This is a genomic window from Protofrankia sp. CiP1_Cm_nod4 (assembly GCF_982290645.1).
The window spans coordinates 10,876-60,344 of record NZ_CEVIVC010000002.1 but is presented as its reverse complement, the minus strand read 5'-3'; the positions used below and the strand labels follow the sequence as shown (position 1 = coordinate 60,344).

At 70.3% G+C, this 49,469-nt stretch carries 35 protein-coding genes, 4 tRNA genes and 1 pseudogene; 8 read left to right on the top strand and 32 right to left on the bottom strand.

Going from position 1 to position 49,469, the window contains the following annotated elements; translation table 11 throughout:
* Nucleotides 1-626: 626 nt before the first annotated feature.
* A complete protein-coding gene (locus tag AC5LSR_RS01145) occupies nucleotides 627-1,577 on the bottom strand; it encodes an RsmB/NOP family class I SAM-dependent RNA methyltransferase (protein WP_250282082.1) in 951 nt (316 codons plus the stop codon).
* Nucleotides 1,578-2,611: 1,034 nt separating this feature from the next.
* Here AC5LSR_RS01145 and AC5LSR_RS01140 point away from each other — a divergent pair.
* Nucleotides 2,612-4,621: an ABC transporter ATP-binding protein gene (locus tag AC5LSR_RS01140; protein ID WP_250282081.1), complete on the top strand. Its 2,010-nt coding sequence runs from the start codon at nucleotides 2,612-2,614 to the stop codon at nucleotides 4,619-4,621.
* A 28-nt stretch (nucleotides 4,622-4,649) separates the two neighbouring features.
* Here AC5LSR_RS01140 and AC5LSR_RS01135 read toward each other — a convergent pair whose 3' ends face one another.
* The 10 genes from AC5LSR_RS01135 to AC5LSR_RS01090 form a co-directional block, all read right to left on the bottom strand.
* A complete protein-coding gene (locus AC5LSR_RS01135; RefSeq protein WP_250282080.1) occupies nucleotides 4,650-5,279 on the bottom strand; it encodes a Uma2 family endonuclease in 630 nt (209 codons plus the stop codon).
* A gap of 260 nt (nucleotides 5,280-5,539) precedes the next feature.
* Complete coding sequence (locus AC5LSR_RS01130; RefSeq protein ID WP_250282077.1) at nucleotides 5,540-9,433, bottom strand: DNA-directed RNA polymerase subunit beta'; 3,894 nt, start codon at nucleotides 9,431-9,433, stop codon at nucleotides 5,540-5,542.
* A gap of 291 nt (nucleotides 9,434-9,724) precedes the next feature.
* A complete protein-coding gene (gene rpoB, locus AC5LSR_RS01125; protein WP_250282074.1) occupies nucleotides 9,725-13,147 on the bottom strand; it encodes a DNA-directed RNA polymerase subunit beta in 3,423 nt (1,140 codons plus the stop codon).
* Between the two features lie 1,115 nt (nucleotides 13,148-14,262).
* Entirely contained in the window at nucleotides 14,263-14,652 is a 390-nt protein-coding gene (rplL, locus tag AC5LSR_RS01120) for a 50S ribosomal protein L7/L12 (RefSeq protein WP_250282072.1), read from the bottom strand.
* 267 nt (nucleotides 14,653-14,919) lie between these two features.
* Nucleotides 14,920-15,492: a 50S ribosomal protein L10 gene (gene rplJ / locus AC5LSR_RS01115; protein WP_250282070.1), complete on the bottom strand. Its 573-nt coding sequence runs from the start codon at nucleotides 15,490-15,492 to the stop codon at nucleotides 14,920-14,922.
* Between the two features lie 389 nt (nucleotides 15,493-15,881).
* On the bottom strand, nucleotides 15,882-16,598 hold the full coding sequence (rplA, locus tag AC5LSR_RS01110; protein ID WP_250282068.1) for a 50S ribosomal protein L1: 717 nt from the start codon (nucleotides 16,596-16,598) through the stop codon (nucleotides 15,882-15,884).
* A 321-nt stretch (nucleotides 16,599-16,919) separates the two neighbouring features.
* Complete coding sequence (gene rplK, locus AC5LSR_RS01105) at nucleotides 16,920-17,354, bottom strand: 50S ribosomal protein L11 (RefSeq protein ID WP_250282066.1); 435 nt, start codon at nucleotides 17,352-17,354, stop codon at nucleotides 16,920-16,922.
* Nucleotides 17,355-17,396: 42 nt separating this feature from the next.
* Entirely contained in the window at nucleotides 17,397-18,209 is an 813-nt protein-coding gene (nusG, locus tag AC5LSR_RS01100; protein WP_250282063.1) for a transcription termination/antitermination protein NusG, read from the bottom strand.
* Nucleotides 18,210-18,292: 83 nt separating this feature from the next.
* Nucleotides 18,293-18,541 carry a preprotein translocase subunit SecE gene (gene secE, locus AC5LSR_RS01095; RefSeq protein WP_250282061.1) on the bottom strand — a complete coding sequence of 83 codons (249 nt, stop codon included), beginning with the start codon at nucleotides 18,539-18,541 and terminating at the stop codon, nucleotides 18,293-18,295.
* Between the two features lie 30 nt (nucleotides 18,542-18,571).
* Nucleotides 18,572-18,644 (bottom strand) — tRNA-Trp (locus AC5LSR_RS01090).
* Between the two features lie 468 nt (nucleotides 18,645-19,112).
* On the opposite strand from AC5LSR_RS01090, the gene AC5LSR_RS01085 reads away from it, so the two are divergent.
* Nucleotides 19,113-20,321 (top strand): pyridoxal phosphate-dependent aminotransferase, encoded by a 1,209-nt coding sequence (locus AC5LSR_RS01085; protein WP_250282059.1) that lies wholly within the window; start codon nucleotides 19,113-19,115, stop codon nucleotides 20,319-20,321.
* Nucleotides 20,322-20,490: 169 nt separating this feature from the next.
* Here AC5LSR_RS01085 and AC5LSR_RS01080 read toward each other — a convergent pair whose 3' ends face one another.
* The 5 genes from AC5LSR_RS01080 to AC5LSR_RS01060 all read right to left on the bottom strand — a co-directional run bounded on the left by AC5LSR_RS01080 (nucleotide 20,491) and on the right by AC5LSR_RS01060 (nucleotide 22,233).
* Nucleotides 20,491-20,919 (bottom strand): MaoC family dehydratase, encoded by a 429-nt coding sequence (locus AC5LSR_RS01080; protein ID WP_250282057.1) that lies wholly within the window; start codon nucleotides 20,917-20,919, stop codon nucleotides 20,491-20,493.
* Between the two features lie 68 nt (nucleotides 20,920-20,987).
* Entirely contained in the window at nucleotides 20,988-21,437 is a 450-nt protein-coding gene (locus tag AC5LSR_RS01075; RefSeq protein WP_250282055.1) for an FAS1-like dehydratase domain-containing protein, read from the bottom strand.
* A gap of 300 nt (nucleotides 21,438-21,737) precedes the next feature.
* A complete protein-coding gene (gene rpmG, locus AC5LSR_RS01070) occupies nucleotides 21,738-21,902 on the bottom strand; it encodes a 50S ribosomal protein L33 (protein ID WP_250282052.1) in 165 nt (54 codons plus the stop codon).
* A gap of 99 nt (nucleotides 21,903-22,001) precedes the next feature.
* Nucleotides 22,002-22,075: transfer RNA gene (locus tag AC5LSR_RS01065), tRNA-Met, on the bottom strand.
* An 85-nt stretch (nucleotides 22,076-22,160) separates the two neighbouring features.
* Nucleotides 22,161-22,233 (bottom strand) — tRNA-Thr (locus tag AC5LSR_RS01060).
* Nucleotides 22,234-22,873: 640 nt separating this feature from the next.
* On the opposite strand from AC5LSR_RS01060, the gene AC5LSR_RS01055 reads away from it, so the two are divergent.
* Nucleotides 22,874-23,824 carry a glycoside hydrolase family 25 protein gene (locus tag AC5LSR_RS01055; protein WP_250282051.1) on the top strand — a complete coding sequence of 317 codons (951 nt, stop codon included), beginning with the start codon at nucleotides 22,874-22,876 and terminating at the stop codon, nucleotides 23,822-23,824.
* 293 nt (nucleotides 23,825-24,117) lie between these two features.
* The gene (locus tag AC5LSR_RS01050) at nucleotides 24,118-24,663 is read left to right on the top strand and encodes a DUF7144 family membrane protein (protein WP_250282050.1); all 546 of its coding nucleotides are present in this window, start codon (nucleotides 24,118-24,120) and stop codon (nucleotides 24,661-24,663) included.
* A gap of 239 nt (nucleotides 24,664-24,902) precedes the next feature.
* On the opposite strand, the gene AC5LSR_RS01045 is transcribed toward AC5LSR_RS01050, so the two are convergent.
* From AC5LSR_RS01045 to AC5LSR_RS01030, 4 genes are all read right to left on the bottom strand, one after another.
* Complete coding sequence (locus AC5LSR_RS01045) at nucleotides 24,903-25,310, bottom strand: gamma-glutamylcyclotransferase (RefSeq protein WP_493464361.1); 408 nt, start codon at nucleotides 25,308-25,310, stop codon at nucleotides 24,903-24,905.
* Between the two features lie 8 nt (nucleotides 25,311-25,318).
* Complete coding sequence (gene pyrE, locus AC5LSR_RS01040; protein ID WP_250287235.1) at nucleotides 25,319-25,846, bottom strand: orotate phosphoribosyltransferase; 528 nt, start codon at nucleotides 25,844-25,846, stop codon at nucleotides 25,319-25,321.
* Between the two features lie 165 nt (nucleotides 25,847-26,011).
* Nucleotides 26,012-26,329 carry a VOC family protein gene (locus tag AC5LSR_RS01035; protein WP_250287236.1) on the bottom strand — a complete coding sequence of 106 codons (318 nt, stop codon included), beginning with the start codon at nucleotides 26,327-26,329 and terminating at the stop codon, nucleotides 26,012-26,014.
* Nucleotides 26,330-26,560: 231 nt separating this feature from the next.
* Nucleotides 26,561-26,645: transfer RNA gene (locus AC5LSR_RS01030), tRNA-Tyr, on the bottom strand.
* Between the two features lie 475 nt (nucleotides 26,646-27,120).
* On the opposite strand from AC5LSR_RS01030, the gene AC5LSR_RS01025 reads away from it, so the two are divergent.
* Complete coding sequence (locus tag AC5LSR_RS01025) at nucleotides 27,121-27,609, top strand: YajQ family cyclic di-GMP-binding protein (protein ID WP_250287237.1); 489 nt, start codon at nucleotides 27,121-27,123, stop codon at nucleotides 27,607-27,609.
* A gap of 241 nt (nucleotides 27,610-27,850) precedes the next feature.
* Here AC5LSR_RS01025 and htpX read toward each other — a convergent pair whose 3' ends face one another.
* Nucleotides 27,851-28,729: a zinc metalloprotease HtpX gene (gene htpX, locus AC5LSR_RS01020; RefSeq protein ID WP_250287238.1), complete on the bottom strand. Its 879-nt coding sequence runs from the start codon at nucleotides 28,727-28,729 to the stop codon at nucleotides 27,851-27,853.
* Nucleotides 28,730-29,080: 351 nt separating this feature from the next.
* The gene (locus AC5LSR_RS01015; protein ID WP_493464360.1) at nucleotides 29,081-30,238 is read right to left on the bottom strand and encodes a Rossmann-like and DUF2520 domain-containing protein; all 1,158 of its coding nucleotides are present in this window, start codon (nucleotides 30,236-30,238) and stop codon (nucleotides 29,081-29,083) included.
* Between the two features lie 693 nt (nucleotides 30,239-30,931).
* Here AC5LSR_RS01015 and AC5LSR_RS01010 point away from each other — a divergent pair.
* From AC5LSR_RS01010 to AC5LSR_RS01000, 3 genes are all read left to right on the top strand, one after another.
* Nucleotides 30,932-32,818 (top strand): 2-oxoacid:acceptor oxidoreductase subunit alpha, encoded by a 1,887-nt coding sequence (locus tag AC5LSR_RS01010; protein ID WP_250285600.1) that lies wholly within the window; start codon nucleotides 30,932-30,934, stop codon nucleotides 32,816-32,818.
* Nucleotides 32,815-33,876, top strand: a complete 1,062-nt coding sequence (locus tag AC5LSR_RS01005; RefSeq protein ID WP_250285601.1) for a 2-oxoacid:ferredoxin oxidoreductase subunit beta — start codon at nucleotides 32,815-32,817, stop codon at nucleotides 33,874-33,876. The genes AC5LSR_RS01010 and AC5LSR_RS01005 overlap by 4 nt, the downstream gene beginning before the upstream one ends.
* 657 nt (nucleotides 33,877-34,533) lie before the next feature.
* The gene (locus AC5LSR_RS01000) at nucleotides 34,534-35,820 is read left to right on the top strand and encodes a hypothetical protein (RefSeq protein WP_250285602.1); all 1,287 of its coding nucleotides are present in this window, start codon (nucleotides 34,534-34,536) and stop codon (nucleotides 35,818-35,820) included.
* A gap of 220 nt (nucleotides 35,821-36,040) precedes the next feature.
* Here the strand turns inward: AC5LSR_RS01000 and AC5LSR_RS00995 are convergent, their stop codons facing one another.
* From AC5LSR_RS00995 to nuoF, 10 genes and pseudogenes are all read right to left on the bottom strand, one after another.
* Nucleotides 36,041-37,042, bottom strand: a complete 1,002-nt coding sequence (locus AC5LSR_RS00995) for a polyprenyl synthetase family protein (protein WP_250285603.1) — start codon at nucleotides 37,040-37,042, stop codon at nucleotides 36,041-36,043.
* A 16-nt stretch (nucleotides 37,043-37,058) separates the two neighbouring features.
* The gene (nuoN, locus tag AC5LSR_RS00990) at nucleotides 37,059-38,633 is read right to left on the bottom strand and encodes an NADH-quinone oxidoreductase subunit NuoN (RefSeq protein ID WP_250285607.1); all 1,575 of its coding nucleotides are present in this window, start codon (nucleotides 38,631-38,633) and stop codon (nucleotides 37,059-37,061) included.
* A gap of 17 nt (nucleotides 38,634-38,650) precedes the next feature.
* The gene (locus AC5LSR_RS00985; protein WP_250285604.1) at nucleotides 38,651-40,237 is read right to left on the bottom strand and encodes an NADH-quinone oxidoreductase subunit M; all 1,587 of its coding nucleotides are present in this window, start codon (nucleotides 40,235-40,237) and stop codon (nucleotides 38,651-38,653) included.
* A gap of 1 nt (nucleotide 40,238) precedes the next feature.
* Nucleotides 40,239-42,200 carry an NADH-quinone oxidoreductase subunit L gene (gene nuoL, locus AC5LSR_RS00980; protein WP_250285605.1) on the bottom strand — a complete coding sequence of 654 codons (1,962 nt, stop codon included), beginning with the start codon at nucleotides 42,198-42,200 and terminating at the stop codon, nucleotides 40,239-40,241.
* A gap of 278 nt (nucleotides 42,201-42,478) precedes the next feature.
* Complete coding sequence (nuoK, locus tag AC5LSR_RS00975; protein WP_250285606.1) at nucleotides 42,479-42,778, bottom strand: NADH-quinone oxidoreductase subunit NuoK; 300 nt, start codon at nucleotides 42,776-42,778, stop codon at nucleotides 42,479-42,481.
* Complete coding sequence (locus AC5LSR_RS00970) at nucleotides 42,775-43,602, bottom strand: NADH-quinone oxidoreductase subunit J (RefSeq protein ID WP_493468063.1); 828 nt, start codon at nucleotides 43,600-43,602, stop codon at nucleotides 42,775-42,777. Before AC5LSR_RS00970 ends, nuoK begins: the two co-directional genes overlap by 4 nt.
* Nucleotides 43,599-44,183: an NADH-quinone oxidoreductase subunit NuoI gene (gene nuoI, locus AC5LSR_RS00965; protein WP_250287404.1), complete on the bottom strand. Its 585-nt coding sequence runs from the start codon at nucleotides 44,181-44,183 to the stop codon at nucleotides 43,599-43,601. The genes AC5LSR_RS00970 and nuoI overlap by 4 nt, the downstream gene beginning before the upstream one ends.
* Nucleotides 44,184-44,341: 158 nt before the next feature.
* Nucleotides 44,342-45,550 (bottom strand): annotated as a pseudogene (gene nuoH, locus AC5LSR_RS00960) (NADH-quinone oxidoreductase subunit NuoH); the annotation flags it as partial.
* On the bottom strand, nucleotides 45,547-48,069 hold the full coding sequence (locus tag AC5LSR_RS00955) for an NADH-quinone oxidoreductase subunit G (RefSeq protein WP_493464358.1): 2,523 nt from the start codon (nucleotides 48,067-48,069) through the stop codon (nucleotides 45,547-45,549). The pseudogene nuoH and the gene AC5LSR_RS00955, both read right to left, overlap by 4 nt.
* A gap of 5 nt (nucleotides 48,070-48,074) precedes the next feature.
* Nucleotides 48,075-49,361: an NADH-quinone oxidoreductase subunit NuoF gene (gene nuoF / locus AC5LSR_RS00950; RefSeq protein ID WP_250287492.1), complete on the bottom strand. Its 1,287-nt coding sequence runs from the start codon at nucleotides 49,359-49,361 to the stop codon at nucleotides 48,075-48,077.
* Nucleotides 49,362-49,469 lie beyond the last annotated feature (108 nt).

The window sequence follows — 49,469 nt, the reverse complement described above, 5'->3', positions numbered from 1 at the left end:
CGGCGCTGCGGGCTCCCCTTGAGCGCCGGGGTCTTGGTCTTCTCGACCTTGTCCTGCCGGCCCTTGCGGACCAGCTGCTGGATCGTCGGCAACGCCGCTCCCGTTCCTCTTCCGTTCCTGCCGGTACCTGCCGTCATCTCATCTGTGTCCGACCCACGCTGTCCGACCCACGCGGTCGGGCGTGTCGCGACCCCCGGGAACAGCCCGACAACTGGGACGGTCTGCCATGGGAGTACGCCCGCCCGCCTTGGTGAAGGCCGGGCCACCCTCGGCACCACGGGCCCGGCAGGACGGGCCACGGTGCCACGGGACGGCCATGGGATGGCGCAGGACACAGGTCAACCTTGCAACGCACAGCGCCGCAGAAAGCGAGACTACAGACCCGTCGACGGCTGTGTCGAATCGGGGTACCCCACGTGCCACTGGTAGCCGGATCCCCCGCGCTGCCGGAACCGCCGGAACCGCCGGCAGCAGCGGGATCTTCGGCGCGCATCCCCTGGTCGACGATGCCGCACAGGCCGTTTGTTGTGATGGCGGCGTCCATCTGATGTGACAGCGTTGCTGGATGGTGCGCGGGCCGCTGCCCCCGGCAGCTTGGCCGGCCCGGCGGTTCCAGCCCGGCGGCGTCAGTCCGGCAGCTTCCGCAGCTTGCAGACGAAGAAGCCCTCGAACGCCGGGCCTGGCAGGATGCGCCGGGCGTCGGCGAGCGCCGGATGGAAGGTCTCGGTCCGCCAGTGGCGCAGGCCTGGCCGCCACGCGTCCGGCGCGGAGCCGTCGATGTCGACCTCGATCGGGCACACCTCGACGGGATGGTGGCGCAGCAGGTAGCTCAGCGGCGCCTCGTTCTCCTCCGGGCCGAACGTGCAGGTGGAGTACACCAGGATGCCGCCGGGACGCAGCAGCCGGCAGGCCGCCACCAGCATCTTGCGCTGCAGCCAGCCGTAGTCGGTCACCCGCTGCTCGGTCCAGTACCGCAGCGCCGAGGACGACCGCAGGTCGACCAGGCCCTCGCCGCTGCACTGGGCGTCCAGCAGCACCCGGTCGAAACGCTCCGTTATGAACTTGTCGGCGTACTGCGCCGGGTGACAGCTCGTCTCGGCCAGGCGGACGTGGAACTGCCGGGTGACCGCGCGCAGCTTCTCCAGCCGGGGCGCGATGCCGTCGTTGGCCCACAGCCGCGCGTCGTTACCGACCAGTGCCGCGATGTGCGCCGTCTTGCCGCCCGGCGCCGCGCACAGATCGATGATCGATTCGGCGGGCGCGGGCGCGAGGGCCAGCGCCGGCACCAGGCTGGAGATGTTCTGGATGTAGGCGTGACCGCCGCCGAACACCTCCGAGCCCGACAGCACCCGCTTGTCGCCGCGCAGGAGGTAGCCGTCGGGGCACCAGTCGAGCGGGTCGAGGACGAGCCCGAGATCCCCGATGGCGCGGTGGACCGCCGCCGCACCCAGCGGTGAGAGCCGGTTGACCCGGACGCCGGGACGGCGGTCCAGGCAGAGCCGCTCGACCACCTCGGGCTCGGCGAGCTGGAGGATCTCGGACAGCCGCCGTACGAACAGCGCCCGCTTCCGGCTCACCCAGCCCCCCGCCACGTCCTGCCCGCGCGCCACCACGGGTACGCCAGCCCGGCGACACCGCCGCCGCCGCCAAAATACCCACCGCGCACCCACAGCGCGGCCGGGCCCCACCCAGCCACGGCATACCTGGTTGACACCTGGTGATACCTGGCTGTAACTGGCCGGTGACCAACCGGCACCTGGCCGCGGCGGCCGGGCCCCGTCCAGCCCCGGCGCCGGTGGCGGCCCTGAGATATCCGCCACATCGGGTGCACGGGGCGTCACATACGAAGCGTCGCGGGCTCGACCGGACGAGACGCGGCCGGGACCACCGGCCTCACGCCAGGCATACCGCCGCCGGCGGGATGGCCGCAAACGCCCGGCCGGCGGCCACACCCCCCGGGCCGTCCGATTACCGACCACGGCGGTGTACAGCAGCCGACGAACCGCTTTTCCCGGGCCGCCACCGGCCAGCCCGGCCGCCCCTGCCGGCGCCCCCGCCACCTGCGAAAACACCGCGGACCGGCCGGCCGGCAAAAAATCCGCCGGCACGTCACAACCTTTGTCGCAGCGCACATGTCGTGCTCGAGACCGAATACCCGAGTACCGCGAAATCTGTGAGCCGATTCATGATGTTGAATCCTTGCCCGGTAATCGGCGCCCCGATAACTTCGGCTTTGCCACCGCCACGTCCAGCCGATCCCGATGGAGGACAAATGTCTAGTTCCTTCCCCTTTCCCAGCCATACGGAAATTAGCTCGTCAAGCGCTTTCGGGCTGGTCATAGAAATATCCGACGCCGTCGAGATATCCGTCTTCCGCGGCACCGAGGAAATCCCCGGGAAAACCCCTCCGGTATGGCCGGACACCCGTGCCGGGCGGTGGGAAGAAGACCACGGCGACCAGCCCGTGAGCACCCGCCCCGGCCCGGGCGACGCCGTCAGGGCGGATTCCGGCACCGCTGTCGACACGGCCCCCGACAGCGCTGCGGACGCAACCAGAACCACGCACCGCGACGACTGACCCCCACAACCGGCACCAGGCAGGCGGCTCACAATGACGACATCTCGCCGGTCGTCCACCGGGACCAACAGGTGGACCGGGCAGCCGGCCCACCAGCAGACCTCGGCGGAGACGGCATTCCCGAAGACCACCGCCGGTGTGTCCTGGCTGTACGGGCGCCTCTTCGCCTGGCTCACCGGAAATCCCGCGGCCGCCCGCGTCGAATATTTCATCCGGGACCAGAACAGGGCGGCCGCCACACACGCCGCTCTTTCCCTGCTGGGCTCGTCGGCCCTGGTGGCCGCTCCGTTCGCGATCCGGGACCTGATCGACAGCTGGCTGCTGCTGCTGCGGACGGACGGCATACTCCTCCCGGTCATCCTCATCCTCGGCGCCTTTGTGCTCAGCGCCGTGGTGTCGGCCCTGCGATACATACTGGTCAGTTATTTCAGCGAGAAACTCGCCCTGCGAATCCGGCGCGACCTGTACCAGCACGCGATCGCGCTGCCGTTCCCCCACGTCGCCCGGGCCCGGCACGGGGACGTCGTCGCCCTGTTCACCATCGACACCGCCAGGGTGCGCGCGGCCGCCGCCGTCTGCCTGCCGGCCATCGCGACCATGGCGGTCGAACTCGTCGTAGCCGGGGTGGTCGCCTGCCTGCTCCAGTGGCGTCTCGCGTTCGCCGTGGCCGTGATCGGCGTGGTCCCGCTCGTCCTGCTGCGCCTGGTGCGTGAGCGCGTCCGGGCCATCTCCCGGGTGGAAGGCGAACGGCTCAGCCGGCTGGTCGATCATCTCATCGAGCTGACCGGGCCAGCGGGAGCGCTGCACCTGCGCGCCTTCCGCGCGCAGCACACCGGCCAGGAGGAGTTCGACCGGCTGGGCGCGGCCATTGCGACGGCCGCTCGCACCCGCGTGCAGGTCTTCGCCCGCCTGCAGCTCATCGCCGCGGCCAGCTCGGTGCTGGCGACCATGACCGTGATCGGGCTCGGGGTGTGGCTCACCCTGAACCAGACGATGACGGTCGGCACCTTCGTGGCCTTTCTCAGCGTGCTCCTGCTGGCGTTCCGTTCCATCGCCGGCTTCGCCGACCTGCGTACCCAGCTCTTCGACGGCGAGGCCTCCCTCGTCCGCATCCTGGATTTCCTCGACATCCCGCTGGGGACGGCGCCGGCCGGCGGCCGCAGCAACGTCAGGCCGCTGACCACGGCCGACCGGCCGCATCCACCCAGGGACAGCACGCCACCGGCGGGCCCGGCGGCCACCGGCTCCGAGGACGCCGGACGGCCACCGGTCCACGGCGATCTCGTCCTGGAGAACGTCTCCTACTCCTACGCGCCCGGCGTGCCCGCCCCCAGGTGGGCGCTGCGCGGCGTCGACGTCGTCGTGGGCCGCGGCGAGATGGTGGCCGTCGTCGGGTTCAGCGGCGCCGGGAAGACCACGCTGTGCCATCTCGCCAGCGGCCTGCTCACCCCCACCAGCGGGCGTGTCCTGCTCGGCGGCTGCGACGCCGGCGGGCTGTCCCCCGCCGCGGCCCGGGCCGCGGTCGGCCTGGTGTCGCAGGAGCCGTTCGTCCAGCGTCGCAGCGTCGCCGAGAACCTCCGCTTCGGCAGCCCGGCCGCGGCGACCGACGAGCTGTGGGCCGCGCTGGAGGCGACCGGGCTGGTCACGCTCGTGCGTTCGCTGCCGGAGGGGATTCACACCCCGCTGGGGCACAACGGCCACCAGATCTCCGGCGGGGAGCGGCAACGGCTGTCCATCGCCCGCGTACTGGTCCAGAACCCGCGGACCGTCATCCTCGACGAGGCGACGTCGAACCTCGACGCGCTGACCGAGGACCTGCTGCGCGCCTCCCTGGAACGTCTGCTCGCCGAGCGAAGCTGCCTCGTCGTGGCCCACCGGGCGACGATGACCGTTGCCGCCGACCGCATCTACGTGCTGGAGAACGGCACGGTGATGGAGGCCGGGCCACACGACCGGCTCGTCCGCAGCGGCGGTGTCTACGCCCGGCTGGCCCGCGGCCCGGCCGAGCACGCCCTGCGGAAGAGCAGGAACGGCGTCCGGTAGAGGGGCCAGCGGAGGAAAGCGCCGGTGGTCAGAAGAGCAGGTCGTCCCAGTCGACGGTGACCGGGATCGGGTTGGTGACCTCAGGCGCTCCGCCGGCCTCGTCCTTCATGAACGTGCCCAGGTGCTTGTAGAGCAGGGTCGCCCGGTCGAGCGCGTAGCGTTCGATGCTCGTGACGCCGTCGTTGTCGAGCCGGGTGATCCAGTAGTGCGCGATGCCGGCCCTGGCGTATTCACCGAGCTTGTCGGTGGTGTCCTGGGTCTCCGAACCCGGCAACACGATCTCGATGACGAGCAGGGCGTGCTCCGCGCGGAGACGTTCGCCGGCCGCGCGGTCGAGACAGCGGTAGAGGATCACATCCGGGCGGCGGTTGAGCAGCGGGATGTCACGCAGCCGGAGATCGACGTCATTGTTGACGGCCAGGCATCCGTGGCCGCGGGCCATCGCGCGCCGTGCGTGCCGTTCCAGCAGGTTGGCGAGGCGACGGCCGGCGGTCTGATGATCCGGAGTCGGCGCCTCACAGAAGACGACGTAGCCGTCGACGATCTCGATCGCCCTGGCGATCTCCTCGGGCAGCGCCTCGTACTCCGCGGCGGTCACCCGCGCGGGCTGCGGCTGTATACGGAGCAGCCAGCTGTCCTCCGGCAGTGCCGTCGTCATCGCCGTCTCCTCCTCGGCATCGTGCCGATGCGGTGCTCCCCTCGGCATCGTGCCGATGCGGTGCTTCCCTGGTGCAGGCCGGCAGATCTACCCGGCGCTGTCCAGCGTAGTGCCGTACCAGGCAACGTCTGCCCTGTTGACCGATGGCCAGGCGCGAGGCCGGATCCACACAGCAACGCGGCCCGGGTGAACGTCCGGCAGGGACGCCCACCCGGGCCGCCTGGAGCACTTGCGTGGCAGGAACTACCGGGTAGCGAGAACTACCGGTAGTCGCCGCCGGTGCTGCGGTAGTCGAAGTCGTCCAACGGGACGGCCTGGCCGCTGCCGGTGCCGAACGCGCCGTACTCCACGGTCGCGCCCTCCTCGTAGCCGCTGACCGAGTACACCGACGCCCGTGCCTCCTCGGTCGGCTCGACCCGGATGTTGCGGTACCGCGAGATGCCGGTACCCGCCGGGATGAGCTTGCCGATGATGACGTTCTCCTTCAGGCCGACCAGCGAGTCCGACCGGGCGTTGATCGCGGCGTCGGTGAGCACCCGGGTCGTCTCCTGGAAGGATGCGGCCGACAGCCACGACTCGGTCGCCAGGGACGCCTTGGTGATCCCCATCAGGACCGGACGGGCCGAAGCCGGCTGGCCGCCGGTCTCGACCACCCGACGGTTCTCCTCCTCGAACCGGGCCCGCTCGACCAGCTCGCCCGGCAGGAGCGTGGTCTCCCCCGACTCCAGCACGTTCACCCGCTTGAGCATCTGCCGGATGATGATCTCGATGTGCTTGTCGTGGATCGACACACCCTGCGAGCGGTACACCTCCTGCACCTGGTCGACCAGGTGGAGCTGCACCTGACGCGGGCCGAGGATGCGCAGCACCTCGTGCGGGTCGACCGCGCCGTCGACGATCTTCTGACCGACGGCGATGCGCTGGCCCTCCTCGACCTTCAGCCGCGACCGGCGGGAGACCGGGTAGGCGATCTCCTCGCTGCCGTCGTCGGGGATGACCACGACCTTGACGGTCTTCTCGGTCTCCTCGATGCGCACCCGCCCGGAGACCTCGCTGATCGGGGCCTTGCCCTTGGGGGAACGGGCCTCGAACAGCTCCACGACACGGGGCAGCCCCTGGGTGATGTCGTCGCCGGCGACGCCACCGCTGTGGAAGGTACGCATCGTCAGCTGGGTGCCGGGCTCACCGATGGACTGGGCGGCGACGATACCGACGGCCTCGCCGACGTCGACGAGCTTGCCCGTGGCCAGCGACCGGCCGTAGCACTGCGCGCAGACACCCATCCGGGCCGCGCAGGTGAGGGCGGAACGCACCTTCACCGACTCGATCCCGGCATCGATGATCTTGCTGATGACCACGTCGCCGAGGTCGGTGCCGGCCGGTACCACCACGTCACCGGCGGCGTTCGCCGCGTCCGAGGCGAGCGTGCGCGCGTAGGCCGCGGTCTCGGCGTAACGGTCGCGGACGAGCACGCCGTCCGCTCCCTTGCGCGCGATGCGGGTGGCGATGCCGCGCTCGGTGGCGCAGTCGTCCTCACGGACGATGACGTCCTGGCTGACGTCGACCAGACGCCGGGTGAGGTACCCGGAGTCCGCGGTCCGCAGCGCCGTGTCGGCCAGGCCCTTGCGGGCGCCGTGCGTGGAGATGAAGTACTCCACCACGCTCAGCCCCTCGCGGAAGTTCGCCTTGATCGGACGCGGGATGATCTCGCCCTTGGGGTTGGCGACCAGTCCGCGCATCCCGGCGAGCTGCCGGATCTGCATCATGTTCCCGGCGGCCCCGGAGTTGACCAGCACGGCGACCGGATTGGTCTCCGGGAAGTTGGCCTCCATGGCCTCGGCGACCTTGTTCGTCGCCTCGTTCCAGATCTGGACCAGTTCGGCGCGGCGCTCGTCGTCGGAGAGGAAGCCTCGGTCGAACTGCTTCTGCACTCGTTCGGCCCGCTGCTCGTACTCGTCGAGGATCTGCGCCTTGTTCGGCGGCGCGACAACGTCCTCGATCGCGACGGTCACCCCCGAGCGGGTGGCCCAGTAGAAGCCGGCGCTCTTCAGCGCGTCCAGCGTCGCGGCCACCTGGATCTTCGGGTAGCGCTCCGCCAGGTCGTTGACGATCGCGGCCTGGGCCTTCTTGTTCATCAGGTAGTTCAGGAACGGGTAGCCCTCGGGGAGCGCCTGGTTGAGCAGGCAGCGGCCGAAGGTGGTCTCCAGGGTGAACGGGTCGCCGGCTGCCCAGCCGGGCGGCGGGGCCCAGTCCAGCGGCGGCGTGGTGTCGCGTAGCCGGACCTTGATCTTCGCCTGTAGCTCGATCTCCCGCGCGTCGAAGGCCATCTGCGCCTCGGCCACGCTGGAGAACGCCCGCCCCTCGCCGCGGGCGCCCACGGCCAGCCGGCTGAGGTGGAACACCCCGGTCACCATGTCCAGGCTCGGCATGGCCAGCGGACGCCCGGACGCCGGCGAGAGGATGTTGTTGCTCGACAGCATCAGGATGCGCGCCTCGGCCTGCGCCTCCGCGGACAGCGGCAGGTGCACGGCCATCTGGTCCCCGTCGAAGTCCGCGTTGAACGCGGTGCAGACCAGCGGGTGGATCTGGATGGCCTTGCCCTCGACGAGCTGCGGCTCGAACGCCTGGATGCCCAGCCGGTGCAGGGTCGGCGCGCGGTTGAGCAGCACGGGGTGCTCGGTGATGACCTCTTCGAGCACGTCCCAGACGACCGGGCGGGCCCGCTCCACCATGCGCTTGGCCGACTTGATGTTCTGCGCGTGGTTGAGGTCGACCAGCCGCTTCATCACGAACGGCTTGAACAGCTCCAGGGCCATCTGCTTGGGCAGGCCGCACTGGTGCAGCTTGAGCTGCGGGCCGACGACGATGACCGAACGGCCGGAGTAGTCGACGCGCTTGCCCAGCAGGTTCTGCCGGAACCGGCCCTGCTTGCCCTTGAGCATGTCCGACAGCGACTTCAGCGGACGGTTGCCCGGCCCGGTCACCGGCCGGCCGCGGCGGCCGTTGTCGAACAGCGCGTCGACGGCCTCCTGCAGCATCCGCTTCTCGTTGTTGACGATGATCTCGGGCGCGCCGAGGTCGAGCAGCCGCTTGAGCCGGTTGTTCCGGTTGATCACCCGGCGGTAGAGGTCGTTGAGGTCGGACGTGGCGAACCGGCCACCGTCGAGCTGCACCATCGGGCGCAGGTCCGGCGGGATCACCGGGACGCAGTCGAGCACCATCCCGTTCGGGGAGTTGCGGGTGTTGAGGAAGGCCGAGACGACCTTGAGACGCTTCAGCGCCCGGGCCTTCTTCTGCCCCTTGCCGCTGCGGATGGTCTCCCGCAGCGACTCGGCCTCCGCCGCCAGGTCGAAGTCGACGAGCCGGCGCTGCAGGGCCTCCGCCCCCATGCCGCCCTCGAAGTACTGGCCGAAACGGTCCCGCAGCTCGCGGTAGAGCAGCTCGTCCGGCTCGAGGTCCTGGACCTTCAGGCCCTTGAAACGGTCGAACACCCGGCCCAGATCGTCGATCTTCCGCTGGGCGCGGTCGCGGATCTGGCGCATCTCGCGCTCGGCCGCCTCCCGCACCTTGCGCCGGACGTCGCCCTTGGCGCCCTCGGCCTCCAGCTGGGCGAGGTCGGCCTCCAGCTTCTTCTGCCGGGTCTCGACGTCGGCGTTCTTCTTGTCCTCGAGATGCTGCTTCTCGACGGAGATCCGGGCTTCGAGGGTGGGCAGGTCGCGGTGACGCGCGTCCGCGTCCACGCTTGTGATCATGTAGGCGGCGAAGTAGATGACCTTCTCAAGGTCCTTCGGCGCCAGGTCGAGCAGGTAGCCGAGCCGGCTCGGGACACCCTTGAAGTACCAGATGTGGGTGACCGGCGCGGCCAGCTCGATGTGGCCCATCCGTTCCCGACGCACCTTGGCGCGGGTGACCTCGACACCGCAGCGCTCGCAGATGATGCCCTTGAAACGAACGCGCTTGTACTTACCGCAGTAGCACTCCCAGTCCCGGGTCGGGCCGAAGATCTTCTCGCAGAAGAGCCCGTCCTTCTCCGGCTTGAGGGTACGGTAGTTGATCGTCTCCGGCTTCTTGACCTCGCCGTGTGACCACTGGCGGATGTCGTCCGCGGTGGCGAGGCCGATGCGCAGCTCGTCGAAGAAGTTGACGTCGAGCACGTGTCTTCTCTCTCTGCCGTCTGGCTGCCCGCTGTCGCCGGCAGGTGTTCGTGCGGATGGCGGCGGCGGGGGGCGTGGGCCGTCAGTTTGTCCAAGGTCGGCGGGGGTGCCGCGACACGGCCGGGGCCCGGAGGCTACCGGCTGCCGTGTCCCGGCCGTGTGGTCCGCGACCGCGGCGGCGCGGGGGCGGCGGCTCCAGGAGGATCATCCTGTGGTCCCCATGGTCCCCATGGCCCCCTGGTCGCGCCGCCTCCGGCCGCTGGCGGTCACCCGGCCGCAGACCACTACTCGTCAGACCTCCTCAACGCTGCTCGGCTCCCGCCGGGACAGGTCGATACCGAGTTCCTCCGCGGCGCGGAAGACGTCCTCGTCGGTGTCACGCATTTCGATGGAAACGCCGTCGCTGGAGAGGACCTCGACGTTCAGGCACAGTGACTGCATTTCCTTGATGAGCACCTTGAAGGACTCCGGGATACCGGGTTCGGGAATGTTCTCGCCCTTGACGATGGCCTCGTAGACCTTGACGCGGCCGAGAACGTCGTCCGACTTGATGGTGAGCAGTTCCTGCAGGGCGTAGGCGGCACCGTAGGCCTCCAGCGCCCACACCTCCATCTCGCCGAAACGCTGCCCACCGAACTGCGCCTTACCGCCCAGCGGCTGCTGGGTGATCATCGAGTAGGGGCCGGTCGAACGGGCGTGGATCTTGTCGTCGACCAGGTGCAGCAACTTGAGGATGTAGATGTAGCCGACCGCCACCGGATACGGGTAGGGCTCGCCGGTCCGGCCGTCGAAGAGCTCGGCCTTGCCGCTGGACCCGATGAGCTGGACGCCGTCCCGGTTGGGCAGCGTCGAGGAGAGCAGACCGGTGATCTCCTCCTCGCGGGCGCCGTCGAAGACCGGAGTGGCCACGTTGGTGTTCGGCGGCGCCTGGTCCGCCCGGATGCCGCGCAGCCGTTCCTTCCACTCCTCGGTGCCCGTGTCGACCTGCCAGCCGGTCTTGGCCACCCAGCCGAGGTGGGTCTCCAGGATCTGGCCGATGTTCATCCGGCGGGGCACACCGTGCGGGTTGAGCACGACGTCCACCGGGGTGCCGTCGGAGAGGAACGGCATGTCCTCGGCCGGCAGGATCTTCGCGATGACGCCCTTGTTCCCGTGCCGCCCGGCGAGCTTGTCACCATCGGTGATCTTGCGCTTCTGGGCGACGTACACCCGGACCAGCTCGTTCACGCCGGGCGGCAGCTCGTCGCCGTCCTCCCGGGAGAACACCCGGACCCCGATGACCTTGCCGGACTCCCCGTGCGGCACCTTCAGCGAGGTGTCGCGGACCTCCCGGGCCTTCTCACCGAAGATCGCGCGCAGCAGCCGCTCCTCCGGGGTCAGCTCGGTCTCGCCCTTGGGCGTGACCTTCCCGACCAGCACGTCACCGGGCGAGACCTCGGCGCCGATACGGATGATGCCGCGCTCGTCGAGGTCGGCGAGGACCTCCTCGGCGACGTTGGGGATGTCCCGGGTGATCTCCTCCGGCCCGAGCTTGGTGTCCCGGGCGTCGACCTCGTGCTCCTCGATGTGGATCGAGGACAGGACGTCGTCCTGGACCAGCCGCTGGGAGAGGATGATCGCGTCCTCGTAGTTGTGGCCCTCCCACGGCATGAAGGCGACCAGCAGGTTCTTGCCCAGCGCCATCTCGCCGTTGTCCGTGCAGGGGCCGTCCGCGATGACCTGGCCCGCCTCGACCCGGTCCCCCTCGTCCACGATGGGCTTCTGGTTGATGCAGGTGCCCTGGTTGGACCGGCGGAACTTCGCCATCCGGTAGGTGCGCCGGGTGCCGTCGTCGTGCATGACGGTGATGTAGTCGGCGGAGAGGTCCTCGACCACGCCGGCCTGCGCGCAGACGACGACGTCACCGGCGTCCTTGGCCGCGCGGGCCTCCATGCCGGTGCCGACCAGCGGCGCCTCGCTGCGCAGCAGCGGGACGGACTGGCGCTGCATGTTCGAGCCCATCAGGGCGCGGTTGGCGTCGTCGTGCTCGAGGAAGGGGATCATCGCGGTGGCGACCGACACCATCTGCCGCGGCGAGACGTCCATGTAGTCGACCTCGTCGGGCGGGATGAACTCGACCTCGCCGCCCTTGCGGCGGACCAGGACCCGGTGCTCGGCGAACGACCCGTCGGAGCTCAGCGGCGCGTTCGCCTGCGCGATGACGTGCCTGTCCTCCTCGTCCGCGGTGAGGTAGTCGATCTTGTCGGTGACCCGCCCGGCCACGACCTTGCGGTAGGGCGTCTCGACGAAGCCGAACGGGTTGACCCGCGCGAACGTCGACAGCGAACCGATCAGACCGATGTTCGGCCCCTCCGGCGTCTCGATCGGGCACATCCGGCCGTAGTGGCTGGGGTGTACGTCGCGGACCTCGAAGCCGGCCCGCTCCCGGGAGAGACCACCCGGGCCGAGCGCGGACAGGCGCCGCTTGTGGGTGAGGCCGGCCAGCGGGTTGGTCTGGTCCATGAACTGGGAGAGCTGGCTGGTGCCGAAGAACTCCTTGATGGAGGCGACCACCGGCCGGATGTTGATCAGTGTCTGCGGCGTGATCGCCTCGACGTCCTGGGTGGTCATCCGCTCCCGGACGACCCGCTCCATCCGGGCCAGGCCCAGCCGCACCTGGTTCTGGATCAGCTCACCGACCGTGCGCAGCCGCCGGTTGCCGAAGTGGTCGATGTCGTCCACGTCGTAGGACTGGTCCCTGCCGGCGTGCAGCTGGACGACGTACTCGATCGTGCGGACGATGTCGTCCTCGGTGAGCACGCCGACGTCGTGCGGAACGTCCACCTCGAGCTTCTTGTTCACTTTGTAACGACCGACCTTGGCCAGGTCGTAGCGCTTCGGGTTGAAGAAGAGGTTCTCCAGCAGTGTCTGCGCGGACTCACGGGTCGGCGGCTCACCCGGGCGCAGCTTGCGGTAGATGTCGAGCAGCGCGTCGTCCTGGCTGGAGGTGTGGTCCTTCTCCAGGGTCACCCGCATCGACGGGAAGTCGCCGAACCGCTCCAGAATGCGCGCCTCGTCCCAGCCGAGCGCCTTGAGCAGCACGGTCACGGACTGGCGGCGCTTGCGGTCGATACGGACACCGACGGTGTCCCGCTTGTCGACCTCGAATTCCAGCCAGGCACCCCGGGACGGAATGACCTTGCAGGAGAACAGGTCCTTGTCGGAGACCTTGTCGATGGTCTTCTCGAAATACACCCCAGGGGAACGCACGAGCTGGCTGACGACGACCCGCTCGGTCCCGTTGATGACGAACGTGCCCTTCGGGGTCATGAGCGGGAAGTCGCCCATGAAAACCGTCTGGCTCTTGATCTCACCGGTGGTGTTGTTGGTGAACTCGGCCGTCACGAACATCGGGGCCGAGTAGGTCATATCCTTGTCCTTGCACTCCTCGACGGAGTACTTCGGCGGTTCGAAACGGTGGTCCCGGAACGACAGTGACATCGAACCGGAGAAGTCCTCGATCGGGGATATCTCCTCGAAGACCTCTTCGAGACCCGACGTGACGGGTACGTCGTCACGTCCGGCGTCGATGGCTTCCTGGACCCGTTCCGCCCACGCATCACTGCCGATCAGCCAGTCGAAGGACTGGGTCTGCAGGGCGAGAAGATCGGGGACCTCGAGAGGCTCAATGATCTTTGCGAACGAGATGCGGGAGGAGGTAGGCGAGGCGGCCAAGGTGGTCCTTCCGGTGGCCTGATCGTCGGGCTGGTGGCGCTGTGGCTTCCTTGATACGGCTTCCGGCAGCACGGGAGAATTCATGATCGCGTCGCCTTCGGCCTGCTGGAGAACAATCCGACGTAGGGGTGGTCGGGTGATCAGTGTCTCGCTACGGTTGTGGTGACTGTCGGCGGGGGTAGTCCAACAGGGTGCACGGGTGGCTCACGAACGCAGGCAGACGCGACACGGGCGTCAGCGAGTAGTCCGTCACGACAGCTTTCGGACGGGGACCTCCGCGTGGGATGGTCGTCCTGTACCGGTGACGTGGCGGCGCTTCGGTGGCGGATTGCGATCAACGGTCTCGCTCGGGTTACCTCGGTCGTGACGTCTGTCTGGACGGTCGCGCCCGGTGGGCGCGGCTGCACAGGGACTGAAGCCGTACGCGGGCTGGCACCGTCGCATACCTCAAGGAGCAGTGAGCGCACGACGAAAGGACAGCCCAAACGAGCAGTGTAGCCGATGGCTGCACTGCTGACAAGGCTGACCGCAGGGCCAGCTCCGGAAAGGGCTAGTCCTGAAGGCTGAACTCCTGAAGGCTGAGCTCGAGGCCGGCCAACGGAGACCGCCCGGCGGAAGCCGGTCAGCCGATGCTGGCTGACGGAGGCCGCCCGACGGGTGTGGGTCACCGCTTCGGAGATGATGGAACTCCGTCCCGGGTAAGGTCGTCAACCGGTTGCGAGGTAATGAGCGCGAGGAAGTCCGTGGCGCGCCCCGGCCGGGCCCGGTACGTGGCCCGCGCGCCCGGGCGGGACGTCCGGCCGCACGAGGCGTGGCGGGGCTCCCCACCCGGCCCGTCTGCGCGCGGCCGGGCCGACGGCCGCGACAACCGGCCCGGGCGCGACCGGCCCGGGCAGACGCTCGGCAGCCCGTCCGACGGGCCCCGGCGGCCTCGGCTCCGCTGCCGGAGCGGCCCGAAGCGACAGGGCACCCGAAACGGCAGGGCACCCCGAAGCAGCGGAGCGGCCCGCGCCGACGGGGCGGTCCGAAGCGTCAGGACAATCCGAGCCAACCACGCGGGCCGTTGCCCTCTCGTCTCCGGGGAGGGAGAGGGCAACGGCCCGCGGGCGTCATGGCTACTTGACGGTGACCGTGGCGCCGGCGCCCTCCAGGGCTGCCTTGGCCTTCTCCGCGGCTTCCTTGGTCGCCTTCTCCAGCACCGGCTTGGGCGCCCCGTCGACGAGGTCCTTGGCCTCCTTCAGCCCGAGGCTGGTCAGCGCGCGGACCTCCTTGATGACCTGGATCTTCTTGTCGCCGACGGACTCGAGGATGACGTCGAACTCGTCCTGCTCCTCGGCGGCCGGTGCCTCGGCGGCCGGCCCCGCGGCGCTCGGCGCGGTGACCGCGACCGGCGCGGCCGCGGTCACCCCGAAGGTGTCCTCGAACTGCTTCACGAACTCCGACAGCTCCAGCAGCGTCATCTCCTTGAACACGTCCAGCAGCTCGTCGGTCGACAGCTTCGCCATGATGGCGGTCCTTTCATCGTGGTGGATCAGGAAGTCCGGCCGGGCGTACCGCGTCAGCGGGCCGAAAACGGCGCGGCCGCCGCCCGTCGGGTCACTTGTGGCTATGTGTCATTACTGGGGATTACCGGGGATCACCGGGGACCGCTTGGCTCGCGGCTCCCGGGGACGGGCCGGCCGGCGCTCGTCGGCGTCGGCCCCACCAGCCAGGCTGGCCGGGTAGCGGGACGCGCCGGGCTGTACGTGGCTGGCGCTCTACTCGCTCGCCTTTTACTCGCTCGCCTCGGCCGGGGACGCATCGGCCGCCGGCTCCTCGGCCACGGGCGCCTCCGCCTCCCGCTTGGCCCGCAGTGCCTCGGCCAGGCGGGCCGTCTGGGACAGCGGCGCCGCGAACAGGCCGACCGCCTTGGCCAGCGAGCCGTTGAGCGCACCGGCGAGCTTGGCGAGCAGCACCTCGCGCGACTCGAGGTCGGCCAGCCTGCGGATGTCCTCCGCCGACACCGGCCTGCCCTCGACGACCCCGCCCTTGACCACCAGGGCCGGGTTGGCCCGGGCGAAGTCACGCAGGCCCCTGGCCGCCTCGACCGGGTCGCCGGTGACGAACGCGACCGCGGTGGGGCCGACCAGCAGCTCGTCCAGGCCGTTGATACCGGCCTGCCCGGCGGCAATCTTGGTGAGGGTGTTCTTGACCACCGCGTACTGCGTGCCCTCGCCGAGCGAACGGCGCAGTTCGGTGAGCTGGCTCACCGTCAGCCCGCGGTACTCGGTCAGCACCGCCGCGGACGCGCCCCGGAACGAGTCTACGATCTCCGTTACCGCGGCGACCTTTTCCGGCTTCGCCATCGGGCTCCTTCATGGGGTCTGGCCGGTCGTCCGAAAGGTGCCGCAGACGACGAACGCCCCGGCGCAGGCGCGCGGGGCGTACCGACCGGGGCGAAACAACGCCGTCCCCGGGCAATGCTCCCTCACCTGCGCGGGCCGTCCGGTGGCTCCGGAACCTTCGGCCGCCCCACGAGGGGACGACGACCAGCGGTCTTCGGTTTGGTTCTCAGTGACCAGTTGGTTCTCAGTAAGCAGGATACTCGAGCCTGCGGCGATACGAAAAATATGATCGTTCCGCTTTCGGCCTCCGTGTCGAAACGGTACACGGCCTTGAAAGCCGCGGCCGGCCGGGGGGCCGCATGCGCGCCCCCGGCCGGCCGCGGCCCACCGCGAGGCCGGTGCCGCCCGGCTCAGGCGGCGGCGTCCTCGAGAAGGTTGCGGGTACGGCCCGGGTCGACCAGAATCCCGGGGCCCATCGTGGTCGTGAAAGTGATTTTCTTCAGGTAACGGCCCTTGGCCGCGGCCGGCTTGACCCGGACGATCTCGTCCAGCGCGACGCTGTAGTTCTCGATCAGCTGCTCGTCGGTGAAGGCCGTCTTCCCGATGACGATGTGCAGGTTGCCCTGCTTGTCGACCCGGAAATTGATCTTTCCGCCCTTGATGTCGCGGACGGCCTTGGCGATGTCGAGGGTGACCGTGCCGGTCTTGGGGTTGGGCATGAGCCCGCGCGGCCCCAGGATACGGGCGATGCGGCCGACCTTGGCCATCTGGTCGGGGGTCGCGACGGTCGCGTCGAAGTCGAGGAAGCCCTCCTGGATCCGCTGCACGAGATCGTCGCTGCCGACGACGTCGGCACCGGCGGCGGTGGCCTCGGCCGCCTTCTCGCCGACGGCGAAGACCGCCACCCGCGGGGACTTCCCGGTGCCGTGCGGCAGGTTCACGGTGCCCCGGACCATCTGGTCAGCCTTGCGCGGGTCCACACCGAGGCGCAGCGCGACCTCGACGGTGGCGGCGTACTTGGTCGTGGACGTCTCGCGGGCCAGCTGGACGGCTTCCAGCGGGGTGTACAGCCGGTCCGCCTCGATCTTCTCGATCGCGGCCCGGTATGCCTTGCTGCGCTTGGTCATGCGTGTCTCCTCGTGGTGATGGCGGGCCGGAGCCGCTGCACCACCCGTCTCGTCCCGGTCGGCGGCCACAAGGCCCGGGGTGGGACGACAGGGAAACATGATCCCGCCATCGTCGGCCCCTGGTGGCCCGACAGGCCAGTGCGCTGGCGCCTCCGGCGCCCTTCGCGGCGGCGGAGCCCCTCGCGCCGAAGCCTCCGGCGCCTTCGGCCCTGGCCGCCTTCGGCGTCCTACGGGCCAGGCACTTCCCAGGACGGGTCGGGCGTGATCGGGCGCCCTCCCACAGCTGCGGTCACGGCCGCGACCGCGCGGCCGGACTGGTCGTCACCCGCTGATGGTGATACCCATCGACCGGGCGGTCCCAGCGATGATCTTCTCAGCGGCTTCCAGGGTGGTGGCGTTGAGGTCCGGCAGCTTGGTCTGGGCGATCTGACGGATCTGCTCGGCGGTCAGGTTGGCCACCTTCGTCCGGTGCGGCACGCCACTGCCCTTCTCCACCCCGGCGGCCTTGAGAATCAGCCGCGCCGCCGGCGGCGTCTTGGTGACGAAGGTGAACGAGCGGTCGTCGTACACGGTGATCTCGACCGGCACCACATTCCCGCGCTGGGACTCGGTGGCGGCGTTGTACTGCTTGCAGAACTCCATGATGTTCACGCCGTGCTGGCCGAGGGCCGGCCCCACCGGAGGCGCCGGCGTCGCCACACCGGCCTTGATCTGGAGCTTGATGATGGCGGCGATCTTCTTCTTCTTGGGAGGCATGGTGTCGTTTCTCTCCGAGTTGCTGCTGGCGGTGGGGCGGGCTCAGATCTTCGCGACCTGGTTGAACTGAAGTTCGACCGGCGTCTCGCGGCCGAAGATGGACACCAGCACCTTGAGCCGCTGTGCGTCGAGGTTGATCTCGCTGATGGTGGCCGGCAGGGTCGCGAACGGGCCGTCCATGACGGTCACCGACTCCCCGACCTCGAACTCCTGTACCCGGACCGTCTCGACCTTCTTCTCGCGCGGCGCAGGCGGCGCGAGGATCGAGAGGACCTCCTCCGTGCGCAACGGCGACGGCTTGTTGGTCAGCCCCACAAAGCCGGTCACGCCCGGGGTGTTGCGGACCGCCGACCACGACTGGTCGGTGAGGTCCATCCGCACATAGATGTAACCGGGGTACTTCTTCTGCTGCACCAGTTGCCGCTTGCCGTTCTTGATGACCGGGACCTCCTCGGTCGGCACCTCGATCTGGAAGATGTACTCCTCCATGTTGAGGCTGGAGATCCGGGTCTCAAGGTTCGTCTTGACCTTGTTCTCGTATCCGGCATACGAATGTATGACGTACCACTGTCCCGGAGCGTCCTCCAGGGCCCGCCGGATGTCCTCGGAGTCGTCCTCGGCCTCGGCGGCGGCGGGCTGGCCCGCGTCCGCCGGACCGGTCACGTCCGCCCGGTCCGTCGTGAGGTAGCCGGGGGATGTGTCGACACCCGTGGCGCCGTCACCGCTCTCGCCGGCCTGCGGCAGTGCGCCGGCCTCCGTGCTCGCCACCTCGTCGCGCGCCAGTGCCGCCAGCGGATCGAGACCGTCGAGGGCCTCCCCCTGTTCGGAGGAGACGTGCTCGGGAAACTGGGACACGCGGACGTTCCTTCTCTCTTGTGGCCGTGCTCTGTGAGCCGTGCGGGCCTCGGGGCGGCATGAATCCGTAGAATCCGGCCACATCAACCGAAAACGGCCAACACCGCCTTGGTGAGACCGAAGTCCAGCGAGGCGACGAAGGCCACCGTGATCGAGCAGAACACGAGCACGACGATCACATAGGTGATCAGCTCGTTCCGGCCCGGATAGACGACCTTCCGAAGCTCGGCGACAACCTCGCGGTAGAACCGCAGTGGCGTCGTGCGACGCCGGCCCGCGGGCCTGGTCGGCCGGCCGGCCCGCGGTGCCGCGTCACGTGTGTCGGTCGCCACTCACTCCACCTACCTGGTCGTCGGGTACCGCAGGGGCGACAGGACTCGAACCTGCAACCGCCGGTTTTGGAGACCGGTGCTCTACCAATTGAGCCACGCCCCTCTGCACTGCGACCGCCGTCGGAGCAGCGGCCACCGAACAAGATCGTATCTATCGGAAAAACCGATCTTGATGGTCATCGGCGGCACTGCATACCGGGAGGACAGCCCAAGCGCATCCACCATACTCCTACGCAGGCCCGCTTACCTGGCCGCCCGGCCCCGGCCCCGGCGGGGCCAGCGGGACGCCCACCCCGCGGCGGCCCGGCGACGCGGATTCGGCGTCCCGCATTCCCGCCCGGCCGGCACGCGGCCGGGCGCGGGACCGGCGCGGAACCAGTGCGGAACCAGTGCGGGACCGGCACGGAACCGAGGGCCCGCCGGAAGGCGGACGCCGAAGGTCTTCCTCCGGGCAGGGCGGATACCGACCGAAACCGCTGTCGGACCATCCGCGCACCGGCCCTTGTGGCGTCCCGTGGTGTCCGAACGGCCCCGGCAATGATCGGGCGGGCAACCCCTGACACATGGCAGCATGACAGTCATGACCCGGATCTCTCATCGCATCGGCAGCATCGCCCCCTCCGCGACGCTCGTCGTGGACGCGACCGCGAAGGCGCTTCGTGCAGCCGGCCGGGACGTGATCGGCTTCGGCGCCGGCGAACCGGACTTCCCCACCCCCGACCACGTCGTCGCGGCCGCCGAGAAGGCCTGTAGCGACCCGAAGATGCACCGGTACACACCCGCCGCCGGCCTGCCCGAGCTCCGGGAGGCGGTGGCGGACAAGACCCGCCGCGATTCCGGGCTCGACGTCCCCGCCGGCGCCGTGCTCATCACCAACGGTGGCAAGCAGGCGGTCTACCAGGCGTTCGCCACCCTGCTCGACCCCGGTGACGAGGTCCTGCTGCCCGCTCCCTACTGGACGACCTACCCGGAGTCGATCCGGCTCGCCGGCGGCGTCCCGGTGGACGTCGTCACCACCCCGGAGCAGGGCTACCGAGTGACGGTCGAGCAGCTGGAAGCCGCCCGCACCCCCCGGACGAAGGTGCTGCTGTTCTGTTCGCCGTCCAACCCCACCGGAGCCGTACACACCCCTGAGGAGGTCCGGGCGATCGGGCGCTGGGCGGCCGACGCCGGCCTGTGGGTGATCGCCGACGAGATCTACGAGCACCTGGTGTACGGCGACGCCCGGTTCGCGTCCCTGCCGGTCGAGGTGCCGGAGATCGCCGACCGCACCATCGTGGTCAACGGGGTGGCCAAGACCTACGCCATGACCGGCTGGCGGGTCGGCTGGCTGATCGGCCCGCCGGACGTGGTGCAGGCCGCCACCAACCTGCAGTCGCACGCCACGTCCAACGTCTCCAACGTCGCGCAGGCCGCGGCGCTGGCGGCCGTGACCGGGCCGCTGGACGCCGTCGTGGAGATGCGCAAGGCGTTCGACCGGCGACGGCTGACCATGCACCGGATGCTCTCCAGCGCGCCCGGGGTGGTCTGCCCGCTGCCCGACGGGGCGTTCTACTGCTACGCGTCGGTGGCCGGCGTCCTCGGCCGCACGCTGCGGGGGAAGACCCCGGCCACCTCGGCGGAACTGGCCTCGCTCATCCTCGAGGAAGCGGGGGTGGCGATCGTGCCGGGCGAGGCGTTCGGGACCCCGGGCTACACCCGGCTGTCCTACGCGCTCGGCGACGAGGACCTGGTCACGGGCGTCCAGCGGCTGTCCGACCTGCTGGCCGAGGCACGCTGACCAACACGCGGGCCACGCCGCCCGGCGGACACACCGTCACCACGACCAGCCCGCCACGCGCCTGCCCCGCCGCGCGCATGCCCCGCGGGCCGCGGGCAGGCGCGCGTGGCAGGCGCGTGGCGGGCCTTCGGAACCCGAGCGGGCCTCCGAAAGACGAGCCGAGCCGGCCTCAGGCGAGCTGGACGGTGGCCCGGGAGGCCAGCAGCACCTTGCTGCCGTCGAACCGCACGGTCAGGTTGACGACCACTTGGTTGTCCTCGAGCTTCTTCTCGACGACGCCGCTGGCCACGAGCGTGGCACCGGTGTCGTCGTCCGGTACCGGCACCGGGGAGGAGAAACGGACACTGTAGTCGACCACGCTGCCGGGGTCCCCCGCCCAGTCGGTGACGAGCCGGGCGGCCGTGGCCATGGTGTACATCCCATGAGCGATCACACCGGGCAGGCCGACATCGCGCGCCGCCCGCTCGTTCCAGTGGATCACGTTGAAGTCGCCGGAGGCCCCGCAGTAGCGGACAAGGTCCTCCCGGCGGATCCGGAACTCCCGCTCGGGAATCCGGGTACCGACCTCGACGTCGTCGTAGTCGATGATGGCAGGCATGTGAGCGCTCAGCACCCTTCCTGATCCCTGGAGGGCCGGCAGGCCGGCCCGCGTCCCTCTGGATGCCGTCAGGCCGCGGTGCCGCGCGAGGCCAGCGCCGTCCGGGCGGTCGCGACCAGCTCGCCGCCGGTCGTGACGAACTCGTACTCGCTGATCAGCAGCTCGTTGCGCCCGGCCTGGCGGATGTCGGCGATGGTGGCGGAGACGACGAGCTCGTCACCGGCGATGACTGGCCGGCGCAGCGAGTAGCGCTGCTCGACGTGCACCACCAGTGAGTAGTCGAGACCGAGCTGTGGGTCGCGCACCGGCACCACGGGCCGCCAGAGAGCCACCGCCGTCAGGAAGGTGGGCGGCGCTACAAGATCGACATAACCGGCCGCCTTGGCAGCCTCAAGATCGTGCGAGAGCGGACTGTTGTCCTGGATCGCGGCCGCGAACTGCCGGATGTGTTCGCGACCGACCAGGAAGGGAGCGTCCGCGACGAACCTGCGTCCGACAAAGTCCCGATTGAGCGGCACCACATGCTCCGATCTCGCCGTCCCCACGGCTGGAACCACCCTGGAACGCCCGGGAGCTACCACCCTCCCACGCGCCACCCAGCGAGGACAGACGGCTCCAGGAGTCGAAGCGGCGATCACCAACAGTGAAGAGATCAGTCCAACGGACTGAACACTAGCCCCGCGCGCCCTGGCTGCCGTACCGACAGGCCGTAGCGGCCCGACATCATCCCGGAAGGACCCGTGGAGCCCTGGAAGGCTCCTGGAAAGACGATGCCGCCCCGCGAGCCACGAGCCTGCCAGGGATGTCCGCGAACGCGGTCAGCGGGTCTCTCGGTGCTCGGTGTGGTGCCGGCAGTTCGGGCAGAACTTACGCAGTTCCAGACGGTCCGGATCGTTGCGGCGGTTCTTGCGCGTGATGTAGTTGCGGTGCTTGCACGCCTGACACGCCAGGGTGATCTTCGGACGGACGTCGGTGGCGGCCACGGTGCTGTGCCTCTTCCTGCAGGTGGGACAAGAACGAACCAGAGCTCGGACGTGCCGCACGACTGCGGCGCCGCCCATGGCGGGACGCGACCCGACCGGTAGCGGTGGCCGGATTTGAACCGGCGACACAGCGATTATGAGCCGCTTGCTCTGCCTGGCTGAGCTACACCGCCTGGGTGGACCCACTCCGGCAGCTGGCCCCCAGCCGACGGAGTGAAGGCCGGCAGCCGTTCACCTGGCTACCGACCGGTGCCACAGAGCCCCTTTACGGAATCGAACCGTAGACCTTCTCCTTACCATGGAGACGCTCTGCCGACTGAGCTAAAGGGGCGAGTACGCGCGCCTTACGTTACACGACGACGGGGCAGTGCGTGTCACGGGCCCGGTAGCAGTGACGCCGCCCGCGCCCGCCACGGCCGCCCGGCTCCCCCCGGCACGCGTGCGCGACAGCGCCCGGGAAGCCGCGGCCCAAGGCGAACAGATCTTCGCTGTCCGGCGCGATCCGCTCTGATGTAGACACCACTACATGTCACGAAAATGGGCCCGATCATAAAGATCGCAACTTTGAGTAGCGAAAAGATCGACTCGCGTACTGTTTATATCACTATAAGTAGATATTATTCTTCTTAGCGTAGTATCTGGTCGAGCGAGCCTGCCTCTGGCATCATCCGTCGGCCAGCCCACCCGGTCACGCCAAGGAGCTCCCGTGGGCATCGCACCCACATCCGCCTGCCAGGACGACCGCCTGCCAGGATGACGCCGGGCCAGGCCGGGCCGTCCGGCCTCACCGGTGGGGCGGCACACGCGGGGCCGTCGTAGCGGCCGTGGCGCACGGCATCCACGATCAGGCTGTTCGCGGCGCGCAGGCCGTTCGCGGCGGGTGGGCTGTTCGCGGCGAGTGGGCTATTCGTAACGCGACCGCCACGTTCGACGCGCCTGCCCCGGCGGCGGGCACCACGGCCGCCGTCCCCATGACGGCGGACACAGCCGCGGCCGCATCCGGTGCGGCCGTACCCATCGCGGACCGGTCCGCGCAGACAGTCCCGGCTCGGTGGCCGCAAGGTATCGACATCTCGTCATGGCAGCACCCCGCTGGCGCGCAGATCGGCCGGAACGCGGTCCACCCGGCCGGCGTCACCTTCGCCATCGTCGGGGCGACCGAGGGCATGACCTACACCAGCCCGTGCTTCGCCCTCGACCGCCTCCCTGCCCTCCAGACGGGCCTGGTCGTCGGCGCGTACCACTACGCCCGGCCCACCCAGCCGATCACGGCCGCGGTCGAACAGGCCGACCGGTTCCTCGCCGTCACCGGCCTCACCCGGTCCAACGGTCATCTGGCCCCCATCCTCGATCTCGAGGCCGACGGAAGCCTGTCGGCCGACCAGCTCACCGCCTGGGCCCGCGCCTTCCTGGAGGAGGTCGAGACGAGAACCGGGCGCGCGCCCATCCTGTACACCTACCGGTCGTTCTGGAGCGACACGATGAAGAACACCACGTCATTCTCCCGCTACCCACAGTGGTTCGCCATTTACAACGGAAGCTCGGCCCCGGGCTCCCTGCCCGGCGGCTGGCAGAAGTGGGCGATGTGGCGGTTCACCTCCTCCGGGAGCGTTCCCGGCATCACCGGGAACGTCGGCATGAACGTCGTCCGCTGTGGCATCGACGCGCTGGCGGCGAACGCCGGCGGACGGGCCGGCGAGGCCGACCGGCGGTACGGCTCGGACTCCCGGGTGCGCTCGGTGCTGAGGGCCGCCGCCCGCGGCGAGGAGCCCGCCGGTGGTGGGCCGGTGGCGACAGTTCGGCCAGGGGCCGCTCTTCTGGCCGGTGGCGACCGGCGTCCACGAAGGGCCGTGCCCGGCCGGACAGCCACCGGCCGTGCGGGCCAGAGCGCGCCGGATGGATCTTCGATCAGCCGAACGTGACCCTGCGCGACGGGTCTCCAGGCCGGAATGCCGGGCAACCGGGCATGTCCAGGGCGTGCGCAGGCATGCGCGAGGCGCCCGGAGGGCACACGGAGGGTATGGCCATGTGGGCCAGCCGGCCGCCGGTGACCCAGTCGTGCCCCTTGCGCGCCGCCGGAGACCTGGCGGCCCCGGGGCCGCCAACCGACCCGAAAGCGACACCGAAGGTGACGCGACCGCGGCCCCTCCGCGGCCGCCAGCGGCCACCGGGCCCCGGGTCGCCAGGCGTCCCGCCACGCTCCAGGGAGGATTTCATGCAACCGGCACGGTCAGCGGCACGCACCAACGGATGGCTGGTATTCGCCGCGGTCATCCTCTTCATCACAGGCTTTCACAATATCATTTATGGAGTTGCCGCTCTCGACAGATACTCCTATCTCGTCACCGGCAACGGTGTGATCATCTACCAGGATCTGGACTTCTGGGGCTGGCTGCTGATAGCCATGGGCATCGTCGAGGTCGCCGTCGCGGCGGGTCTGTTCATGGGCCGGCAGTGGGCCCGCTGGGCGGCGATCGCGATCTGCACGGTCAACGTGATCGCGCACCTTGCCTTCCTCGCGGTCTTCCCGGTGTGGGCAGTCATCCTCATCGCGCTCGACGTACTCGTGATCTATGCGGTGACCAGGCCTGACACACCGCCTCGCGGGTCCTACGAGCCCTACCCCGAAACCGACCGGATCGAGGCCCGCACCGGCGGCCGGGAGTACACCGAACCATCCCGGTCCACCGTGCAAGGCACGTCCAGCACGCCGTCCGGCACGCGAGGCAGCCGGTCCGGCCCTGAGGCGCCCACTCGCTGAGCGCCCGGGAGCGAACAGCGGGAACCCGCTCGACGACGCCGGCGTTCCGGCCCTTCCACGGGCCGTGGAACGTCGGCGTCGGCCGTGTGCGCCCGGCTCCGGAAAGGCCGTCCGTCCCCCCGGGCCTTCGGGTCCGGCCCGTGGCGACGGCAGCCCGGAGCAACAACGATCAAGTAACAGCGATCAGGACGATCAGGAGTGCTGGCAGCCGCAACCGCGGCAGCCGGGAACGGCGGCGGTCAGAAACGAGGGTGGGACAATATCCGCGCCACGAACGCCGGCAGGTGGGCGGCGGCGAACGCGTCGGCGTCCCACGTCTGGTCCAGGGCGGCCGCGACGTCACGCCAGACGTAGGCCGATGCCGGCCGGCCGTCGACGAGTACGAGGCGCCGCGTCTCGTACTCGTCGCCTTCGAACGCGTCGAGAACGGCCCGCTCCGGCGGGCTGAGGCCGGACAGCGCGCGTCCGGCCACCACCGCGGCCGCCCCGGCGGCCGGCACCAGGCCCGGGTAGGCCCGACCGGGCAGCGCCGCCGCCCGCCACCCGGCGGCCGCCGCCGGCCGCGAGCACGGCAGCCGGCCGAGCAGGGCCCGGGCAACCTCCGGGAAGCACAGGGTGCCGTAGACGAACAGCTCGGACGGCCCCACGCCCGGCCTCAGGCGACCGCGTCCAGTTCGGCGCGGGTGAGGACCGGATGCAGGGTGAGGCCGAGGGCGGCGAGAGTTTCCCCGCCACCCTCCTGGCGGTCGATCACGCACAGGACGTCCTCGACGAGAGCGCCCTGCTCCCGCAGCACCCGGGCGGCTTCCACGACGGCGCCACCGCTGGTCACCACGTCCTCCACCAGGACGACCCGCAGGCCCGCGACGTCACCGCCCTCGGCGGTGCGGCAGGTGCCGTACTCCTTGGCCTTCTTGCGGACGAACCGGGCCGGCAGCCCCGTGCGCTGGGACAACAACGTGACCAGCGGAATCCCACCGAGCTCGAGGCCGGCCAGCACGTCGGTGGCCACGGGCAGCAGCGGACGCATCGCGTCGACGACGTCGGCGAGCAGCACCGGGTCGGCCTCGAACAGGTACTTGTCGAAGTACTCCCCGCTGGTCCGGCCGGAGCGCAGCCGGAACTGCCCGGTCAGATGGGACGCGGCCCGGACGCGGGCGGCAAGCGTGCCGGTATCACCCATGCCTGCGGACTCTATCCATCCCGGCGCCGGTCATCAGGGTGGAAGCTCGCCGTCCCGTGCCGGAAGAATGGTCCCGCGCCGGAAGAACGTCTGCCCCAGGACGGCGTCCATGCAGGGGCCGTGAAGAAACGCGGTGAAGAAACATCGCGATATGGATGCGTTCCGCTACCGGGCGACCACCTGGAGGTCCACCGTGCGCCCGTCAGGGTCCCGCAGGAGATGGCGGCCGGGTGGCAGCTGGAGACCGGTCGCGCCCGGATCCGCATCCACCGTGAGGCCCAGCCGCAGACGGCCGGTCGGCGGCTGCGACCGAGCGGGGTAGAACTCCAGCACGCCGCCGTCCGAGAGGGTCGCGGCCAGGTGCTCGGGCCCCGGGCCGTGGCGTTCCCGCACCAGGCGCAGCCCGAGCCCACGGTAGAACTCCTCGCAGGCAGCCAGGTCAGCGGTGTAGATCACCAGAAGACTGATCGCAGACGTCACCATCGCCGCATTTTCGGGCCCAGCCGGCGCCCCGCGTCGACGGCAACGACGTCGCGGCCCGGGAGCGGACCGAGGCGGCGCCGCGCCTCGGCGGGGACCAATGATCGCGTGCATGAATTGTGCACGAGCTACCGGCAACAGCCATGATCATCCGGGACCGGTCGCGGGCCTGAGAAAGGCCCTGGAGTGCTCTCCAGGGCCTGTGGCACAGCATGTTCCGGGTGGATCCGGGGGTGGTGGCAGGTGTTGGGTTCGAACCAACGTAGGCTGAGCCGGCGGTTTTACAGACCGCTCCCTTTGGCCACTCGGGCAACCTGCCGTTGGTGGACAGCATACGGGATGCGGCGAGCCGTTCGACGCCCCCCTCCTACCGCGGACGCCATCCCCGGTCGTCCGCCGTCCTGGGCAGACCGGGCTGGCACCGGGCCAGCACCGAGCCGGCGGCGAACCGGCGGCGAGCGGGCATGGCGAAGCCGCGACAAAGCATGAGCAGGCCGGCTTTGGCTCTCGTCGACCGCGGCCATCCAGCCATGCTGGAGTCCGGGCAGACTCGTGCCCGGACGTCGTGTGCCCGCGCGGCGTACGGGCCGCGGGCACACCGGTCCGCGCCGGGGCCGCGGGCAGCCGGGGCGACCGGCAGGCAGGCAGACAGCCCGCGGAGCGGGCGGTCCCGCGGACCAGGCAGGCTGGGCGGACCAGGCGGCCTGACGGACCGACAGGCTGCCAGAACGGGCAGAACAGGCAACGCGGCAGGCAGTGACAGACAACCGCAGACACCGAGGAGGCGCTTCGTCGTGGTGGACCCGTCGTTCGACATCGTGAGCAAGGTCGACCGTCAGGAGATCGACAACGCGATCAACCAGACCACCAAGGAGGTGCGGACCCGTTTCGACTTCCGCGACACGGCCGCGTCGGCGACGTGGTCGGGTGAGTCCATCCTGCTCACCGCGAACACCGAGGAACGGGTCAAGGCGGTGCTGGACGTCCTGCAGGAGAAGTGGGTCAAGCGCGGTATCTCGCTCAAGGCTCTGGAGCACGGCGAGCCCACTCAGTCCGGCAAGGAGCACAGGCTGGTCGTGACCGTCCAGCAGGGCATCGCCGACGACAAGGCCAAGGCGATCTCCAAGAAGATCCGGACCGACGGCCCGAAGGGGGTGCAGGCCCAGATCCAGGGGGACCAGCTGCGCGTCACCGGCAAGAAGCGGGATGACCTTCAGCGGGTTATCCAGCTGCTCAAGGAGACCGACTTCGGGGTGCCGCTCCAGTTCGTCAACTACCGCTAGCCTGCCGAAACAGCGGCTGGATGATCGACAACCGGGCATATTCCGCAAATAAGGATGCACCCCGCCCGATGGGGGGTTTCGGGCGGGGTGCCGCACGGCGAGGCCTGGGGGGTTGCCTCGCCGCGAGTCCGCGGTTGCGCGCCTACGGGGTCTGGGCCCTGAGGTTCCCGACCGGTAGCCCAGGGAGGTACCGGACCCGTGGCTCAGGCATTTTCAGAATACGACCCCTCCTCACTCGGATTCAACGGTAAGGGTCGATCCGGGCCATCTCCTCCAGCCGCTCGATCCGACGCTCCATCGGCGGGTGGGTGCTGAACATCCGGCCGAGGCCACCGCCCCGGAACGGGTTGGCAATCATGAGCGAGGACACCGGCGCCAGCTCGGAGCTCTGCGGCAGCGGCCGGGCCGCCGTGGCAGCCTGCAGTTTGCGCAGCGCGAGCGCGAGGCCCAGCGGGTCGCCGGTCAGCGTTGCGCCGGAGGCGTCGGCCTGGTATTCCCGGGCCCGGCCGATCGCGAGCTGGATGACCGCCGCCGCGATCGGTCCCAGCACGATGAACAGCATGATCTCCAGGAGGCCCGGACCGTCCTCGTCGTCCCCACGGCCCAGCCCGAAGAGGGCCGCGAACTGCGCGAAATGCGCCAGGTAGACGATGACGCTCGCGAGCGCCCCGGCGACGGACGCGATGAGGATGTCCCGGTTGTGGACGTGACTGAGCTCGTGGCCCAGGACCCCGCGCAGCTCGCGGTCGTCCATGATTTCCAGGATTCCCACGGTGCAGCAGACCGCGGCGTTGCGTGGGTTACGGCCGGTCGCGAATGCGTTGGGTGCCGCGGTCGGGCTGATGTAGAGCCGTGGCATGGGCATCCGCGCCCTGGTAGCGAGTTCGTGGACGATCGCGTACAGGCGCGGCTGCTGGATCTGGCTGACGGGATAGGCCCGCATCGCGCGCAGGGCCAGCTTGTCCGAAAAGAAGTACGAGACGCCGTTGACACCGAGGGCGAAAATGAGGGCGATCAGCAGGCCATGGCTCCCGAACAGAGAGCCGACAAGCAGAATCACCGCGGACAGTACGCCTAGCAGGACGGCGGTCTTCAGCCCGTTGAAGTGGCGGTGGGACATGGAGTCGGTGTCCTGTCGTCTCGAGGGTTGCGTCCATAGCAACGCCCGGATCGACCAGGAGCGTTCCCACCACACGTGGTCACCAATCGCAACACCTTACTCACAGAACCGCCAACGGCAGCATCAATGACCCACCGGCTGCCCGGATCCGCCGCTCCCCCGCCGATCCCTGGCCGGCCCCGGCCGCTCCCCGGTGGCGCTACCGCTCGGGCTTGCCGACGCAGCCGCCCGACGAGTTGCCCGACGAACTGCCCGACGGGGCGTACCGGTGGCGGCACCGGCCCGCCGACCAGTGTCCGGTGCCGTCGAAGTACCCGCCCCGCCCGTCGGCGTCCGGTCCGCGCGGGCTCTTCACCCGTGGGGCTCCCGTCCGTGAAGGCCCTGCCCGGCAGAACTCCGCGTGACGGGACTCCGCCCGACGGAGCTCTGCGTGCCAGGGCTCTGCATGACGGAGCTCCGCGTGCCAGGGCTCTGTGGGGCCGGGCCCTGCCCGCCGGCCGCGCGGAGGACGTCGCGGATGCCACCGGCCGGTTCGCCGCCGCCCAGCCCCGCCCGCTCGAGCTGGTCCACGGTGAGGGCCGCCAGGGCCGCGTACACCGATGCCACCGCCTGGTCACGCGCCGCGAGGGCGTCCAGGTGCGCCCGCACCGTCCCGGCGTCCCCACGCCGGACCGGGCCGGTCAGCGCCGCCGGGCCACGCTCGACGGCACCGCGCAACGACCGCTCCAGCAGCGGCGCGACAGCGTCCGCCGGCTGGTCGACGCCGAGAGCCGCCAGTAGTTCCACCGTGGCCGTGACCAGCGTCGCCAGGTAGTTGGCGCCCAGGACGATGGCGGCGTGGTAGGCCGTGCGGGCCTGCTCGGGCACCGGGACGACCCGGCCGCCGACGGCGGTCACCAGGGCGTTCGCGACCGACCGGGCTCCCGGGTCAGCGGTCACCCCGAAGCCGGCGCCCACCAGCCGGCTCGCGTCGTCGTCGGCACCGCTCAAAGTCATGATCGGATGTACTGCCGCGCGCAGCGCCCCGTGGGCGAGCACGGGGCGCAGGATGCCCGTGCCGTGCCGTCCGCTGGCGTGCGCGACGACCTGCCCGGCCCGTAGGACGCCGGCGGCGGCGATGCTTCTAGCGACATCTTCGATCGCATCGTCGGAAACTGTAAGAATAATCACATCCGATGCTTCGGCCACCGATGCCGGCGTCCCGATCGACGCCGCCGGGAAGCGGGCCCGGGCCCGCTCCAGGGCCGTCGCGGAACGCGCGTGCACCGCGACCACCGGCCAGTTGGCGCCCGACAGCGCCGTCCCGAGGGCGCTGCCCGCCCGGCCGAGGCCGACGATCCCGACCCGCGGCCCCGCCGCCGCGGGCACCGGCCCGCCCGCGGGCCGCGCGGCGGTGTCGGCGCCGCCGGCAACGCTGCCGCCAACAGCGCCGCCACCGGCAGCGTTGCCACCGGCGGTGCCGCCACTACTGACAGCGTCGCCGCTGGCAGCATCCGTATGCCTGCCCACCTGGCCATGCTCCCACCGGATCCCACGCCCCGGGCCCGCCGGCCATGGGATTCCCGGCCGGCGTAATCCGATGTGTCCGGCCGGGTATGGCCCGGGCCCGCCGGCCATAGGGTTCCCGGCCGCGGCCCTGCGCGCGCCCCACCGGACCATGGGCCCCGCGCGCAGGGCCGTGTAGCGCCGGCTCTCCGGCCCGGCGAGCTCGTCTCCGGCTCCGCTGACCCCGCACAGGGCCGGCCGGCAGGCCCTCAAGGAGTCCAGGACCGGTGGGCCTCATCCGGTCCGCCCCACAAGGATGTGGGCGGACGTCTCGGCCGGTCCGGCTCCACCGCCCCGCCGGGCGCGCCCCGCCGGCCGCGGGCGTTGTTCACCGCACGTTCTCCGCGTCTCCTCGCAAGCGGTACCCGCAACAGGTACGGGGCTGGCCGCCTGATAGCATCAGAGAGACAGGTCAGCACATCCAATTACACAATTTTTACACAAAATTTGCGGATATCCTGACAAAATCGAATTTTTTGTCATTCCGCCAGAAAACCGCAAAGTATTTCATCGCCGACATCCCAGCAGCTGGCCGACGCGCCGCCCCCATCGGGATGTGTCATATTCATCACACGGGCCTGACCCCGTCGGGACGTTGCGCCCCACGCCAATAGTCCGGCCGGTACGCTCAAGTGGTACCCGAGGAGGTTACACAACGTGTCAGGCCAGGTCAGGGATCGTCAAATCCATCGACTCGACCGGGTCGTCATCCGCTTCGCGGGCGACTCGGGCGACGGGATGCAGCTCACCGGGGAACAGTTCACCAGTGAGACGGCGGCGTTCGGCAACGACTTGTCCACCCTACCGGACTTCCCGGCCGAAATCCGCGCCCCAGCCGGCACCCCGGCCGGCGTGTCAGGATTTCAGCTCCATTTTTCCGACCACGACATCCTGACGCCCGGGGACGCCCCGAACATGCTGGTGGCGATGAATCCCGCGGCGCTGAAGTCAAATCTGAAGGACCTGCCGGCCGGCGCCGACCTCGTCGTCAACACCGACGCCTTCACCAGTGCCAACCTGAAGAAGGCCGGATATTCCTCCGACCCGCTCACCGACGGCACCCTCGACGGATACCGGGTGCACCGGGTGCCTCTGTCGTCGATGACCATCGACGCGGTGAACGCGTTGGAAAGCAGCACCGGCACCGTCAACAAGAAAGAGGCCGAGCGGGCGAAGAACATGTTCGCGCTCGGCCTGATGAGCTGGCTCTACCAGCGGCCCACCAACGGTGTCGTCGCGTTTCTTGAGAAAAAATTCGCGAAACGCCCCGAGATCGCCGCCGCGAACATCGCGGCGCTGCGTGCCGGCTACAACTACGGTGAGACGACCGAGGCCTTCGCCGTCGTCTACGAGGTCGCCCCGGCCCGGATGAAGCCCGGCCGCTACCGCCGCGTCTCCGGCAACCTCGCACTGTCCTACGGGCTGATCGCCGCCGCCGAGCTCACCGGGCTGCCGCTGTTCCTCGGCTCCTACCCGATCACCCCGGCCTCCGACATCCTGCACGAGCTGAGCAGGCACAAGCGGTTCGGGATCCGGACCTTCCAGGCCGAGGACGAGATCGCCGGCGTCGGCGCCGCCCTCGGCGCGTCCTTCGGCGGCTCGCTCGGCGTCACCACGACGTCCGGGCCCGGCCTGGCCCTGAAGACCGAGACCATCGGCCTCGCGGTGACCCTCGAGCTCCCGCTGGTCGTCGTCGACATCCAGCGGGGCGGGCCGTCCACCGGGCTGCCCACCAAGACCGAGCAGGCCGACCTCAGCATGGCCGTGCACGGCCGCAACGGCGAGGCGCCGCTGCCGGTGATCGCCCCGCGCTCCCCGGCGGACTGCTTCGACGCCGCCATCGAGGCCGCCCGGCTGGCGACGAAGTACCGCACCCCCGTCATCCTGCTCTCGGACGGCTACCTCGCCAACGGCTCGGAGCCGTGGCTGCTGCCCGACCGGGCCGACCTGCCCGACCTGCCGGTGACGTTCGCGACCGGGCCGAACCACACCGGCGACAACGGCCCGGAGTTCTGGCCGTACCTGCGCGACAACGAGACGCTCACCCGGCCGTGGGCCGTGCCCGGCACCCCCGGGCTGGAGCACCGCATCGGCGGCCTGGAGAAGGCCGACGGCTCCGGCGGGATCTCCTACGACCCGGCGAACCACGACCGCATGGTGCGCCTGCGCCAGGCGAAGATCGACGGTATCGCGCGCGACATCCCCGCTCTCGAGGTGGACGACCCCTCCGGGCAGGCCCGGGTGCTCGTCCTCGGCTGGGGCTCGACCTACGGGCCGATCGCGGCCGCGTGCCGCCGGGTCCGCGCGCAGGGGCTCCAGGTCGCCCACGCACACCTGCGCCACCTGTTCCCGTTCCCCGAGAACACCGGCGACGTGGTGCGCGCCTATGACCGGATCCTCGTCCCCGAGATGAACCTCGGCCAGCTCAGGGCCATGATCCGGGCGGAGTTCCTGGTCGACGCCATCGGCTACAACCAGGTCCGTGGGCTTCCGTTCAAGGCCGCCGAACTGGCGGGTGTCCTGGAGGACGTGATCAAGCAGTGACCGTCACGACGAACCAGACCGGTATCACCAACCGGCTGCTCGACCTCATACCCGCCGCCAGCCAGCCGCAGACCCGCAAGGACTTCACCTCCGACCAGGAGGTCCGCTGGTGTCCCGGCTGTGGTGACTACGCCATCCTGGCCACCGTCCAGGGCTTCCTGCCGGAGCTCGGGATCGCCCGCGAGAACATCGCGTTCATCTCCGGCATCGGCTGCTCCTCGCGCTTCCCGTACTACCTGAAGACCTACGGGATGCACTCCATCCACGGCCGGGCGCCGGCCATCGCGACCGGTCTCGCGGTCTCGCGGCCGGACCTGTCGGTCTGGGTCGTCACCGGTGACGGCGACGCGCTGTCCATCGGTGGCAACCATCTGCTGCACGCGCTGCGCCGCAACGTCAACATCAAGATCCTGATGTTCAACAACCGGATCTACGGGCTGACCAAGGGCCAGTACTCGCCCACGTCAGAGGTAGGGAAGGTCACGAAGTCGACCCCGTACGGCTCGCTGGACCGGCCCTACAACCCGATCTCGCTGGTGCTCGGCGCCGAGGCGACGTTCGTGGCCCGGTCGATCGACTCCGAACGCGCGCACCTGACCTCGGTGCTGCGCGCGGCCGCCACCCACCCCGGCTCGGCCTTCGTGGAGATCTTCCAGAACTGCAACATCTTCAACGACGGGGCGTTCGACGCCCTGAAGAACCGCTCGTCCAAGGACGACGCGACCCTGCGGCTGGCCCACGGTGAGCCGCTGGTGTTCGGCGCGGAACGCGACAAGGGCATCCGCCGCGCTCCGGACGGCAAGCTGGAGGTGTGCGCCGCGACCGACGAGGGCGTGCTGGTCCACGACGCCCACGCGGCCGAGCCGGGCCTGGCGTTCGAGCTGTCCCGGCTGACCGGCGATTCGGCCGGGGTCACGCCGATCGGGGTCTTCCGGGACGTCGACCTGCCCACCTACGACGAACAGCTCAACGAGCAGATCGCCGACGCCCGGGCCCGCCAGGGCGAGGGCGACCTGATACAGCTGCTGGGCAGCGGCGACACCTGGACGGTTTCCTGAGATTCACCCCCGGGACCGTCTCCGGTGGCTCTTCGGTCGTGTCCGGCCGGGAGCCACCGGAGCGGCCCGGCCGGTCGGCTCCCGACAGTTCGAGGAGCGCGCGGCCGCGGTTGCGGGCATACCCGCCGGGCCCCGCGGCACCAGCCGATCGACAGGCGTAAAATTTTCTTTTCGTACGACTTTTACGAAACAATTTCTTGTACATCCGCCGCTCCGGAGAAACTCGGGCCACCGAGGAACGCGGCTGGGATTCTTCTCCTCGGGACTCCGGTCGGGCCGGACTACACCAGGGCGGCCGCTGGCCCACTACGGATGCCGGACCGCTTCGAGCCATCCGGACAGCGGCAGGCCGCTCAGCGGAGCGAATAGCGCCTTTGATGGAAAGTTGTCCATATGGCGTCGGAACATCCGTGACCGGTCGGTTAGCATTGTGATTGCTCTGGCATCCCGAATCCGCCTTTCTGGATCTTCATAACAGCTCGGCGGGCGGTGGGGGCTCGGGGGCTACAGCTCGAGGGCTACAGCGTGGGGACTACAGCGCGGGGGCTACAGCAAGCTACCGATCCGGAGGCACAGTGCAGGACAGATCGTCCCGTTGCCGGCAGGTCCAACAGCGTTCTCCTTGGGTGCCGCTCCCCGTGGCGGGCGAGGTGAGCCGTGGGTAACCACTCCGCTGCCCGGCACTCACGGAAGCAGGCAGCAAGTGCCTCCCAGCGGGCCGTTCCCGCGCGCACACCCGCGGCCACCGGCACGCCGGGCGGCAGGAGGGCCGACGCCGGCGCGGCAACCGCCGACAGCCCGAGCGCGGCCGAGCCCGTCAGATCACCGCGGATCTTCCGGAAGCGCGACGCTGGCCCGGATGCCCGCCTGCGGCCCGTCGCGCCGGCGTTCCCCCCGCCGGTGTCGGCGCGCCCGGGAGCGATGTTCATCCCCCGCCAGCAACTGATGAACTCCGCTGAACCGGACACGCTGAGCGGGCCGTCCCCGTTCGGCGCGGACAGGGCACGGCCGGACGACCGGCAGGCACACGGCACACGCCGCGGCGCGCACCGGGAGATCCCCGTCAGACAGCCCACCGTCAGACAGCCCAGGCCGAGCCGCAACCGGCTGGTCGCCACCGGTACCGCCTCTCTCGCCGGGATATCCGCCCTGCTCACCGGCATAGCCCTGGCCGGCGCCCAGGACGAGCAGGTCGTCGACCTCGGGGCAGCCGCCGCGGCACCGTCGGTCGGGCTGGGCAGCTCGCCGTCGGTTCTCCAGCAGACGGCGGGGAGAACTTCCCGCAACGTGCACAGACCGGCGGCACGGCCGGCCGCCCCACCGCCGCAGACCGTCGTCACGCCTGGCCCGGGCTTCGCCGGGAACGACCCGCTGTGGGCAGCCGGCGCTCCCAGCCCCGCGGGCACGGATCTCCCGCAGGCCGTAGCCACCCATCCCGAGTACCCGTATCCCGCGTATTCGTACTATTCCCATGCGTACTACGCCGACGCCGCCCCCAGCGAGGCCGGCCCGCTGCCCCCGACGCCCGCGCCGGCGACACAGCCCGCCCTTGAGCAGCCCGCCTTCCCGGGCGGGGCGGTGACCGATCCGGTCGAAGTCACCCGGACCAGCGAACCATCCGCCCAGCCGACCACGACCACGCTGCGCGGCTTCGAGACAGGTCAGACACCACTGGCCGGGGCACCCGCCCCGGCGGCCGGCCTGGTGGGGGTCCCTCCCACACCCGTCCCGTCGGAGGCCCTGCCCCCCGCGGCGGCGGTGCCGGCAGCCACCGGGAGCAGCGCTTCAACCAGCCAGCCGCCGACGTCCTCCGCCGTGGCTCCGGACGCCCAGGCAGCGGCCCCGCAGCCGCACCCGGCCAGAGCGGGCGGGGCATTCGGCGACAGGCCCACCAAGCTGATCGAGTTCTACGATCCCCCGCCGTTCTCGCCGCTGAGCAGATAAGAAACCGGGTGGAAGGAAACAGCCGGATCCACCTGTGTGGGGGCCGCGCCGTCCGCGCGGCTCCCACTCCTTTCCTTCCACCCGGCTTCTTCCGCTCGGCTCCTTCAACAGTCATCCGGGCGTCCGGAGTCATCCGCTCGCCCGGAGTCATCCGGGCGTCCAGCGCATCCGGCGTTCGCATCCGGGCGCGCACAGGCCGCTCGACGCGGCCGCGAACGGGTCAGCTGGTGCGGTCGATCACGTAGTCCGCGAGTGCCGCCAACGCGGTTCTGGCCGGCCCCTCCTCCAGCCCGGCCAGGCAGCCGCGTGCCTGGCCCGCCCAGCGCGCCACCTCACGGCGGGCACGTCCCATGGCCGGATGGCCGCGCAGCAGGTCCAGCGCCTCGGCGAGCGCGCCTTCCGCCGCGAAGCCGTCCTTCATCAGGCCGCGCAGCCGGGCCGCGGCGGCGTCGTCCTCCTCAAGCGCGTAGAGCACCGGCAGCGTGGGAATCCCCTCCCGCAGGTCCGTCCCGGGTGTCTTACCCGAGGCGGCCTGGTCGGAGGCGACGTCGATGAGATCGTCGGAAAGCTGGAAGGCCACCCCGAAGTAGCCGCCGAAGGCGGCCAGGGCGTCCACGGTGAGCGGATCGGCCCCGGCCAGCATCGCGCCGAGCCGGCCGGAGGTGGCGATCAGTGACGCGGTCTTCTCCCTGATCACACGGAGGTGATGCTCGACCGGGTCCTGTCCCGGTACCGGCCCGACGGTCTCCCGGATCTGCCCCTCGCACAGGGTCGCGATCGTGCGGGCCAGGATGCGGGTGGCCTCCGGCCCCAGGTCGGCGGTGATATCCGAGGCCCGGGCGAAGAGGAAGTCGCCGGTGAGGATCGCGATCGTGTTGGTCCACCGGACGTTCGCCGACGCCGCTCCCCGCCGCAGCGGCGCCTCGTCCATGACGTCGTCGTGGTACAGCGTCGACAGGTGGGTGAGCTCGATGGCGACCGCGGCCGGCAGCACGCCGACGGCGTCCGGGTCACCAAAATGGGCCGCGAGCAGGACGACCATCGGCCGGAAACGCTTGCCGCCGGCGTCCACCAGATGCCGGGACGTCTCGGTGACGAACGGCACGTCGCTGCGGACGGCGTCGCGTAGCAGCCGTTCGACCTCGTGGAGGCCGCGACGGACAGCCTGCTCCAGATCAGGGTCGGTCCTGATCCCCACGAGGTTCAGCCCCGTTGCGCTCATGTGGATTCCCTGGGCGTCAGCGTACGAAGCCGGACGTGGCCGCGGTACCGGCGAGATCGAGCAGAGGCTGTGGCGCGACTCCCAGCAGGAGCGTCACGACCGCGCCGATGCCGACGGCCGCGTAGGTGAGTGTCGGACGAGTGACAATTATGGGGCCGTCCGCACCCGGTTCCTGGAAGAACATCAGAACGATCACTCGGACGTAGAAGAACGCGGCGATCGCGCTGGTGACCAGGGCGACGACCACCAGCGGCGTCGCGTCACCGGCGATCGCGGCCTCGAAGACGGCGAACTTCCCGGTGAATCCGCTGGTGAGCGGGATGCCGGCCAGGGCGAGGAGCAGGAAGGCGAAGATCCCCGCGAGCAGCGGTGAGCGCCGCCCGAGCCCCTGCCACTGGGACAGGTCGCTCGCCTCGCCGTCCGCCGTCCGCACCAGGGTGACCAGAGCGAACGTGGCGATCGTGGTGAAGCCGTAGGCGACCAGGTAGAACAGGGAGCCGCTCAGCCCGTCGCTGTTGGCCGCGGCGAGCCCGGTGAGCAGGAAGCCGGCGTGGGCGATCGCCGAATAGGCGAGCATCCGCTTGATGTCACGCTGGGTCAGTGCCAGCACCGCGCCGACCACCATGGTCAGAATCGCGATGATCCAGACTATCGGCCGCCAGTCCCAGCGCAGCCCGCCGAAGGCGACGTAGAACAGCCGCAGCAGCGCGCCGAACGCCGCCACCTTCGTGCCCGCGGCCATGAAGGCCGTGATCGGGGTCGGCGACCCCTGGTAGACGTCCGGTGTCCAGGAGTGGAACGGCGCGGCGCCGACCTTGAAGAACAGGCCGATGCCGAGCAGGGCCACCCCCAGGTAGAGGTAGGTGTCGTTCGCGCCGACCGTGCCCGCGGCATCGGCGATCCGGCCGAGGCTGACGCTGCCGGCGTAGCCGTAGATGAAGGCCAGGCCGTAGATGAAGAACGCCGAGGAGAAGGCGCCGAGCAGGAAGTACTTCATCGCCGCCTCCTGGGAGAGCAGGCGGCGGCGGCGGGCCAGGCCTGCGAGCAGGTACAGCGGCAGGGAGAGGATCTCCAACGCGACGAACATGATCAGAAGCGTGTTCGAGGAGACGAACAGCAGCATCCCGGCCACCGAGAACGCCATCAGCGGGTACGCCTCGGTCTGCACGGCCGCGGAGGAACGCTGGGCGGTCGCGCCCGGCGACCCCGGGGTGATCGCCGCCGACGCCACGATCGCCCCGCCGGAGGAGTCCAGCCGCCGCTCGGCGACCAGCAGCACCGCCAGCAGGGCGAAGAGCAGGATGGCGCCTTCCAGGAACAGGGCCGGGCCGTCGATGGCCAGCGCCCCGGCCGCGAGCACCTGCCGTCGGGCGTGCAGCAGGACGACCGCCACGAACGCGGCCACGAACCCGGCCGCGGCCAGCAGCGGCTGGATGCCCCGGCGGGCCCTGGCCGGCGCGAACGCGTCGACGAGCACACCCGCCAGCGCCACCCCGAAGACGATGAGGATCGGGCTCAGCGCGCTGTACTGGATCGCCGGGACGTCGATCGTCCCCTGCGCGCCCTGGGCCAGCACCTGCGGGGCGGCGATGGCGGATGCTGTGGCGCTCACGAGTGGCCTCCGGCCTGGCTTGCGTTCACGGGGGCGGTTGGTGTGGGGTCGGTGTGCCCGGCATCCTCGAACGTCGCCGTGACAGTCGGCCGGACGATGTCGATGAGCGGCTTCGGGTAGATGCCGAGGGCGATGATCAGAGCGACCACCGGTGCGACGACGATCTTCTCGCGGACGCTGAGATCGAGCACTCCACGAGCATCCTCGGACACCACCGGTCCTGTCATCGTCCGCTGGTAGAGATAGAGGATGTAGATCGCGGCGAGCACGATGCCGGCGGTGGCCACGATGGCCAGCGCCCGGTACCGGGTGAACGTCCCGGCCAGCACCAGGAACTCACTGACGAAGCTGTTCAGGCCGGGCAGCGCCAGCGACGACAGCCCGGCGATGAGGAAGACGCCGGCCAGCACCGGTGTGACCTGCGCCATACCGCGGTAGGCCCCCACGTCCCGGCTGCCGCGCCGGGCCACCAGGAAGCCGACGACGAGGAAGAGCAGGCCCGTCGACAGCCCGTGGTTGACCATGTAGAGGACGGCACCGGTGCCCGCCTGCGACGTCAGCGCGAAGGTGCCCATCGCGATGAAGCCGAAGTGGGCCAGCGAGGTGTACGCCACCAGGCGTTTCATATCCCGCTGGCCGATGGCGAGCAGTGCCCCGTAGAAGATCCCGATCACCGCCAGCGCGAGCACCACGGGCGCGAAGTAGGACGACGCGTCCGGGAACAGCGGGATGCAGTAGCGGATCAGCCCGAAGGTCCCGACCTTGTCCAGGACGCCGACCAGCAGGATCGCGCCGCCGGTCGGCGACTGCGCGCCCGCGTCCGGCAGCCAGGTGTGGAAGGGGAACAGCGGCGCCTTGATGGCGAAGGCGATGAAGAAGCCCAGGAAGAGCAGCTTCTGCACGCCAGGGGTGATGTCCAGCTGGCGCAGGGTGGCGAAGTCGAAGGTGCCGGTGCCGAGCTGGTCGGACGAGACCACGTAGAGACCGATCACCGCGGCCAGCATGAGCAGCCCGCCGAACAGGCTGTAGAGCAGGAACTTCACCGCCGCGTAGGACCGCTGCGCCTGCTCCTTCACCGGCCCGTAGCTCCCGATCAGGAAGTACATCGGGATCAGCATCGCCTCGAAGAAGACGTAGAACAGGAAGACGTCGGTGGCGGCGAACACCCCGACCATCCCCGCCTCGAGCGCGAGCAGCAGCGCGAAGAACGCCGGGACGCTGCGCCTGCCCGCCACCGGCGCGCCGTCCGGGGAGGCGGCGTCGACCTCGTCCCAGGAGGCCAGCACGACGATCGGCACCAGCAGCGTCGCGAGCAGGATCAGCACCAGCGAGATCCCGTCGGCGCCCACCGAGTAGGAGATGCCGAACTGCTTGATCCAGGAGTACTTCTGGGAGAACTGGAAGCCGGCCTTTGCCGGCTCGTACGCGATGGTCGCCAGCAGCGCCAGCACGAACTCCACCAGCGTGACCGCCAGCGTGACCTGCTTGGCCAGCGTGCCCAGCCGTCGCGGGACGGCCGCGACGACGACCGCCGCGGCGGCCGGGATGATCAACAGGAGGGTCAACCACGGGAAACTGTTCACGTCATCCGGTCCTTACCAGCAGCGCCGTCATGACCACGAGGACAGCACCTCCCAACATCGACAGCGCGTAGGAGCGGACGAACCCGGTCTGGGTGCGGCGCAGCCGCCCGGACAGGCCGCCGATCCCGGCGGCGGTGCCCCGGACCAGCCCGTCCACCCCGACCGTGTCCAGCCAGACCAGGAAGCGGGTGAGGTACTGCCCCGGGCGCATGAACACGGTCTCGTTGAACGTGTTGGCGTAGAGATCGTGCCGGGCGGCCACGGTGACCAGCCCGACCTCGGAGTCGGGGCGGCCGACGGCCTCCACCGGGCGGAGCTGGTAGCGCAGGTAGGCCCCGGCGAAGCCGCCGGCGGCGACCAGCAGGGTGAGCGCCGTGACCACCGCCGGGGAGAGCGTGTGTGCGCCCTCCTCGTGCCCCTCGCCGAACACCGGTGCCAGCCAGTCCTGCAGGGTGCCGCCGACGATGAACAGCCCACCGGCGAACACCGAGCCCACGGCCAGCAGCGCCATCGGCCCGGTCATCACCCTCGGGGACTCGTGGGGGTGCTTCGCGTGTTCGCCCGAGGACGACCAGCGGCGCTCCCCGTGGAAGGTCAGCAGGAACAGCCGGGTCATGTAGAAGGCGGTGATGCCCGCGCCGAGCAGCGCGGTCAGGCCGAGCAGGTACCCGCTGGTGCCGCCCTTGTCGAAGGCGGCCTCAATGATCTTGTCCTTGGTGAAGAACCCGGACAGCGGGGGAAGGCCGATGATGGCCAGGTAGCCGAGGCCGAAGGTGGCCCAGGTGACCGGCATCAGCCGCCACAGGCCACCGTATTTCCGCATGTCCTGTTCGTCGTCCATCGCGTGGATCACCGAGCCGGAGCCGAGGAACAGGCCGGCCTTGAAGAAGCCGTGCGCCAGCAGGTGCGCGATGCCGAGCGCGTAACCGGCCGGGCCCAGCCCCACGGCGAGGAACATGTACCCGATCTGGCTCACCGTCGAGTAGGCGAGCACCTTCTTGATGTCGTCGTAGGCGCAGCCGATGACGCAGCCGATGATGATCGTTACGGCGCCGATGATGACGACCACCGTCCGGGCGGCCTGGGTCTCGGTGAAGATCGGGCTGGCGCGGGCGATGAGGTAGACCCCGGCGGTCACCATGGTGGCGGCGTGGATGAGCGCGGAGATCGGGGTCGGGCCCTCCATCGCGTCCGGCAGCCATGCCTGCAGCGGGAACTGGCCGGACTTGCCGCAGGCGCCGAGCAACAGCAGCAGGGCGATCGCGGTCAGCGTGCCGTACCCGATGACGTCGGCGGCGGCGGCGCCGAGCACCGAGTCGTAGTTCGTGCTGCCCACCGTGGCGAACATCAGCATGATGGCCAGGGCGAGCCCCACGTCGCCGACCCGGTTCATGTAGAAGGCCTTGTTGGCCGCGGTCGCCGCGGCCGGCTTGTACTCCCAGAACTTGATCAGCAGGAAGGACGACAGGCCGACCAGTTCCCAGCCCGCGTACAGGACGAGGAAGTTGTCCCCGAGGACGAGCAGCAGCATGGACGCCAGGAACAGGTTCATGTAGGCGAAGAACCTGCGCCGCCCGGGATCGTGCGCCATATAGCCGATCGAGTAGATGTGGATCAGCGTCCCCACGCCGGTGATCAGCAGCACGAAGACCGCGGAGAGCTGGTCGAAGAGCAGGCCGGCATCCACCTGGAAGCCGTTGACCGAGATCCAGGAGAACAGGTGCTGGGCGACCTGCCGGTCATCGGCGGCCCGGCCGCGCAGCCCGAAGAACAGCACCAGCCCCACGACGAAGCTCGCCGCGGAGGCCGCGGTGCCCAGCAGATGGCCCCAGCGGTCGGTCCTCCGCCCGCCGAGCAGCAGGATCAGCGCCCCCGCCAGCGGGAGCACCAGCAGCAGCCACGTGGCCGAGAACACGCCGCTGGCCGCCGCGTATCCCACCTCGTGTCCCACCTCATGCGGCATGGGGTACCTCGCCCTCGAAGAGGCGGCCGGCAAGGAGGCGGCCGGCTGGCCGGTGGCCGTCAGGCAGGTGCTCGTCAGGCAGGTGGCCGTCGGATGCACGGCCCTCGGATGCCCTGCCGCCACACGCGTCGACACCACGCGTGTCGACACGGTGCGTATGGCCGTGGGGTATATGCGTCACTGCACTCATCGTCCGTTCTGCCGTGACCGGGGTCCCGGCCACCACGTCCCACCGGCGCCTGGTGAGATCGTCACCGGTGACACACCTGAGGAACTGGCTAGTACTTGAGCAGGTTCACGTCGTCCACCGAGGCGGACCGGCGGGTGCGGAAGATCGTAAGAATGATCGCCAGGCCGATGACCACCTCGGCCGCGGCCACCACCATCACGAAGAACGCCATGATCTGGCCGTCCAGGGTGCCGTTGATCCTGGAGAAGGTGACCAGGGTCAGGTTCGCCGCGTTCAGCATCAGCTCGACGCACATGAAGACGACGATCGCGTTACGGCGCAGCAGGACACCGACCGCGCCGATGGTGAACAGCAGCGCGGCGAGGATCAGATAGTTCGCGGGGTTCACCGGCCCGTCCCCTTCCCGGCCCCGACCGGACGCTGGTTGCCGCGGCCATGCGCCCCGGCGCCGTTGTCGCCGTCACCGGGAGCCCCGGCGTCCCCAGGGCTCCCGGCGTCGCGGCCCGCGCCGGGACCGGCACCGCCGGGCAGGCCCGCCGGCAGCCGGGCGTCCTGGGGCCGGGCGTAGACGGCCGGCCCGGGGATCGGGGTGACCCGGCCCCCGTCGGCGAACCGGCGCCGCAGCATCTCCCGCTGCGTCACCTTGCCGTCGACCCGTTCCCGGTGCCCGAGGATCATGGCGCCGACCGCGGCGATGATGAGCAGCGCGGAAATGATCTCGAACGCGAACACGTAGTCGGTGAACAGCAGGCGGGCGATCGCCTGGATGTTGCCGCCGTCGTTGGCGGCCGTGAGCCCGGCCGCGGTGGTGCCGTTGTTGATCACGCCGCCGATCGGGAACACCAGCAGCCCGGCGAACCCGAACCCCAGGATGATCGCGGCCACCCGCTGGCCGCGCAGGGTCTCCACCAGGGAGTCGGAGGAGTCCACCCCGACCAGCATCAGCACGAACAGGAACAACACCATGATTGCCCCGGTGTACACGACGATCTGCACGAAACCGAGGAACGGCGCGTCCTGCAGCAGGTAGAAGACAGCCAGGCAGAAGAAGTTCGTCACCAGCAGCAGCGCCCCGTGCACGGCGTTGCGGGCGAGCACCATGCCCAGTGCCGCGAGCACCGCCACCGGGGCGAGCACCCAGAACGTCGCGGCCTCGCCGGTGGACGTCCGGGTGATCTCCCCCGCCGCCTGGGCCAGGATCTGCGCGCTCATCGGGCCGGCTCCGGCTCGCTGTCCAGGCCGGGCGCGTCCGCGCCGGCGCCGGAGAGACCGGATGCGTCGAAGGGGCCGGCGCGGTCCGGGTCGAACCGGTAGTAGTCCGTCTCGCTGTCACCGAGGAACATCGGATGCGGCGGCGCCGTCATCCCCTCGCCCAGCGGGGCGAGCAGCTGCTCCTTGGTGAAGATGAGGTCCGTCCGGCTGTCGTCGGCGAGCTCGTAGTCGTTGGTCATGGTCAGCGCCCGGGTCGGGCACGCCTCAATGCACAGGCCGCACAGGATGCAGCGCAGATAGTTGATCTGGTAGACGCGCCCGTAGCGCTCCCCGGGGGAGTAACGCTGCTCCTCGGTGTTGTCCGCGCCCTCCACGTAGATCGCGTCGGCCGGGCAGGCCCACGCGCACAGCTCGCAGCCGACGCACTTCTCCAGCCCGTCGGGATGCCGGTTGAGCTGGTGGCGGCCGTGGAAACGAGGCGCGGTCGGCTTCTTCTCCTCCGGATACTGCTCGGTCGTCGGCTTCTTGAACATGGTCGAGAAGGTGACGCCGAATCCCTTGTACGGGTCGAGGATCCCCATGGCTCAGCTCTCCTGCCGCGGTCCACCCGCGACGATGACGGTGGCGGACGACGACCGGTCCGGGCCGGTGACGGAGGCGGCCGGCCGGCCGCGCCGGCCGCGTCGGCCGTAGCGGCGGGCGGCGGCCACGGGATCCGGTCCAGACTGGGCGCGTTACGGATGCGCTCCTGCTCGGCGGCCTCAAGACGTTCCCGGTGTTTGCGCGCACCGGGATCGATGATCGTGACGATGAGCAGGATGCCGGTGGCGATCCCGAAACCGATCAGCCACGGCGTCCGGTCGGTGACGTTCTCCCGGTAGACCTTGAAGGTCGCCACGGCGAGCAGCCACACCAGCCCGACCGGGATCAGGACCTTCCAGCCGAACGCCATGAACTGGTCGTAGCGCAGCCGGGGCAGCGTGCCGCGCAGCCAGATGAACAGGAACAGGAACGCCAGCAGCTTCAGCACGAACCAGATCACCGGGAACCAGCCGGTGTCGAAGTGCGAGAAGTACGGGATCGGCGGCGGCTGCCACCCGCCGAGGAACAGCGTCGTCGCCACCGCGGACACGGTCACGGTGTTGATGTACTCGGCGAGGAAGAAGAACGCGAACTTGATCGAGCTGTATTCGGTGTGGAAACCACCGACCAGCTCGCCTTCGGCCTCGGGCAGGTCGAACGGCGTCCGGTTCGTCTCACCCACCATCGCGATGCAGTAGATGATGAAGGACGGCACCAGCACCACGTTCCACCAGTGGCTCTGGCCCTCCACGATGCCCGAGGTGGACAGCGTCCCGGAGTTGAGGAAGACCGCGACGAAGGACAGCCCCATCGCGACCTCGTAGGAGATGATCTGCGCCGCCGAGCGCAGCGACCCCAGCAGCGGGTAGGTCGACCCGCTCGCCCAGCCGGAGAGGATCAGCCCGTACACGCCCAGCGACGAGGCGGCCAGCACGAACAGGATGGCCACCGGCAGGTCCGCGAGCTGCAGGCTGGTGTGCTCACCGAAGATCGACACCTCGGGCCCGAACGGGATCACCGCGAACGCGAGGAACGCCGGGATCGCCGAGACGATCGGGGCGAGGATGAAGACCGGCCGGTCGGCGAGAACCGGGATGATGTCCTCTTTGAGCATGAGCTTCACGCCGTCGGCGAGGCTCTGCAGCCAGCCCTTGGGGCCGTGCCGGTTGGGGCCGACACGCTGCTGCATCCGGGCCACGACCTTGCGCTCGAACACGATCGCGAACAGCGTTATCAGCAGCAGGAAGGCGAAGACCGCCACGGCCTTGAGCAGGATCAGCCAGAACGGGTCGTCACCGAAGACGGCCAGGTCCGGGTCGGTGGCACCGGCCGCCAGCACCGGCGCGAACGAGGGTGAGTAGCTCATGACCGGCCTTCCGCGCCGCTGCCCGCGACGGCGTCGACAAGATCATGGCCGCCGTCCGGGGCGCCGGCGGCCACACTGATGTTCACCACTTCGCCGGCACGCCCGGCGAGCGAGGCACGGACGTGGGAGCCCGGTGAGAAGGCCGGCAGCCACACCACCCGGTCGGGCATCGAAGTGATCTCCAGGGGGAGGGTGATGGTGCCGCGGCCGGTGCTGACGCTGACGGGCGCGCCGTCGACCGCGCCGATCTCACCGGCCGTCACCGCCGACAGCCTGACCCGCGGCGGGCGGGCCGTCCCGGCGAGGTAGGGCTCGCCGTCGAGCAGCCGGCCGTCGTCGATCAGCTGGTGCCAGCTGGCGAGCACCGCCTGGCCCGGTGCCGGCTCGGGCAGCGCGGGCTGCTCGGCCGCCGGCGCCGGCACGCGGTTGATCCCGGCACCGGCACGGCCGAACCTCGCCAGCTCGCGCGCGGCCACCCCGGGGTCGTCCACACCGAGGGCGATCCCCATCCGGGCGGCCAGGATGTGCAGCACCCGCAGGTCCGGCAGCGCGGCGGTCTCCAGGGCCCGCTGGAACGCGCGCAGGCGTCCCTCCCAGTTGACGAACGAGCCCGCCTTCTCCGCCACCGGCGCGACCGGCAGGACCACGTCGGCGAGTTCGGTCACCGCGGAGGCGCGCACCTCCAGGGACACGCAGAACGGCACGGAGGCGATCACCTTCAGGGCGGCGGCCGGATCGGGCAGGTCGTGGACGTCCACCCCGGCGACGACGAGCCCGTCGAGCTCACCGGCGGCAGCGGCGGCGAGGATGGCCGCGGTGTCCCGGCCCGGCTCGGCCGGGACGACGGCACCCCAGATCTCCTCGGCCTCGGCGCGGGCCACCGGATCCGCCACCGGGCGCCCGCCCGGCAGCAGCGATGGCAGTGCGCCGGCGGCGAGCGCGCCGCGCTCCCCGGCCCGGCGTGGCACCCAGGCCAGCCGCGCGCCGGTCGCCTCGGCCAGCCGCAGCGCCGCGGTCAGCGTCCCGGGGGCCTGCGCGGCGCGCTCCCCCACCAGGATCACCGCCCCGTCGGCGCGCAGCGCGGCGGCCGCCGCGGACTGGGTCCCGTCCTGAATCCTGTTGACCGGCCCGGCCAGGGCGGCCAGGGCGGCGGCTTCGGCTCCGGGGACGACCGGCAGCAGCGTCCCGGAGATCTTCGACAGCCCGCGGGTGGCCAGCGGGGCCAGCGAGAAGATCGCCGTGGTCTGCTTCTGCGCGGCCTTGCGCAGCCGCAGGAAGATCGTCGGCGCCTCCTCCTCGGGCTCGAGCGCGACCAGCAGGACGCCGGGCGCGGCTTCCAGACCGGCGTGGGTGACCCCGATGCCGGTGCCGGCGACCGCGTGGGCGAGGAACGCCTCCTCCTCGGCCGAGTGCGGCCGGGCCCGGAAGTCCACGTCGTTGGTGCGCAGGGCGACGCGGGCGAACTTGGCGTAGGCGTAGGCGTCCTCACGGGTGAGCCTGCCGCCGGCGAGCACGCCGACGCCGTGGCGGTCCCGGCATTCGGCCAGCCCGCGGGCGGCGAAGGCCAGCGCCTCGCTCCACGACGCCTCGACCAGCTCCCCGGTGGCGTCGTCACGGACCAGCGGGGTGCGCAGCCGGTCGGCGCCGTCGGCGTAGGTGAAGGCGAACCGGCCCTTGTCGCAGTTCCACTCCTCGTTGACGGCCGGGTCGTCGGCGGCGAGCCGGCGCCGGACCTTGCCGCGGCGGTGGTCGGTGCGCAGCGCGCAGCCGGCCGCGCAGTGCTCACACGCGGTCGGGGTGGACACCAGGTCGAACGGCCGGGCCCGGAACCGGTAGGCCGCGCTGGTCAGCGCGCCCACCGGGCAGATCTGCACGGTGTTGCCGGAGAAGTAGGACTGGAACGGCTCGTCCTCGCTGATCGAGACCTGCTCGTTGGCGCCCCGCTCGAACAGTTCGATGAAGGGGTCGCCGGCGATCTGCGCGGAGAACCGGGTGCAGCGCGCGCACAGCACGCAGCGCTCCCGGTCGAGCAGGATCTCGCTGGAGATGGCGACAGGCTTCGGGTAGGTCCGCTTGGCCTCCCGGAACCGTGAGACGGCGCCACCGTTGGCCATCGACTGGTTCTGCAGCGGGCACTCGCCGCCCTTGTCGCAGACCGGGCAGTCCAGCGGATGGTTGAGCAGCAGGAACTCCAGCGTCCCCGCCTGCGCCTTCTGCGCCACCGGCGAGGTGAGCTGGGTGCGCACGACCATGTCGGCCGCGACCGTGGTCGTGCAGGAGGCGACCGGCTTGCGCTGGCCCTCGACCTCGACGATGCACTGCCGGCAGGCGCCGACGGGGTCGAGCAGCGGATGGTCGCAGAACCGCGGGATCTCGATCCCGAGCAGCTCGGCGGCCCGGATGATCAGTGTCCCCTTCGGGACGCTGACCGCGATGCCGTCGATGGTCAGGGTGACGAGATCCGGCGGCGCGGGCTCGGCCGGGGGCTGCGAGGCGCTGCTCTTCGACACGGTTGTCATAGTGATCAGTGAGCTCCCGCGAAGGCGTCCGGCGTGCCGGCGACGCGGTCGGTGGGGGTGGCCGGGACGAACTCGTCCCGGAAGAACTTGATCCCGGAGACGATCGGTGAGGTGGCGCCGTCGGCGAGCGCGCAGAAGGCCCGGCCGAAGATGTTGTCGCAGGCGTCGACAAGGGTGTCGACGTCCTCGGCGTCGCCGTCACCGCGTTCGAGCCGGGAGAGGATCTGGACCATCCAGGTGGTGCCCTCGCGGCAGGGCGTGCATTTGCCGCAGGACTCGTGCGCGTAGAACTGGGTGAGCCGCCGGACGACCTTGAGCATGTCCACGGTCTCATCCATGAGCATGATGGCGGCGGTGCCGAGCAGGGAGCCAGCCTCGGCGACCCCCTCGAAGTCCAGCGGGACGTCGAGATGGTCCGCGGTGAGCATCGGCGTCGAGGAGCCGCCGGGCGTCCACGCCTTCAGCCGCCGGCCGCCGCGGATGCCGCCGGCGAGATCCAGCAGCTCGGCGAGGGTGGTCCCCATCGGCGCCTCGTACTGGCCCGGGCGGGTCACGTGCCCGGACAGGCTGTAGATCTTCGGCCCCGGCGAGCGCTCCCGGCCCATCGAGCGGAACCACTCCACCCCGCGCCGGATGATGAACGGCACGGTGGCGATGGTCTCCACGTTGTTGACCACGGTCGGGGACGCGTACAGCCCGTGGGTCGCCGGGAACGGCGGGCGCAGCCGGGGCTGGCCGCGGCGGCCCTCCAGCGAGTCCAGCAGCGCGGTCTCCTCGCCGCAGATGTAGGCGCCGGCCCCGGAGTGGACGACCAGGTCCAGGTCGAAGCCGCTGCCGAGGATGTCACGGCCGAGGTAGCCGGCCTGGTACGCCTCGGCGACCGCGGCGCGCAGCCGGCGCCCGCAGTGCACCAGCTCCCCGCGCAGGTAGATGAAGGCGCGGTGGGCCCGCACCGCGTAGGAGGCGATGATGATGCCCTCCACCAGCGAGTGCGGGTCGGCCATCATCAGTGGCGCGTCCTTGCAGGTGCCGGGCTCGCCCTCGTCCGCGTTGATCACCAGGTAGTGCGGCTTGTCGTCGCCCTGCGGGATGAAGCTCCACTTCATCCCGGTGGGGAAGCCGGCACCGCCGCGGCCGCGCAGCCCGGAGTCCTTGACAATCTTGATGATGTCGTCCGGGCCCAGCTCCAGGGCCTGCCGCAGCGCCTGGTAGCCGTCGGTGCTCTCGTAGACGGCCAGTGTCCAGGAGCCGGGGGTGTTCCAGCGTCCGGTGAGGACCGGGGTAACCGGCATGGTCAGCTCCCCTTCGTCGAATCGTCGGTCCGCGCGGCCTTGGCGGGAGTGGCCTTGGCGGGAGCGGCCTTGGCGGGAGCGGCCTTGGCGGGAGCGGCCTTGGCGGGA

Excerpts from the sequence above, each read along its gene's own strand:
- nuoF (WP_250287492.1), bottom strand. The coding sequence starts at position 49,361 with ATGCCGGTTACCCCGGTCCTCACCGGACGCTGGAACACCCCCGGCTCC.
- AC5LSR_RS01140 (WP_250282081.1), top strand. The coding sequence starts at position 2,612 with ATGACGACATCTCGCCGGTCGTCCACCGGGACCAACAGGTGGACCGGG.
- rplA (WP_250282068.1), bottom strand. The coding sequence starts at position 16,598 with ATGACCAAGCGCAGCAAGGCATACCGGGCCGCGATCGAGAAGATCGAG.
- AC5LSR_RS00955 (WP_493464358.1), bottom strand. The coding sequence starts at position 48,069 with ATGACAACCGTGTCGAAGAGCAGCGCCTCGCAGCCCCCGGCCGAGCCC.
- AC5LSR_RS01080 (WP_250282057.1), bottom strand. The coding sequence starts at position 20,919 with ATGCCTGCCATCATCGACTACGACGACGTCGAGGTCGGTACCCGGATT.
- AC5LSR_RS00970 (WP_493468063.1), bottom strand. The coding sequence starts at position 43,602 with ATGAGCGCGCAGATCCTGGCCCAGGCGGCGGGGGAGATCACCCGGACG.
- rplK (WP_250282066.1), bottom strand. The coding sequence starts at position 17,354 with ATGCCTCCCAAGAAGAAGAAGATCGCCGCCATCATCAAGCTCCAGATC.
- nuoL (WP_250285605.1), bottom strand. The coding sequence starts at position 42,200 with ATGCCGCATGAGGTGGGACACGAGGTGGGATACGCGGCGGCCAGCGGC.
- rplL (WP_250282072.1), bottom strand. The coding sequence starts at position 14,652 with ATGGCGAAGCTGTCGACCGACGAGCTGCTGGACGTGTTCAAGGAGATG.
- AC5LSR_RS01055 (WP_250282051.1), top strand. The coding sequence starts at position 22,874 with ATGACGGCGGACACAGCCGCGGCCGCATCCGGTGCGGCCGTACCCATC.
- AC5LSR_RS01035 (WP_250287236.1), bottom strand. The coding sequence starts at position 26,329 with ATGGTGACGTCTGCGATCAGTCTTCTGGTGATCTACACCGCTGACCTG.
- pyrE (WP_250287235.1), bottom strand. The coding sequence starts at position 25,846 with ATGGGTGATACCGGCACGCTTGCCGCCCGCGTCCGGGCCGCGTCCCAT.
- nuoI (WP_250287404.1), bottom strand. The coding sequence starts at position 44,183 with ATGGGGATCCTCGACCCGTACAAGGGATTCGGCGTCACCTTCTCGACC.
- AC5LSR_RS01085 (WP_250282059.1), top strand. The coding sequence starts at position 19,113 with ATGACAGTCATGACCCGGATCTCTCATCGCATCGGCAGCATCGCCCCC.
- AC5LSR_RS00995 (WP_250285603.1), bottom strand. The coding sequence starts at position 37,042 with ATGAGCGCAACGGGGCTGAACCTCGTGGGGATCAGGACCGACCCTGAT.
- AC5LSR_RS01135 (WP_250282080.1), bottom strand. The coding sequence starts at position 5,279 with ATGACGACGGCACTGCCGGAGGACAGCTGGCTGCTCCGTATACAGCCG.
- AC5LSR_RS01050 (WP_250282050.1), top strand. The coding sequence starts at position 24,118 with ATGCAACCGGCACGGTCAGCGGCACGCACCAACGGATGGCTGGTATTC.
- htpX (WP_250287238.1), bottom strand. The coding sequence starts at position 28,729 with ATGTCCCACCGCCACTTCAACGGGCTGAAGACCGCCGTCCTGCTAGGC.
- rplJ (WP_250282070.1), bottom strand. The coding sequence starts at position 15,492 with ATGGCGAAGCCGGAAAAGGTCGCCGCGGTAACGGAGATCGTAGACTCG.